The 57,671-nt window shown below is 71.0% G+C and carries 40 protein-coding genes and 1 riboswitch (1 of these 41 running past the window's edge); of the genes, 10 read left to right on the top strand and 30 right to left on the bottom strand.

What is annotated here, in order from left to right:
* Nucleotides 1-833 carry the 3' portion of a precorrin-6y C5,15-methyltransferase (decarboxylating) subunit CbiE gene (cbiE, locus tag ABT025_RS05865; RefSeq protein WP_502971892.1) on the top strand. Its footprint begins 535 nt before the window's first position, so only the last 833 of its 1,368 coding nucleotides appear in the window; the start codon falls outside the window, past its left edge; it ends in the stop codon at nucleotides 831-833.
* Nucleotides 830-1,579 (top strand): precorrin-4 C(11)-methyltransferase, encoded by a 750-nt coding sequence (gene cobM / locus ABT025_RS05860; protein WP_350990289.1) that lies wholly within the window; start codon nucleotides 830-832, stop codon nucleotides 1,577-1,579. Before cbiE ends, cobM begins: the two co-directional genes overlap by 4 nt.
* 8 nt (nucleotides 1,580-1,587) lie before the next feature.
* Here cobM and ABT025_RS05855 read toward each other — a convergent pair whose 3' ends face one another.
* On the bottom strand, nucleotides 1,588-2,724 hold the full coding sequence (locus tag ABT025_RS05855) for a cobalt-precorrin-5B (C(1))-methyltransferase (protein WP_350990287.1): 1,137 nt from the start codon (nucleotides 2,722-2,724) through the stop codon (nucleotides 1,588-1,590).
* Between the two features lie 11 nt (nucleotides 2,725-2,735).
* Between ABT025_RS05855 and ABT025_RS05850 the strand changes: the two genes are divergently transcribed.
* Entirely contained in the window at nucleotides 2,736-3,488 is a 753-nt protein-coding gene (locus tag ABT025_RS05850; RefSeq protein WP_350990285.1) for a cobalt-precorrin-6A reductase, read from the top strand.
* 64 nt (nucleotides 3,489-3,552) lie between these two features.
* Here ABT025_RS05850 and ABT025_RS05845 read toward each other — a convergent pair whose 3' ends face one another.
* The 3 genes from ABT025_RS05845 to cobG all read right to left on the bottom strand — a co-directional run bounded on the left by ABT025_RS05845 (nucleotide 3,553) and on the right by cobG (nucleotide 7,080).
* Entirely contained in the window at nucleotides 3,553-5,058 is a 1,506-nt protein-coding gene (locus tag ABT025_RS05845) for a precorrin-2 C(20)-methyltransferase (RefSeq protein ID WP_350990283.1), read from the bottom strand.
* Nucleotides 5,059-5,060: 2 nt separating this feature from the next.
* A complete protein-coding gene (locus ABT025_RS05840; RefSeq protein ID WP_350990542.1) occupies nucleotides 5,061-5,687 on the bottom strand; it encodes a precorrin-8X methylmutase in 627 nt (208 codons plus the stop codon).
* A gap of 73 nt (nucleotides 5,688-5,760) precedes the next feature.
* Nucleotides 5,761-7,080 carry a precorrin-3B synthase gene (gene cobG, locus ABT025_RS05835; protein WP_350990540.1) on the bottom strand — a complete coding sequence of 440 codons (1,320 nt, stop codon included), beginning with the start codon at nucleotides 7,078-7,080 and terminating at the stop codon, nucleotides 5,761-5,763.
* Between the two features lie 83 nt (nucleotides 7,081-7,163).
* Nucleotides 7,164-7,260, top strand: a riboswitch (cobalamin riboswitch).
* Between the two features lie 90 nt (nucleotides 7,261-7,350).
* Here cobG and cobN point away from each other — a divergent pair.
* Nucleotides 7,351-10,950, top strand: a complete 3,600-nt coding sequence (cobN, locus tag ABT025_RS05830; RefSeq protein ID WP_350990281.1) for a cobaltochelatase subunit CobN — start codon at nucleotides 7,351-7,353, stop codon at nucleotides 10,948-10,950.
* 70 nt (nucleotides 10,951-11,020) lie between these two features.
* Here the strand turns inward: cobN and ABT025_RS05825 are convergent, their stop codons facing one another.
* The 11 genes from ABT025_RS05825 to dacB all read right to left on the bottom strand — a co-directional run bounded on the left by ABT025_RS05825 (nucleotide 11,021) and on the right by dacB (nucleotide 32,033).
* On the bottom strand, nucleotides 11,021-13,048 hold the full coding sequence (locus ABT025_RS05825) for a hypothetical protein (protein WP_350990279.1): 2,028 nt from the start codon (nucleotides 13,046-13,048) through the stop codon (nucleotides 11,021-11,023).
* Nucleotides 13,045-15,150 (bottom strand): serine/threonine-protein kinase, encoded by a 2,106-nt coding sequence (locus ABT025_RS05820; RefSeq protein WP_350990277.1) that lies wholly within the window; start codon nucleotides 15,148-15,150, stop codon nucleotides 13,045-13,047. The genes ABT025_RS05825 and ABT025_RS05820 overlap by 4 nt, the downstream gene beginning before the upstream one ends.
* The gene (locus ABT025_RS05815) at nucleotides 15,147-17,717 is read right to left on the bottom strand and encodes a hypothetical protein (protein WP_350990275.1); all 2,571 of its coding nucleotides are present in this window, start codon (nucleotides 17,715-17,717) and stop codon (nucleotides 15,147-15,149) included. Before ABT025_RS05815 ends, ABT025_RS05820 begins: the two co-directional genes overlap by 4 nt.
* Nucleotides 17,714-21,565, bottom strand: a complete 3,852-nt coding sequence (locus ABT025_RS05810; RefSeq protein WP_350990273.1) for a tubulin-like doman-containing protein — start codon at nucleotides 21,563-21,565, stop codon at nucleotides 17,714-17,716. The genes ABT025_RS05815 and ABT025_RS05810 overlap by 4 nt, the downstream gene beginning before the upstream one ends.
* Before the next feature lie 109 nt (nucleotides 21,566-21,674).
* Nucleotides 21,675-23,831: a VWA domain-containing protein gene (locus ABT025_RS05805; protein WP_350990271.1), complete on the bottom strand. Its 2,157-nt coding sequence runs from the start codon at nucleotides 23,829-23,831 to the stop codon at nucleotides 21,675-21,677.
* Nucleotides 23,832-24,024: 193 nt separating this feature from the next.
* A complete protein-coding gene (locus tag ABT025_RS05800; RefSeq protein ID WP_350990269.1) occupies nucleotides 24,025-24,576 on the bottom strand; it encodes a Pycsar system effector family protein in 552 nt (183 codons plus the stop codon).
* Nucleotides 24,573-25,625: a hypothetical protein gene (locus ABT025_RS05795; RefSeq protein ID WP_350990267.1), complete on the bottom strand. Its 1,053-nt coding sequence runs from the start codon at nucleotides 25,623-25,625 to the stop codon at nucleotides 24,573-24,575. The genes ABT025_RS05800 and ABT025_RS05795 overlap by 4 nt, the downstream gene beginning before the upstream one ends.
* The gene (locus tag ABT025_RS05790) at nucleotides 25,618-28,137 is read right to left on the bottom strand and encodes an amino acid adenylation domain-containing protein (RefSeq protein WP_350990265.1); all 2,520 of its coding nucleotides are present in this window, start codon (nucleotides 28,135-28,137) and stop codon (nucleotides 25,618-25,620) included. Before ABT025_RS05790 ends, ABT025_RS05795 begins: the two co-directional genes overlap by 8 nt.
* A gap of 5 nt (nucleotides 28,138-28,142) precedes the next feature.
* Entirely contained in the window at nucleotides 28,143-29,006 is an 864-nt protein-coding gene (locus ABT025_RS05785; RefSeq protein ID WP_350990263.1) for a nucleotidyl cyclase domain-containing protein, read from the bottom strand.
* A 96-nt stretch (nucleotides 29,007-29,102) separates the two neighbouring features.
* Complete coding sequence (locus ABT025_RS05780) at nucleotides 29,103-29,813, bottom strand: Crp/Fnr family transcriptional regulator (protein WP_350990261.1); 711 nt, start codon at nucleotides 29,811-29,813, stop codon at nucleotides 29,103-29,105.
* A 606-nt stretch (nucleotides 29,814-30,419) separates the two neighbouring features.
* Nucleotides 30,420-32,033 (bottom strand): D-alanyl-D-alanine carboxypeptidase/D-alanyl-D-alanine endopeptidase, encoded by a 1,614-nt coding sequence (dacB, locus tag ABT025_RS05775; RefSeq protein WP_350990259.1) that lies wholly within the window; start codon nucleotides 32,031-32,033, stop codon nucleotides 30,420-30,422.
* A gap of 889 nt (nucleotides 32,034-32,922) precedes the next feature.
* Between dacB and ABT025_RS05770 the strand changes: the two genes are divergently transcribed.
* Complete coding sequence (locus ABT025_RS05770) at nucleotides 32,923-33,261, top strand: MerR family transcriptional regulator (protein ID WP_350990257.1); 339 nt, start codon at nucleotides 32,923-32,925, stop codon at nucleotides 33,259-33,261.
* Between the two features lie 353 nt (nucleotides 33,262-33,614).
* Nucleotides 33,615-35,897, top strand: coding sequence for an ATP-binding protein (locus ABT025_RS05765; protein WP_350990255.1), 2,283 nt, complete (start codon nucleotides 33,615-33,617; stop codon nucleotides 35,895-35,897).
* On the opposite strand, the gene ABT025_RS05760 is transcribed toward ABT025_RS05765, so the two are convergent.
* From ABT025_RS05760 to ABT025_RS05735, 6 genes are all read right to left on the bottom strand, one after another.
* Nucleotides 35,882-36,349 carry a response regulator gene (locus tag ABT025_RS05760; protein WP_350990253.1) on the bottom strand — a complete coding sequence of 156 codons (468 nt, stop codon included), beginning with the start codon at nucleotides 36,347-36,349 and terminating at the stop codon, nucleotides 35,882-35,884. The two genes, ABT025_RS05765 and ABT025_RS05760, sit on opposite strands and share 16 nt — an antisense overlap.
* Nucleotides 36,346-37,803, bottom strand: a complete 1,458-nt coding sequence (locus ABT025_RS05755; RefSeq protein ID WP_350990251.1) for a PP2C family protein-serine/threonine phosphatase — start codon at nucleotides 37,801-37,803, stop codon at nucleotides 36,346-36,348. Before ABT025_RS05755 ends, ABT025_RS05760 begins: the two co-directional genes overlap by 4 nt.
* Before the next feature lie 869 nt (nucleotides 37,804-38,672).
* Nucleotides 38,673-41,726: an FG-GAP-like repeat-containing protein gene (locus ABT025_RS05750; protein ID WP_350990249.1), complete on the bottom strand. Its 3,054-nt coding sequence runs from the start codon at nucleotides 41,724-41,726 to the stop codon at nucleotides 38,673-38,675.
* Nucleotides 41,727-42,624: 898 nt separating this feature from the next.
* On the bottom strand, nucleotides 42,625-43,143 hold the full coding sequence (locus ABT025_RS05745) for a hypothetical protein (protein WP_350990247.1): 519 nt from the start codon (nucleotides 43,141-43,143) through the stop codon (nucleotides 42,625-42,627).
* A 525-nt stretch (nucleotides 43,144-43,668) separates the two neighbouring features.
* Nucleotides 43,669-44,289, bottom strand: coding sequence for a pentapeptide repeat-containing protein (locus tag ABT025_RS05740; RefSeq protein ID WP_350990245.1), 621 nt, complete (start codon nucleotides 44,287-44,289; stop codon nucleotides 43,669-43,671).
* A 121-nt stretch (nucleotides 44,290-44,410) separates the two neighbouring features.
* Nucleotides 44,411-44,533 carry a hypothetical protein gene (locus ABT025_RS05735; RefSeq protein ID WP_502971890.1) on the bottom strand — a complete coding sequence of 41 codons (123 nt, stop codon included), beginning with the start codon at nucleotides 44,531-44,533 and terminating at the stop codon, nucleotides 44,411-44,413.
* A 114-nt stretch (nucleotides 44,534-44,647) separates the two neighbouring features.
* Between ABT025_RS05735 and ABT025_RS05730 the strand changes: the two genes are divergently transcribed.
* Entirely contained in the window at nucleotides 44,648-45,064 is a 417-nt protein-coding gene (locus ABT025_RS05730; RefSeq protein ID WP_350990240.1) for an SDR family oxidoreductase, read from the top strand.
* Nucleotides 45,065-45,094: 30 nt separating this feature from the next.
* A complete protein-coding gene (locus ABT025_RS05725) occupies nucleotides 45,095-45,532 on the top strand; it encodes an NUDIX hydrolase (RefSeq protein WP_350990238.1) in 438 nt (145 codons plus the stop codon).
* Nucleotides 45,533-45,816: 284 nt separating this feature from the next.
* Here ABT025_RS05725 and ABT025_RS05720 read toward each other — a convergent pair whose 3' ends face one another.
* From ABT025_RS05720 to ABT025_RS05695, 6 genes are all read right to left on the bottom strand, one after another.
* Nucleotides 45,817-46,167, bottom strand: coding sequence for a DNA-binding protein (locus ABT025_RS05720; RefSeq protein ID WP_350990236.1), 351 nt, complete (start codon nucleotides 46,165-46,167; stop codon nucleotides 45,817-45,819).
* A gap of 63 nt (nucleotides 46,168-46,230) precedes the next feature.
* Nucleotides 46,231-46,401 carry a hypothetical protein gene (locus ABT025_RS05715; RefSeq protein ID WP_350990234.1) on the bottom strand — a complete coding sequence of 57 codons (171 nt, stop codon included), beginning with the start codon at nucleotides 46,399-46,401 and terminating at the stop codon, nucleotides 46,231-46,233.
* A gap of 22 nt (nucleotides 46,402-46,423) precedes the next feature.
* Nucleotides 46,424-46,987, bottom strand: coding sequence for a hypothetical protein (locus tag ABT025_RS05710; RefSeq protein ID WP_350990232.1), 564 nt, complete (start codon nucleotides 46,985-46,987; stop codon nucleotides 46,424-46,426).
* Between the two features lie 10 nt (nucleotides 46,988-46,997).
* A complete protein-coding gene (locus ABT025_RS05705; RefSeq protein ID WP_350990230.1) occupies nucleotides 46,998-51,782 on the bottom strand; it encodes a putative T7SS-secreted protein in 4,785 nt (1,594 codons plus the stop codon).
* 3 nt (nucleotides 51,783-51,785) lie between these two features.
* Nucleotides 51,786-52,436, bottom strand: a complete 651-nt coding sequence (locus ABT025_RS05700) for a hypothetical protein (protein WP_350990228.1) — start codon at nucleotides 52,434-52,436, stop codon at nucleotides 51,786-51,788.
* Nucleotides 52,433-52,921 carry a hypothetical protein gene (locus ABT025_RS05695; protein WP_350990536.1) on the bottom strand — a complete coding sequence of 163 codons (489 nt, stop codon included), beginning with the start codon at nucleotides 52,919-52,921 and terminating at the stop codon, nucleotides 52,433-52,435. The genes ABT025_RS05700 and ABT025_RS05695 overlap by 4 nt, the downstream gene beginning before the upstream one ends.
* Before the next feature lie 448 nt (nucleotides 52,922-53,369).
* Between ABT025_RS05695 and ABT025_RS05690 the strand changes: the two genes are divergently transcribed.
* The gene (locus tag ABT025_RS05690; protein ID WP_350990226.1) at nucleotides 53,370-53,591 is read left to right on the top strand and encodes a hypothetical protein; all 222 of its coding nucleotides are present in this window, start codon (nucleotides 53,370-53,372) and stop codon (nucleotides 53,589-53,591) included.
* 178 nt (nucleotides 53,592-53,769) lie between these two features.
* Here ABT025_RS05690 and ABT025_RS05685 read toward each other — a convergent pair whose 3' ends face one another.
* The 3 genes from ABT025_RS05685 to ABT025_RS05675 all read right to left on the bottom strand — a co-directional run bounded on the left by ABT025_RS05685 (nucleotide 53,770) and on the right by ABT025_RS05675 (nucleotide 55,323).
* Nucleotides 53,770-54,171 carry a PIN domain-containing protein gene (locus tag ABT025_RS05685; protein WP_350990224.1) on the bottom strand — a complete coding sequence of 134 codons (402 nt, stop codon included), beginning with the start codon at nucleotides 54,169-54,171 and terminating at the stop codon, nucleotides 53,770-53,772.
* Nucleotides 54,168-54,416, bottom strand: a complete 249-nt coding sequence (locus ABT025_RS05680) for a type II toxin-antitoxin system CcdA family antitoxin (RefSeq protein ID WP_073787485.1) — start codon at nucleotides 54,414-54,416, stop codon at nucleotides 54,168-54,170. The genes ABT025_RS05685 and ABT025_RS05680 overlap by 4 nt, the downstream gene beginning before the upstream one ends.
* 283 nt (nucleotides 54,417-54,699) lie before the next feature.
* Nucleotides 54,700-55,323: a TetR/AcrR family transcriptional regulator gene (locus tag ABT025_RS05675; protein ID WP_124277770.1), complete on the bottom strand. Its 624-nt coding sequence runs from the start codon at nucleotides 55,321-55,323 to the stop codon at nucleotides 54,700-54,702.
* A gap of 115 nt (nucleotides 55,324-55,438) precedes the next feature.
* Between ABT025_RS05675 and ABT025_RS05670 the strand changes: the two genes are divergently transcribed.
* Entirely contained in the window at nucleotides 55,439-56,890 is a 1,452-nt protein-coding gene (locus ABT025_RS05670) for an amidase (protein WP_350990534.1), read from the top strand.
* Nucleotides 56,891-57,671: the final 781 nt, after the last annotated feature.

Here is a 57,671-nt window from a genome sequence, read left to right as displayed (position 1 = left end):
GGCCGAGCCGGTTGCGGGTGCTGGAACAGCTCGGCGGCGAGAACGAGGCGTGCGCCGAGGGTACGGCGGACGCCTGGGCGCGCCCGCCCGGCGACCCCCTGAACGTCATCGCGGTCGAGTGCCTGAGCTCCCCCGGCGCCCTGCGCCTCGGCGCCGTCCCCGGCCTGCCCGACGAGGCGTACGCGCACGACGGCCAGCTCACCAAGCGCCATGTCCGGGCCGCCACCCTCGGCGTGCTCGCACCCGCCCCCGGCGAGCTCCTGTGGGACATCGGCGGCGGTTCGGGGTCCGTGGCGATCGAGTGGATGCGGACCCACCCCTCCTGCCGGGCGATCACCGTGGAGCGCGACCCCGTACGGGCACGGCGGATCACGGAGAACGCCGAACGCCTCGGTGTGCCCGGCCTGCGCGTGGTCACCGGCCGGGCCCCCGGCTGCCTGACCGGACTGCCCACGCCCGACGCCGTGTTCATCGGTGGCGGGCTCACCGTGCCTGGACTGCTGGACGCCTGCTGGGACGCGCTGCCGGCCGGCGGGCGGCTGGTCGCCAACACGGTCACCCTGGAGTCCGAGGCGCTGCTCGCCGAGCGATACCGCCGGCACGGCGGTGACCTGGTCCGTCTCGCGGTCGCGCACGCCGTCCCGGTCGGTGGATTCACCGGCTGGCGACAGGCGATGCCGGTCACGCAGTGGTCCGTACGCAAACCCTCGACCGGCCCCGCCGGCCCTGCCGCGGAGGCGAACGCGGCCGAAGCCCTCGCGACGAGCGCGGCCGAAGCCCTCGCCGACCCCTCAGCCGTGGCCCCCGCAGAACCTTCAGGAGACAACAGATGACCGTGTACTTCATCGGCGCAGGTCCGGGTGCGGCCGACCTGATCACGGTGCGTGGTGCGCGTACGCTCGCCGCCTGCGGCGTGTGCCTGTACGCGGGGAGCCTGGTGCCCCGTGAGCTGCTCGCCGAGTGCCCCGCGGACGCGCGTCTGGTGGACACCGCGCACCTCGACATCGACCAGATCACCGCCGAGCTGACAGCCGCCCACCGGGCGGGCCACGACGTGGCGCGGCTGCACTCGGGCGATCCCTCGGTGTTCAGCGCGGTCAACGAGCAGATGCGGCGCCTCGACGAGGCCGGCGTGCCCTACGAAGTGGTGCCGGGAGTACCCGCGTTCGCGGCCGCAGCGGCGGCGCTCAAGCGGGAGCTGACCGTGCCCACGGTCGGCCAGACCGTCATCCTCACCCGTGTGGCGAACCGGGCCACCGCGATGCCGGAGGGCGAGGACCTGGCGACGCTGGGGCGCAGCGGGGCCCTGATCGTCCTGCATCTCGCCGCCAAGTACGTGGACCGCGTCGTCGAGGAACTGCTGCCCCACTACGGGGCCGACTGCCCGGCCGCCGTCGTGGCCCTGGCCTCCCGTCCCGACGAGGTCATCCTGCGCGGCCCTCTCGACGGCATCGCGGAGCAGGTGAAGGCGGCGGGCGTGATCCGTACCGCCGTGATCATGGTGGGCCGCACACTGGGCTCCGAGCAGTTCCGTGACAGCCACCTCTACTCGCCCGGACGCGAGCGGCACGCCTGCTGACCGCGACGTCACATCGGCCGGGTCGGCCCCCGTCCCACGCTGCTGCGCCCGACGACCGTGCCGGCCCGGTCGATGCAGATGACGTCGACGGCGACCGGCGCGCCCCGCAGGACCGACAGCGCCTCGTCCCGTGCCGCCATGGCCACCAGGTCACCGAGCGGAACGCCGCGGGCCTGGCACAACTGGAGTGCCGCGAGACCGGTGTTGGCGGCCGCGACTCCGGCAACGAGGGCTTCGTCCGCGCCGCCCCGCCGGGCCAGTCCGGCGAGGAAGGCCTTGTCGACCTGGGAGCGTCCGGAGTGCAGGTCGAGATGGCCGGCGGCGAGCTTCGACAGTTTGGCGAAACCCCCGCAGACGGTGAGCCGTTCCACGGGGTGGCGGCGTACGTACTTGAGCACCGCGCCCGCGAAGTCCCCCATGTCGAGCAGGGCGATCTCCGGCAGCCCGTACTCGGCCACCACGGTCTTCTCGGATGTGGAACCGGTGCAGCCCGCCACGTGGGTGTGTCCGGCCGCGCGGGCCACGTCCACGCCGCGGCGGATCGAGTCGATCCACGCCGAGCAGGAGTAGGGCACCACGATGCCGGTCGTGCCGAGGATCGAGAGCCCGCCCAGGATGCCGAGCCGAGGATTCCACGTGGAGCGGGCGATCTCCTCGCCGTGGTCGACGGAGACGGTGACTTCGACGTCCCCGGAGCCGCGGTGCGCCGCCGCGACCTGAGCGATGTGCTCGCGGATCATCTGCCGCGGCACGGGGTTGATCGCGGGCTCGCCGACGTCGAGCGGCAGGCCGGGCAGCGTGACCGTACCGACCCCCGGCCCGGCCCGGAACACCACACCCGAGCCCGGCGGCAGCGCCCGTACGGTGGCCCGGACCAGAGCGCCGTGCGTGACGTCGGGATCGTCGCCCGCGTCCTTCACCACCCCGGCCGTCGCCTGCCCCGCGGCCAGTTCCTCGACCGCCAGGGCGAAGGCCGGGTTCTGGCCCTTGGGAAGGGTGATGGTGACCGGGTCGGGGAAGCCGCCGCTCAGCAGCGCCGTGTACGCGGCCGTGGTGGCGGCGGTGGCGCAGGCACCGGTCGTCCAGCCGGGGCGCAGACCGGTGTGTTTGAGTTGGGCGTCGCGCCCGCCTTTCGCTTCACTCATGGATGGATCCGATGCACGTTCTGATACTGGGCGGGACGACGGAGGCCCGCCGTCTCGCCGAGCTGCTGGGGGCGGAACTTCCCGCCGGGACCAGGGTGACCAGCTCCCTCGCCGGCCGGGTGGCCAGTCCGAGGCTCCCGCCGGGAGAGGTCCGTGTCGGAGGCTTCGGCGGAGCCGACGGGCTCGCGGCATGGCTGCGTACGCACCGGGTGGATGCGCTCATCGACGCCACCCATCCTTTCGCCGGGACGATCAGTTTCCACGCGGCCACCGCAGCCGCTGCCACCCATGTTCCCCTGCTCATGCTGCGGCGGCCCGGATGGGTGGCGGGCGACGGTGACGACTGGCACCAGGCCGGTTCCCTGGCCGAGGCGGCCGGGGCGCTTCCCGCACTGGGGCGGCGCGTGTTCCTCACGACGGGACGCATGGGGCTCGCCGCCTTCGCCGGACTGGACGACCTGTGGTTCCTGATGCGGTCGGTCGACGCCCCCGAACCTCCGCACCCGGCACGGATGGAGACCCTCCTCGACCGGGGTCCGTTCACACTCGACGGTGAGCGCGAGCTGATCCGCCGCCACCGCGTCGACGTCCTCGTCACCAAGGACAGCGGAGGCGCCGCCACCGCCCCCAAGCTCACGGCCGCCCGCGAGGCCCGGATCCCGGTCGTCGTGGTGCGCCGGCCACCGGCCCCCGAGGGGGTCGCGGTGGCCGGCACCCCGGAGGGGGCCGTCGCCTGGCTGCGGGCGCTCGGCTGCCGGCCGTAAGGGCTGTCCCGCACAGGGAGGGCGGCGTCGCGGCGGCGAAGGGCCCGGGTGCGGTCCTCGGTGCTCAGGCCTCCGGATAGCGGCGCGGCGTCCACACGATCTGCCGGCCGTCGCCCCGCCGTACCCAGCGGGTCTGCGAGGACCCCACGATCAGGATCGTGCGCATGTCGACCTCGGCCGGGTCGAGATCGGCCAGACGTACGGTGCGTACGCTCTCGGCGGGTCCGCCGACGTCCCGGCCGAGCACCACGGGGGTGTCGGGCGAGCGGTGCTCCAGAAGCAGATCGCGAGCCTTGCCGACCTGCCAGGTCCGGCTGCGGGAACCGGGGTTGTACAGCGCGAGCACCAGGTCCGCCGAGGCGGCCGCCCGCAGCCGCTCCGCGATGACCTCCCACGGCTTGAGCCGGTCGGAGAGCGAGATCGTGGCGTAGTCGTGGCCCAGCGGTGCGCCCGCACGGGCGGCTGCCGCGTTGGCCGCCGTCACGCCCGGCAGCACCCGTACCGGCACGTCCGCGTACTCCTCCTGCGAGGCCGCCTCCAGGACGGCCGTCGCCATGGCGAACACCCCCGGGTCGCCGCCGGACACCACGGCCACCCGCCGCCCGCGCCGGGCCAGGTCCAGGGCGAACTCGGCCCTCTCCGACTCGACCTTGTTGTCGGAGCCGTGCCGCACCTGCCCCGGGCGGACCGGCACCCGCTCCAGGTAGGTGGTGTAACCGACCACGTCGTCGGCGGCGGCCAGTGCGCCGCGGGTCTCGGGCGTGAGCCACAGCGGGCCCGCCGGGCCCGTGCCGACCACGACGACCTCGCCGTCGCCGGGGGTGCGTCCGGGACGCGGCGCGTCGATCCTGCTGGGCAGGACGGCGACCGCGAAGTACGGCACGGACGCGGCATCGGTGCCGGCCAGGTCGCCCAGGCGCTCCCCGGCCATCGTGGCGCGCTCCACGTAGCGGGCCTCGGGCAGCCGCCCGGACGCCTCGAACGCCCGGCGCACAGCGGGGAAGGTACGGCCCAGCTTCATGACAACGGCCGCGTCGGTGGAGGCCAGACGGGCGGTCAGCTCCTCCTCCGGAAGGGTGCCGGGCAGGATGGTCAGCACCTCCTCGCCCTCGGCGAGCGGGGTGCCGAGCCGGGCGGCCGCAGCACTGACGGAGGTGACACCGGGGATCACCTCGGTGGGGTACCGGTCGGCGAGCCGCTTGTGCATGTGCATGTACGAGCCGTAGAAGAGCGGGTCGCCCTCGGCGAGTACGGCGACCGTGCGGCCGGCGTCGAGGTGCACCGCGAGCCGGGCCGCCGCCTCGGTGTAGAAGTCCTCCATCGCGCCCCGGTAGCCGCCCGGGTGGTCCGTCGTCTCCGTCGTGACGGGGTAGACCAGCGCCTCTTCCACGTGGTCGGCGCGGATGTGCTTCGCCGCGATGGACCGCGCGATGGACCGTCCGTGCCGGGCGCTGTGGTACGCGACGACATCGGCCTCGGCGATGATCTCCACCGCGCGCAGGGTCATCAGGGCGGGATCGCCGGGGCCGAGCCCGACTCCGTACAGCCGGCCCGTCTTCTGCTCGTTCACGGTTACTCTTCCTCGCTGGCGATCGCGTTGACGGCGGCGGCCGCGATGGCGCTGCCGCCGCGACGGCCGCGCACGATCAGGTGCTCCAGGCCCGACGGGTGTACGGCCAGGGCGTCCTTGGACTCGGCGGCGCCGACGAATCCGACCGGGACCCCGATGACGGCGGCGGGGCGCGGTGCGCCCTCCTCGATCATCTCGAGCAGCCGGAACAGGGCGGTGGGCGCGTTGCCGACGGCGACGACCGCACCCTCCAGCCGGTCGCGCCACAGCTCCAGGGCGGCCGCGCTGCGGGTGGTGCCGAGTTCCGCCGCGAGTCCGGGCACCGCCGGGTCGGACAGGGTGCACACGACCTCGTTGTCCGCGGGCAGCCGCTTGCGGGTGACACCGCTGGCGACCATGGCCACGTCGCACAGGATGGGGGCGCCCGCCCGGAGTGCCTCGCGGGCGCGGGCCACCACGTCCGGGGTGAAGGCGAGATCGCGTACCAGGTCGACCATGCCGCAGGCGTGGATCATCCGGACCGCGACCTGGCTCACGTCCGCGGGCAGGCCCGCCAGATCCGCCTCCGCGCGAATGGTGGCGAAGGACTGGCGATAGATGGCCGGTCCGTCCTTCTCGTACTGGTGCACAGTGCTGTCGCTCTCTTCATCGGGCATGGAACGGTGGGGTGTCGCGGGGGTGCGCGGGGTGGGGCCGAGGGGGTCAGCCGAGGGCGCCGCGGGCCGCCGATACCGCGGCGGCGAGAGCGGTGGGGCTGTCGTCGATGCTCACCGGGGCGTCTCGACGGCCGTCCCGTACGCGGGCGACCCGGTGGCCGTCCGGGGTGGCGACGACGTCGATCCACTCGCCCTGCGGATGACCGCACCGGCGTTCGCACCCCGACCAGTACACCGGCAGCGCGCCCACGGGCCCCATGGCGGCCGCCGCCTCGGCCCGCACATCGGCCAGGGACTTCGCGCAGCCCGGCCGTCCGATACATGCCCCCACGCCGGTCCAGGGGGAGCGGGGACCGACGATCAGGCCGGCGGCGCCCAGGGAGTCCAGCAGCTCCGCGGCCTGCTCCCGGCCGACCCCGGGAACGACGACGCCCCGCCACGGGGTCAGCCGGAGTTCGCCGTCACCCCGGTGCCTGGCGATGTCCGTCAGCGTCCGCCACTGCCCTGCGCCGATGCGCCCCAGCGGCAGGCCGACCGACAGCGCGACCATGTCGCGGAGGCCGGTCACCGCGCCGAGGGCCGGGGCCGCGGAGCCCCGCGGTTCCACCGGGGCGACGGTGCGCGTGGTGCGTATCCCGGCAGGCCGCAACCGCCGTACGACCTCGTCGAGAAGGGACCCGGCACCCGCCGGCAGATCCGTCACCCGCCAGGCACCGGAAGCGGGTGAGGCGTCCAGGAAGGCCTCGGCGGCGGCGAGCGCGGCCTGCGGCGCACCGGCGCCCGGTATCCGCACCACGGATTCCTCCGCGCCGATCCGCAGGATCGCGTCCCCGTCGCTCCGCGCCCGCAGGGTCACATCGCCGCCGAGCGCGTCCACGTCGCCACGTCCGTCGTCGAGCGCGAACAGGAACCGCCCGGACAGACCGGCCGCCGCGTCACTCGCGCACAACAGCGCGTCCAGCGCGGACAGCCACGGGCGGATGTCCCGCTCCCCGCGGCCGTCGAGCCCGGACAGCGGGGAGGCGACGACGTTACGGATCCGCTCGTGCCGTTCGGAGGGCAGCAGCCCCGACTCGCGCATCCTGGCGACCAGTTCGCCGCCGCTTCCCGGCCCCAGGCCGCGCAGCTGCACATTGCCGCGCGAGGTGAGATGCAGCTCACCGTCGCCCGGACCACTCGCCAACTCCCGCAGCACGTCCGCCTGGTCCGCGGTCAGTACGCCGCCGGGAACGCGGATGCGCGCCAGCGCCCCGTCGTCCGCCCGGTGCAGCCGCAGCGTCCCGGGGCAGGCATCGCCATGAGCCCGCACGGACGGGTCTCCGGGCGGTGCGGGCGTGGTGGCTGGCGGGGGCATGGCGGCGAGCATACCGACCATCTCATCAGATCCGTATGACCCACAGTTGGCAAGGGACCCTTACTATGCCTAGTGACGGGCCATCCGGCACGTCGTCGCCACACACGGCGACAGGGGAGGAAGCCCGGTGCGATTCCGGCGCGGTCCCGCCACTGTGAGCTTGGTCCCACCGGCCGGGCGAGTCAGGAACTCCCTTCCCCGCACACCCGGCGCAGGCCGGGCAGGGGAGACCCTTTCGACACCGCCCGGAGCGTGGACACCCCGAGGAAGGCCAGACGCCGCATGATTCTGCTCCTGTCGACGTCCGACACCGACCTGCTCAGCGCCCGCGCCTCCGACGGCCCGGTCGCCTACCGCTACGCGAACCCCTCCCGGCTCCCGCTCCAGGACCTTCCGCAGCTCCTGGACGGCGCCGACCTGGTCGTCGTACGTCTTCTCGGCGGTGTCCGTGCCTGGCAGGACGGCCTCGACCAAGTCCTCGCCACCGGGCGCCCCGTCGTGGTCCTCACCGGGGAACAGGCACCCGACGCCCAGCTGATGGCCGCCTCCACCGTCCCGATCGGGATCGCTGCCGAGGCACACGCCTACCTCGCCCACGGCGGACCCGCCAACCTGGAGCAGCTCGCCCGCTTCCTGTCCGACACCGTGCTGCTCACCGGCCACGGCTTCGAACCGCCCGCACCCGCCCCCTCCTGGGGGCCGCTGGAGCGCACGCCCCGCGAGGCGGCGGACGGCCCCACCGTCGCGGTGCTCTACTACCGCGCACACCACATGAGCGGCAACACCGCGTTCATCGAGACCCTGTGCCGGGCCGTGGAGGACAAGGGCGCCCGCGCCCTGCCGCTGTACGTCGCTTCCCTGCGCACCCCGGAGCCCGAGCTCATCGACGCCCTGCGCGCCGCCGACGCGATCGTGACCACCGTCCTCGCGGCGGGCGGTACCCGGCCCGCCGAGGCATCGGCGGGCGGTGACGACGAGTCCTGGGACGCCGGCGCTCTCAGCGGCCTCGACGTCCCGATCCTCCAGGCGCTCTGCCTCACCAGCTCCCACACCGACTGGGAGGGCAACGACGAGGGGGTCTCGCCGTTGGACGCCGCGAGCCAGATCGCCGTCCCCGAGTTCGACGGCCGGCTGATCACCGTCCCGTTCTCCTTCAAGGAGATCGACGAGGACGGACTCCCGGCGTACGTCGCCGACACCGAGAGGGCGGCCAGGGTCGCCGGGATCGCCGTACGGCACGCCCGGCTCCGCCACATCCCGAACGACGCGAAGCGCCTCGCGCTCGTCCTGTCCGCCTACCCGACCAAGCACTCCCGGATCGGCAACGCGGTGGGCCTCGACACCCCCGCGAGCGCGGTCGCCCTGCTGCGCCGGCTCCGCTCCGAGGGATACGACTTCGGTACGGAGGAAGTGCCCGGCCTGGCCTCCGGCGACGGTGACGAGCTGATCTACGCGCTGATCGAGGCGGGCGGCCACGACCAGGAGTGGCTCACCGAGGAGCAACTGGCCCGCAACCCGGTCCGCATCCCGGCGGCCGACTACCGGCGCTGGTACGCGACACTGCCGGCCGAACTCCGCGAAGCCGTCGAACAGCACTGGGGCCCGGCCCCCGGCGAGATGTTCCTGGACCGCTCGCGCAACCCGGAGGGCGACATCGTCCTCGCCGCCCTGCGCCGCGGCAATCTGCTCATCCTCATCCAGCCGCCGCGCGGCTTCGGCGAGAACCCGATCGCGATCTACCACGACCCCGATCTGCCGCCCTCGCACCACTACCTGGCCGCCTACCGCTGGATCGCCGCCGGTGCCGAGGACGGCGGCTTCGGCGCCGACGCGATGATCCACCTCGGCAAGCACGGCAACCTGGAGTGGCTGCCCGGCAAGAACGCCGGCCTGTCCGCCGCCTGCGGCCCCGACGCGGCGCTCGGCGATCTCCCCCTCGTCTACCCGTTCCTGGTCAACGACCCGGGGGAGGGGACCCAGGCCAAGCGCCGCGTGCACGCCACGCTCGTGGACCACCTCGTACCGCCGATGGCCCGCGCCGACAGCTACGGCGACATCGCCCGGCTGGAACAACTCCTGGACGAGCACGCCCAGATCGCCGCGATGGACCCGGCGAAGCTTCCGGCGGTCCGCGCCCAGATCTGGACCCTGATCCAGGCGGCCAGGCTCGACCACGACCTCGGGCTCGAAGGCCGCCCCGAGGACGAGGGCTTCGACGAGTTCATCATGCATCTCGACGGCTGGCTCTGTGAGATCAAGGACGTCCAGATCCGCGACGGCCTGCACGTCCTGGGCGGCGCGCCCGCCGGCCCCGCCCGGGTCAACCTCGTCCTCGCGATCCTGCGGGCCCGCCAGATCTGGGGCGGTACCACCTCCCTGCCCGGCCTGCGCGAGGCGCTGGGCCTGGACGAGTCGGCGGCCACCCGCACCGCGGCCGACGACATCGAGGAGCGGGCCCGCGTCCTGGTCCAGGCGATGGAGGACGCCGACTGGGCGGCGGACGCCGTCGCCGGGGTCGCCGCCGGACACCCGGAGGCCGTCGCCGACATCCTCGGCTTCGCCGCCCGCGAGGTCGTACCGCGGCTGGCCGGCACCACGGACGAACTCGACCACTGCGTCCACGCGCTGAACGGCGGCTTCGTCCCCGCCGGCCCCTCCGGCTCCCCGCTGCGCGGCCTGGTCAACGTCCTGCCGACCGGGCGGAACTTCTACTCCGTCGACCCCAAGGCGGTCCCCTCCCGGCTCGCCTGGGAAACCGGCCAGGCCCTGGCCGACTCGCTCCTGGAGCGCTACCGCACCGACAACGGCGACTGGCCCACCTCGGTCGGCCTGTCCCTGTGGGGCACGAGCGCGATGCGCACCGCCGGCGACGACGTCGCCGAAGCCTTCGCCCTCCTCGGCGTCCGCCCGGTCTGGGACGACGCCTCGCGCCGCGTCACCGGCCTGGAGGCGATCCCCGCGGCCGAACTCGGCCGCCCGCGCATCGACGTCACGCTCCGCATCAGCGGCTTCTTCCGCGACGCCTTCCCGCACACCATCGGCCTCCTCGACGACGCGGTCCGCCTGGCGGCCTCGCTGGACGAGCCCGCCGAGCAGAACCACGTACGCGCCCACACCCAGGCCGACCTCGCGGCCCACGGCGACGAACGCCGGGCCACCACCCGTATCTTCGGCTCCCGCCCCGGAACGTACGGAGCGGGACTCCTCCAGCTCATCGACTCCCGTGACTGGCGCACCGACGCCGATCTCGCCGAGGTCTACACGGTCTGGGGCGGCTACGCCTACGGCCGCGAACTCGACGGCCGCCCGGCCCGCGAGGAGATGGAGACCGCGTACAAGCGCATCGCGGTCGCGGCGAAGAACACCGACACCCGCGAACACGACATCGCCGACTCCGACGACTACTTCCAGTACCACGGCGGCATGGTGGCGACGGTCCGTGCGCTCAAGGGCAGTGCCCCCGAGGCGTACATCGGTGACTCCACCCGCCCCGAGACCGTCCGCACCCGCACCCTGGTCGAGGAGACCTCCCGCGTCTTCCGCGCCCGTGTCGTCAACCCCAAGTGGATCGAGGCGATGCGCCGCCACGGCTACAAGGGAGCCTTCGAACTCGCCGCCACCGTCGACTACCTCTTCGGCTACGACGCCACGACGGGTGTGGTCGCCGACTGGATGTACGACAAGCTCACCGAGACGTACGTCCTGGACCCGGTCAACCGCGCATTCCTCCAACAGGCCAACCCCTGGGCCCTCCACGGCATCGCCGAACGCCTCCTGGAGGCCGAGTCCCGCGGCATGTGGGCCAAGCCCGACCCCGCCGTGCTCGACGCCCTGCGCCAGGCGTACCTGGAGACGGAAGGAAATCTGGAGGGGGAGGACTGAGCCCGGAGCGCCTCCGGCTCACGCCGGAGGCCCACCGGCCGGCGGGCCTCCGCCGCCCCGCCGCACCCCGTCACAGGAAGAGGAACAGGGCCGCGATCAGCACGACGATCAGCCCGACAGCACAACTCACCACACAGCTCGCATCGTTCGTCCGCTCGGTCAGCCGGTCCCACCGGCGGGGGGAATCCGGGGCGGGCGACGAGAGGGCCGGGGCGGGGGAGGGGCCGGGGGCGTGGGCGGACAGGGGTACCCGCGCGGCCTGGGGAGGCGGGAACTGTGGGGAAGGCGCCGGGTTCTGTCTGACCATGTCCCGCAGGAGCTGTTGCCAGACGACGGGCGGCAGATCGGGGGCCCTGCCGCTCGGCGGGTCGGTGATGCTCCGCCGGATCCAGTTGCTCGCGGAGGGATGGCGGTCCCGGCACATCCGGTGCACCAGCTCCTGGAGTTCGCGCAGATAGCGTTCGTCCCGGGCCAGAGGCGCGACGGCCCAGGTGAACACGGCGGCCGCCTGTTCGGCCAGGGCGGTCCGTGAGATGTGCTCCGCGCCCTGTCTGTTCGGCGTGAAGTAGAGGTTGTTGCGCAGGACGTTCTCGCACAGCTCGTGCCGCATCGACTCCTGCCGCGTCCCATCACGACGGGGGTCCCCCAGCTCCCTCAGCAGCAGGCCCACGGACTCCTGCGGCAGCTCGCCGGACCGCAGTTCGTCCAGCAGCAGCTCGTCGGGGGCGTCGCGCAGGCGCTCCGCGAGCGGACCGCCCCCGATGGTGTTCCCGGGCCGGTGGGCACGGAGATCCTCGTGGAGTGCCGTCTCGCGGCTGTACGGCGGACTGCCTTCCGCGGGTCCTGCGGGCCGGGGCACGGCTGGGCGGCCCGGGTACGGAGCGGCCGCGGGGGCCGGTGGACCGACCGGGGGCGGGGGAGCCAGGGGCTGTGGGAGCGGGTCCGGGCGTCCTGTGGGCACGGACGGGCCGGGGAACGGTTCCCGGTCCGGGGCGCGGTCTGCCTCCGGAGGCCCGGGCGGGGCGATGGCGATGCGAGAGGCGTGCCGCCGGCCGCTGTCCAGGAGCTCCTCGAACAGGACGCGCCGCTGGGGCCAGTCCAGTGCCGCGCCGTCCCTGAGAGCGCCGGTCAGTTGCGGCACACCGGGTTCTTCCGCCGGATGGGCGAGGAGATGGTCCACCAGCTGCCTGGCCACCACGAGTTCGATGGTCTGCCTGCCCGGCGTCCGCCCCGTGATCCGGGCCAGCGGACCGGAGCCGCCCGCGTCCGGCTCCCAGCGCGACACGCACATCAGGCGCAGCCGGTGGGTGTCGGCCGTGTCGTACGTGGCGAACGTCCATTCCCGGCCCAGCCAGGAACCGAAGAGCCGATACGCCCCCAGATACAGCAGCGGCACGTCTTCCGGGGCGAGCCCGCCGTTCGGGTCCGCCCCGTCCGTGAGGAGCGAGATCCGCCGCTCCGGGTCACGCAGCCACGCGGCGGCGACCAGGATCAGGGCGCGCCGGACCGTCTGCAGCCGCTTCGTCATCCGGGGCAGCCGCGGGGACACCAGCGCGTCGAGCCGTGCGTACTCCACCGCGTTCAACTGCCCGGAGGCCTTTTCGGCGGACTCCCGGTTGCCGACCCATTCGCCGTCGGCGAGCCCGAGGCACTGCTCGGTCCCCAGGGTCCTCGGGTCACCGATCAGGACATGGCTGACCGTGCTGGGCCGGCCGGCCCGGTCCGTGGTGGGCCAGCGCCGGACGAGCATGACGCTTCCGTCGGCCGAACGGGTGCGCACGACGCTCCTCTGCTGGGCCGCCGTACCGGGCACCCACAGCAACGAGCCCAGTTCCCTGCCCAGTTCATCGGCCCGGTCGGCCGGGCAGGAGTGGGCGACGGCCCTCATGCCGGTGCCCTGGCGGCCCTGGTTGCCCTCCCAGCGGAAGACCGCCTGGTGCACCGGACCCGGCTCGTCGTCGCGCCGCCGGGCCTGTCGGCCGTCCTGTTCACGAAGGCCGTCCTGCTCGTGGAAGCCGTCCTGCTCGCGAAGGCCGTCCTGTTCGCGAAGGCCGGCCGGGTCCCGGTGAGCGGGCCTCCGGTCCTGGAAGTCGCTCACTTCGTCTCCTCTCCCTGGGAATCACTCGCTTCCGGCAGCGGTACGGCTTCCATCGTGGGTGTCTCCCCCACGGCGAACGCCTCTGCGCCGCCGGGCACTTCGATCAGGCCGTGCATCGCCAGCAGCGACAGCAGCGGCTCCAGCACCCGGCGGGGACCCGCCCCCACCGGGTAACGGCCGTGGGCCTCCTGGCCACCGGTGGCCGAGGAGACGTGCAGCGTGCACCGGCGGATCGTGTCGAAGGGGCGCAGCCACGCCTGCCCGGCATGCCTGCGCAGCAGTCCGTACACGTCCGCGCTCTCCTCCAGTGCCTGCGCGGGGTCGAGCGAGGTGGGCGGGTCCTCGCCCAGCCACCGGTCCACGGGAGGCTGGAACCGCAGGAGGTCGGCCTTGCCGAGCACCATCGCGGCCGCCACCTCCAGATAGGGGCCGCTCTTCGGCAGCCGGTCCAGGACGGTGGCGAAGGCGAGATCGCCGTCCCGGTTCACCTCCAGCCCCCAGCGCTGCCTGGCGTGGTCCAGTTCGGGCAGCGGAAGGGCCAGCGCCGGGTCGACGACGAAGACCATGGCGTCGACCCCGAGGAGGAAGCGGAGCGCTGCATCGGTCCTTACGAGGTCCTCGCCCCCCAGGTCGAAGAAGGCCACCGGGCGCACCTGCCCGTGCGCGTCGGTGATCAGCAGGGATTCCACGAAGCGGGCGAAGCCGTCCAGGCCGACGCCACCGGTGTGGTCGAGGACGTTGCCGTTGCGCAGCGGCTGCACCCGTTCCCGTACGAACCGCGCGTGCTGCTCCGGATTGACGGACTGCCACTTCAGGCCGAACGGCTCCAGACCGCCGTCGGTGATCGCCGCGATCATCTGGGTCAGGAGATGGCTCTTGCCGGTGGAGGACTGACCGACCATCGCGATGGTCAGCGGCCGTCCGTACGTCAGGTAGGGCACCGGAATGAAGTGCTCGGGGAACTCCGGATCGGCTGTGCACTTCTGCACGGCACCGCGCATGACGTCCTGGCGCCGCAAGGGGTTGGCGATACCGGAGGGGTTCAGCGGCTGGTACTGCATTCTGCTGTCGGTGACGAACAGTGAGGTGACATCGAGCTGGATGTTCTCCAGGCAGTAGGGGCAGACCACCTCGCCGGTACCCGGCCCGGCCGGCTCGTGCGGCGGCTCGGCCGCGGGCGCCTGCCGCTTGAGACGCAGCGCCTGCTCGAAAGCCTCCCGGTGAGGGCTCGTCCCGTCGGCGGGCACGTCGAGCGCGAGGCGCCGGGAGGCGCCCGGGGCCAGGAGGTCGAGCAGCCGGGCCGGCGTCGGCCGGTCCTTCGCGAGCGGGGCGAACGCGCCCCGCAGCGTCTCGGCGAGCACCCGGTGCGCGGCGAGATCGGCGGGTGCCCGGTCCGTGGGGCCCGGTCGCCCGGTCACCAGCTGGTAGAGCACCTGGGCGACGCTCCACACCCCGTCCCGGGGGTCGGTGAGCCCCTCCCCCCGGCGTTGTTCGGGCGAGCAGTAGGGCGCCCGGCCCCACCGGGTCCTCGGCCGGCCGGTACGGACCGCCCCCTCCAGTCCCCAGAGCTGGAGGGAGGTGCCGTCCCACAGCACGGTGCCGGGCGAGATGCCGCGCAGCACCAGGTCCTGGCTGCTCAGCAGGCACAGGGCCTGCATCAGATCACGGGCGAGCACCCGCTGATCGCTTGCGGACATCACATGGGTGCGCGCGGCAGGGACGCCGCGCGGTGCCTCGTACAGCAGATACGGCTCGGCCGCGTCGAGTTCGTGGCCGATGATCCGCGGGAAGAGCGGTGCGTAGGGCGAGCCGTCGAGCACCCGGTGCAGATGCAGGGCAGTGCCCGCCTCCGTGTCGAGCAGCGCGCGCGCCGCCGGATTCGCGGCGTCCGCGGCGGTCAGACGCACCTGGACGCACTGCTGGCCCTGGTCGTCGAGCAGGGCGTTGCGGATCACCTGGGGAAGTTGCGGATCGCGGCGGGACCCGCGGCCGCCGAAACGGACCGGGGCGGTGCGATGCCGCCCCGAAGGGGTGCTGAACGTGAGCGTGGCCTGCTGCGGGCTCGACGGATCCGCCAGGTGCGAGTGAGAGGTGCTGGTCACCAGCGGTCGCCGTCCCTTTCCTCGTACTCCAGCCAGTCGGTCGTCTGTTCCTGGGGGCTGTGGTGGGGCCGGACGTTCTCCACCACACCCATGCGCAAAGGGGTGAGCCGGATGAGACCGGCGTACCGGCCCGACGACGTCCACAGCACGTCCTGAGGCTGGAGCGCACCGCTCGTCCGCCAGGCCATTTCGACCTCGCCCCGTACCGCCTGCGGTGCGAAGCGCAGCCAGACCGTCGCCTCGGGGTCGCGGCTGAGCAGCATCCCCTGCTCGGGTGAGGACAGTTGAACCACGGCCTGCCGGTCGGCCTCGGCGCCGACCAGTTCGGCCACCCCGTGCGGGTCCGTGCCCAGCAGGTTCGCCGACGTGCTGCGGGTGCGGTGGCCGGCGGCGAACGGCGGCGGTGCCAGCACCCCGTTGCGCTGCAGGTGGCGGCGGGCCGCGGACAGCAGATCGCGGACCCGTTCCTCGGTGCGCCGGACGGCGAGGGTGCCGGCCTGGCCGCGTTCGACGGCGCCCCAGTACGGGTTCATCGCGACCAGCGCGGCGTCCGTCAGGTCGGCGGCCAGGGTGGCGACCAGCTCCGATCCGCCCTCACCGCTCTCACGGTCCAGCCAGCGCGGAGTTCCGGCCGTGCGGTCCTCCCACGGGTCGGCCGGCAGGGCTGCGGCATCCTTCTCGGACTCGTCCCAGGAGGCCTCCTCCTGCCAGGCGTACGCGCTCGCCCAGTCGGCGTCCTCGTCCTCGGGCGCCGCGAAGGTGTCGGCCTCCAGGGGGGAGGAGCTGTCCAGCCAGTCGTCGGCGGTGGGCGGCTCCGCCCGGGACCCTCCGCGGGCCGGGGTCCGCTCCGGCTCGGGTACGGCCTCGGCGTCCGCGGCAGCGGCCGTGGCCCGCAGCATGCCGGCGACGGACCGTGCCGCGTCGGCGCAGTACAGGCGTTCCTCCGCTGCCCAGTGCTCACGGACCACATCGGCCAGCAGACCGTCGAGTCCGTCCAGGGCCCCGCGCAGCGCTGTGGCACCCTGGCCCGCGGCCCAGTATCCGGCTGCGGCGTCCCAGAGTCTGCGTGCGGTCTCCACCGCGACGCCGAGCCCCACCAGCAGCCCGGCCGTGCTCAGCCAGAGCGGGGGATCCGTCGTGTACGCGATGACCAGCCCCGCCGCGGCGCCGGCGGTTGCCGCGACCCGGGTGCCGATCGAGCGGTGTCCCGCGAGACCGTCGCGCAGCCGGGTCGCGCTGAGCCCCGCCACGCCGAAGAACACCAACGGGACGATGACCGCGAGCGCCGCGAGGGGACCCTGCCACAGGCCGCCGAGCAGTCCCGCCGCGGCGGTCGCGGCCGTCACCGGCGCGCCGGTGACGAAGTCCGGCAGCGGGCCGCCACGCGCCCCGGACCGCCGTGCCACGGCCTCGGGGGAGTGGTCGGCCAGCTTCGGCAGCAGCACGGAGCCCGGGACCGGTTCCACCTGTCCGGCCAGCCCCGTGAAGCGCTGGGCCACCGCGCGCAGGGCGAGCCTCTGGCCCAGCAGTTTCTGGGCGAACTCCCGCAGCCCCTCGCCGATCCGCTCGCCCACACCCTCGGCGGAGGGCACCCGCAGTCCGAGGGCCGCGAGCCGGGCCGCCGCTTCGGCGGCGGAGGGTGCCGTGCCGGAGCCGCCATCGCTGTGCAGGGCGGTGGTGACGAGCTCCCGGTAGTCGCCGAGCGCCTCGCGGGCCTGATCGAGATCGGCCTCGAACGCCTCGCGGTGCGAGGCGCGCAGCAGCCCTGTCAGGGACCGCAGCCCCGCCAGCGTGTTCCGGGCGTGGTCCAGGGCTCGTGCGCACGACCCGTACGCGCTGTCCGCCATCCCGCCCGGTTCCCGGTGCCGCTGGTCGCGGCCGGACCGGCCCGTGGCCAGCCCCCGCAGCGGCTCCGGCAGATCGGCCCCGGACCAGGCGGTCATCGGCAGATCCGGAGCGAACTCGGTGTCCTCGCCCGCGAACCGGCTGAGCGCATCGCGCCAGGCCCGGTCACGTACCTCCGGTGGCAGGTCCTGCTCCAGCAGCCGGACCCCGGGCGCCCCGATGGCGTCCGGCAGCGACCCGAGGTCGTCCATCACCCGCAGGAAGACGTCCGGGACCGACAGCAGGTCCACCAGGACCGCCAGCGCGTCCGGGTCGTCGGGCCCGGGCTGTTCCAGTGCGGTGCGGGCGGAGCGCAGATCGCCCGCCCACAGCAGGGCGATGCCGGAGGCCCGCAGTATCGAGGGCCGCACCAGGCGCCGGTCCGGCTGGAACGCCTCGTCCTCACCGGCGTACGAGCCGGGCGTGCTGCCCACCAGCAGAACCAGCATCCTCACCTCGCCCACGGCGCGGTAGGTGGTGAGCAGTTCGTACTGCCGCTGGTGGTCGGTCAGCCCGGTCGGGGTGTCGACGACCAGGAACAGCGGGTGATCGGGCTCCGGCAGCCCGGCAAGGCCCAGTTGGCGCGCGACCTTGGCGCGCAGGGGCGGAGCGGTGTCGAGTTCCGCCGCTCCGGTACGCAGGTCCAGGTGGATGACGGTGGCCACGTCCTCGCGAGTGATCACTCCTCATCACCGCCCACGGGGCCGCGGCGGTGGCGGTCGTCGTCCCCCCGGTGACTGCCCCGGTCGTCGGGGTCGTCGTCCCAGGGCACCGAGGACCTGCCGGTACGGGGCGCGCCGTCGGCCGAACGGTCCCCGGGTGCACGGCGGGGGCCGGTGCCGAACGGGTCGCCGTCCGTGTCCGTCTTCAGGGAGTCATACGCCTCGTGCTCGCCGTAGCCGTCGCGGTCACGCCGTGCCCCGTCGGTGTGTGTCTCACGGGTGCCGTACGCCTCGCCGTCACCGGAGGTGCCGTAACCGCCCGAGGTGTCGAAACCGCCTGAGGTACGCGGCGCCTGGCGGCCCCTGTTGCTGTCGTCGTCCCAGTCGTTCGTCCGGGTGCGGTTGTCGCGGTCGCCCCGGTCGTCACGACCGCTACGGTCACCGCGGTCGTCGTGGTTGTCGCGGCCGCCCGGTCCGGAGCGGTACCCGCCGTCTGGATCGTCCCGGTATGCGTCGTCGCGTGATCGCCCGCCGGTGGTGGTGCCACCCCGGTACGTCTCGCCGGAGCCGGAGCCGGAGCCGGAGCCGGAGCCGGAGCCCGAGCCGGAGCCGGAGCCCGAGCCGGAAGCGGTGGCGGAGGCACGTGGTGCGGTGCCCCAGTCGTCGTCATCGGCCACGGCACGCCGGGGCTCCGGGAACTCCTTGCGGGCCCGGGGCTTCGGCGTACCGCCGCGCACGTGCTCCAGCAGGGTGCGCAGGGTCGGCTGGATCGCGCGCTGGTCGCCGAACTCGGCATCCAGCGCCGCCGGAAGCGTCTCCGCCCAGAACTCCCACAGCGGCTGGACCCATCCCTCGACCCGCTCGCCGCCCCGCTCCCTGCGGTCCGCCAGCAGTTCGATCTGGCGCGGGGCGATCTTCTCGATCAGTTCGACGAAGAGCGGATGCGGCTCGCTGCCGCTCCTGGCCAGGCCCAGCGGCTGGGCGCCCATCAGCTCCCGGCAGTAGTCCTCGACGGTGCGCTCGTCGTCGAGGACGGTCCAGCGCTCGTACGCCCGCAGCAGCTCCGCCCAGCTCGACACACCACCGGGGAAGTCGCCCAGCCGCAGCCGGACGCCGGGCACACTGCCGCCCGTCTCGGGGAACAGCCGCAGCCGCACCCGGTCCGGCGACCCGGAGTCACCGTCCACGACATCCACCTGGCCGTTCCACATGCAGCACAGCAGCCGGTGCAGGATCGTGCGGCGGTCCTCCTCGCTGCTCACCATCCAGCTGTCGCGGTAACCGAGCCGCTGACGCCAGCGCAACACGTCCTGGGACTGCTCCGATTCCTTCGCCCTGGCCCATTGGCGCAGCACCTTGCGCGCCTCGGGCACCTGCGTGAGGCTCATCTCGCTGCGGAAGAGGACGACGGTGATCGAGTCGCTCTCCACCCCCCGGAAGTCCACGGAGTTCTTCGCGTCGGAAGGCAGCCGCAGGGTCTTGCCGAGGTACTCCTTCACCTCGTCCACGGCCTGCACGCGCGGGTGGGTGACCAGGACCCTCAGCGGCCCGGTCCCCTCGGGAGTGAAGCCCACCGGCAGCAGCCCGGTGAGCTTCCGGCCGAACAGGTCCAGGGCCTCCTTGCTGACCTGGTCCGTGGCGTCCGCGTCGCCCGCCGCGGCGGCCAGCAGGGTTCCCATGGGCGGCAACAGCGGGCGTTCCTCCAGCTGTTCACCGCTCTCGGCGAACAGTCGCGTGATGCGGCCCTCCAGCTGTGCCTTGACGACCGCCACGGCGGTGTCCGGGTTGCGCCGGCTCAGCGAGTGGACCTTGCGCCAGGTGTCCCCGTCGATCATCTTGAGCAGGAGCGCGGCCTCGTCGTCGTGCTCCCGCATCCCTTCCCGGCGGATCAGCCGGGTGACCAGGTCCTCGTAGAAGTGGTTGAGGGTGCGCTGGGGCGGCAGCAGATACGAGATGCCGGTGCGGTCCTCGTACAGTTCGAGGCCCTTCTGCGCGGAGACCTTGCGCTCCTGGTCGGAGTGTTTGCGGAAGGCGTTCACCAGGCGGCCGAGGTCGGTCCCGGCGGCGTCCGCATGGGACTGCCAACGCTGTTGCTGCTCACGCCAGGCCTCGTGCCACACGGTGCGGCTGCGCCACTGGTACCAGATGTCCTGCGCCCGGAGAGCGGTCTGCACGTCGTCGTCGCCCCAGCGGGCCGGTGACATGCCGGCCATCCGGCCCTTGATCCGCGGGTTCTTGGGCGGCTGCTCCGTCACACCCGGCGGGCGCTGCGGGGCGCCGGCCCGGTGGTTGAGCATGCCCAGGAAGCCGAGCCGGGCGATGGGGTCGTCGCTCTTGGGGACGCCTCTGACGACGCGCTCCGCGAGGAACGGATCGACGGTCTGGAGGAGTTTGTCGATGGCGGGGCGCGGGGCGAACCGGTCCGCCATCGAGGCGGCCTGACGGTCGGCGACGGACTGGAGGTCGGACAGCAGCCGCTGCATGTCGGCGCTGCGCTCGGCCAGCGCCTGCTCGATGGCCCTGCTGCCGCGGGGCAGTGGATCGGGCTCGGGCACGGCCAACTGTTTGCGCTCCCACAGCTCTTCGAGCTGGGCGTCGGCGAACAGCTGCCGGATCATCGGTACGGCGGTCTCCCGCAGGGTGGCGCGCGGCCGTTCCACCAGGTCCGTGACCGCCTTGCGCAGCAGCCGGCCGGCCACCAGGTCGGCCAGCTGGTCCATCGGCGCGGTCATGGAGGCCACCAGGCTGGTGGAGACTCCCTGTCTGCCGATACCGGTCGGGGACACGGCGCTGCGCTGCACCCCGCGGTTGATGAAGCTCGCGGCGAACGTCTGGAAGTCGTCGTCGGCCGCCGTCGCCCGCCCCCGGGAGCGCCCGTCGCCCAACTCGGTGCCGATCAGCGACATCACCAGGGAGACGATGGAGCGGCGCAGGTCGTCCTGGCGGATGCCCGCGGTCGGACTGAACAGGAACGCGGTGGGCAGGATGCCGGTCCGCAGCCGGATCGGCGTCATGCCGGGATAGCGGATGCCGAGCCCGGGACTGTGGTCCAGGTCGCCGATCTCCTCCCCTTCCGTCGGCGCGTTCTGCCCGTCCACCAGACGGAACAGGTCGACCAGGGCGCGGGCCGCGTTGAGCTCCGCCTCCCGCCCGCCGCCGCCCGACGTCGAGAACGAGGACGGCATCACGACCAGCGGGTAGATCTTCACCCCGTCGAAACGGCGCAGCTGGAAGGCGTAGTTGATCAGGTGCAGGTAGTCCAGGAAGATCCCCGCGCCGGTACCGCCGGCCACCGAGAAGGCGACGAACACATCGCAGCCGGTGGCCTTGCCGCCCCCGAGTTCGCTCAGCTCACCGGCGGACCTGGCGATCGCGTCGATCGCCTGGAGCAGCGGTTCGAGGACCGGGGCGAGGCTGTGCCTGAGGGTCGCGAAGAGGGCGGCCCGGCCGACGGTGGGCAGCTGGCCCGCACCGTTGTGGAGCGGGGTGACCTTCGGCTCGTCGATGCGCGGCGGAAGCCAGTCGGCCACCTCGTCGCGCAGGCTCGCCCGCAGCATCTTGGTCACTTCGGGCGAACTGTCGAAGTTGGGGAGCAGGTTGTGGGTGGCCCGGGAGGTGCGGGCGTACGCCGCCCGCAGCGACGGGTCGACGTTGAACTGAGGCAGTCGCTGCAGGTCGGTCTCGCTGTAGTCCGCGTACACGAACTGCAGGCAGTCAGGCAGTTGATAGGGGGCGTGGTCGCCCAGGTGGCTGAGCGCGACACCGTCCGGACCACACAGTTCGGTGCGCAGTTTGCGCTCCAGTTCCGCGCCGACCAGACCACCGGTGCCGCCCAGTCCGACGAAGAGCATCGGCTGGAAGATCTTCATGGGTTCCTCCCGCTTGCGGCCGTGTCGGCCGCCGGTTCGTCCTCGGTACGTCGATGGGATGCCGGTGCGCGGGGGGCGGGCACTCGGCGCACCGGCCCGCCCCCGCGCGTCACAGGTAGGTTTCGTCGTAGGAGCTCGCGGCCCCGTCAGCGGCTTCCGGTGCGGACGGGGTGGCCGAGGGGGCGCCCGGCGGGGCACCGAGGGACAGGCTCAGCGTGTCCGTCAGCTGGACCCGTCCCTGGACGGGCAGTTTGGTCCGCCCGCCACCACGCCTGCGCAGGACGGCCCCGCCCTCGGGGCTGCGCTGGACGGCGTACGGGCCGTGGGCGCGCCGCTCGATGCGCGGGCTGCGGTGGGGCTCCACGACGGCGAACTCGTACCACTGCTTGTGTCCGTGTCCCGCGGGGTGCTCGCCGAGGATGTCGCCGTCCTCGGAGACCAGTTGCAGCACCAGACCGAAGGGGTCCTTGCGGGTGCGGTGCTGGCGGCGCCAGGCGAGGGCCGCCACCACGGCCAGTACGACCAGGACGGCGCCGGCCATGAACGCCCACCAGTACGCGTCCCAGATTCCCGGCTCGGGTGTCACCCGCACCGACAGCGGGGACTGCACCAGGGTGCGGTCGGAGTCGGTGGCGTCGACGACGGTCACGGTGCCGCCGAGCCGCAGCCCGTCGTCGCCGAGACGGTCACCGAAGACGTCCGCGGGGGCGACCTCGATGCTCACCTTGCGGGTTCCGGACTCGCCGGGCTCCACCACGATCTGCGCCGGGGTGACCGTGAGCATCCCCTGGCCGATGTCGGTGACGGACAGCCGCAGGGTGTGCGGGGAGGTACTGGTGTTGTGGACGGCCAGCGTGCCGGTGACCGTGGCGCCGGGGTGGACGTCGGAGTCGGGCAGCGTGAGCGCGGTGGTCACGGGCAGCGCGCCGGGGGCCACCTGACCGCCCTCGCTGCGCGTATCGGCGCTCAGCCCCGAAGCCGTCAGGGTGCCGATCACCTTCAGGGCCCCGTCGGCGTCCTTCGGGACCGTCACCGTCCCCGTGAAGGAGCCGTCACCCTTCTCGGGGTCGGCCCCCGCGCCGTCGTCGGTGAGCCGCAGTTCCAGTGGTTCGAAACCGTCCCCGGTCAGCTCACTCCGTACCCGCAGACCCTCGTAGTCGCGCGGATCCTTGATCTCGTAACCCTCGCGGGTCTGGAGCCGCATGGTCACCGTGGTCTTCTGCCCGGCCTGCGGCGACGGCGGGTCCATCCTGATGGCCCCGCGCAGTTCCCCCTGCCAGAGCACACTGATACCGACGGGCAGGGAACGGTGCCCCTCGGGCGCCTCGACCTTCACCTTCCAGATGCCGGGCACCGGGTCGGTGATCTTCAACGCCTCGACGGTTCCCCCGGAACCCGCCAGCTCGAACCGGGACTTGCGGTACGTCCCCGACGTGGGGACCTCGTGGCCGCTCGGGTCGAGATAGGTCGCCGTCACCTCGGGGTCACCCTTGTCGACCACGATGCTGCCCACGGTCGCCAGCGGCGAGATGCCGATCTCCAGGGTGGCGGGCGGCCGTTCGCTGGAGCCCTGGCTGTAGCGCAGGCAGTGGGCGGCGGCGAAGATCTTCTCCAGCATCGGGCCGACGTCCTTCGGCCCGGACACCTTGCCGGCCTTCGGGCGTGCGGAGGGCAGTTCGACGCAGCCCTTCTGGTACCCGCCGGCCGCCATCCTGTCGAGCTGCGCCTTGTCCGGGGCGGATCCGAAGCCCAGCGGCCAGATCTGGACCTGCCGGGCGGCGGCGTCCTTGAGCGCCGCGGTCAGCTGCCGCTCACCCTCGGCCTCGCGGTGCGCCTCGCCGCCGTACTTCTGGCTGTCGGTGACGTCCATCCGGCCGTCGGTGAGGAGGAACAGCACGCGGGGCACCGACGGGTCGGTCCCGGTGCTCAGATCGTGGACTCCCTGCCGTATCGCGCTCGGGAAGTCCGTACCGGTGCCCTCGCTCTTCTTGCGGCTGCGCAGCTTGCCGACGCACGTGCCGACCGACTCGCGACCGGACGCGTCCAGCGCGGTGCGCGGGCACACCGGGTCCACCGCCCGCTGGTCACCGGTTTCGGCGGCGGCGAAGCCGAAGACCGTGACGGTCGACGACGCGGAGACGTCACCCATCGCGATCCGCGCCGCGGCGGCCTTCTCCGCCTTCATGTCCGCGGGCGCGAGGCTGGCGGACTCGTCCACAGCCACTGCGTAGTTGACCGCGTCGGTGGCCGGTTCGGACGCCGACACCGGCACCGGATCATGACTGGCGGGCGACAACAGGGATACGAGCACAGCGGCGCCGCCCAGCACGGAAACCGCGCCCCGGCGCCACCGGCCCCTTCCTGTCCGCCGTCCTGCCCTGACTCTTCCCACGGCCGTCCCCTATCCGGTCTCTGCGGTTCTGTGTGATGTGAGCGGTGGCCCGCACGCGCGATGTCGTTCAGCGCGCGATCAGGCTCCAGCCCAGGGCCAGTGCCGCCGCGGGGGCCAGTGCGCCGACTCCCCAGCGGATGGCCCGGTACTTGGCGGCCAGGATCGAGCTGACGTCCACGGCCTGGATGAGCAGCCACCGGGCCGGATCGCGCCCCGCCTCGGAGACCTCGGCGGACAGCCGCGCCAGGTCGTACGGGGCGAGCAGGTCGCCGAAGTACGTGACCCCGCGCTGGCTGCGGACCGTGCCGGTACGGGGCATGAGCGCCCGGACCAGCGCCGTCACCGCGATGATCCAGAGCCCGCCCGAGACGACCAGCGCGGTGTCGGCGGGCCCCCGCCAGTCGGGCGCCCCGTGCCGCCCGATCAGGAAGGCCGGCAGCGCCAGCGCCCCGGAGAGGAGCACCGCCGCCTTCGAGTCGGCCCGGCCGAGGTCCTCCCGGACCGTGTCGAGCAGCCGTTCCGCGATGCGTTCCCCCGACCGGCCGTAACCGTGCGGCCCCCCGCCCTGCACGGTTACGACCGGATCGGGGGAGGTCTGTCCCCCGCCGCCGGCAGTCATCGGTCCTCCTCCGCCCAGGACCATCCGTCGTCCGCGTCGCGGGTCCGGCGACGCGGACGCTCCGGTACGGCGTCCTCGGGCTCCCGCGGACCGGGCCGCTGCCCCGCGGCCCCGGCGGGCGGCTCGTCCGCCAGCCAGTCCGGGGCGTACGGCTCCACCACGGGCGGCTCCAGTTCCGGCGTCCTGCGGTGGGCGGGCATCGAGCCGATGGGGCCCTGCACGCGCTGGCGGCCCCGGTTGAGGAGACCGAGCGCCTGCGTCTCCAGGTCGTTGTTCTGGATCTGGCCGCTGTCGACCATGTCGAAGAGCCGGTCGACGCGTTCCTTCTCGTCCTGCCTGCCCTCCTGACGGATCTTCTCCAGGAAGTCCTTGGCCGCCTCGGGCTCGGCCGCCAGCATGTAACTGAGCTGGTCCAGCTCCCCGCCCTGCAACATGACCCGGAACCGCTCCTGGTGCACCCGGGTCACCTCGGCCGAGGCACGCGCCTCCCGGATGCCGTCCATGTGCGTGATCGTCCGGTCGTCCACCCGCAGCCTGACGTACAGCCTTACGCGCAGCCCGAGTTCGGAACCGAGGTCGTCCCAGCGCCCGCCGGCGCAGTGCCGGAGGATGGCGCGGTCGGCCTGCTCGGCCTGGGCCACGGGGAAGTCCGACGAAACCTCGCGCAGCCGCTCCAGGATCGGCGCGGTGAGCCGTTTGGCGACATCGGTCACCACCTCGGTGGCGGCCAGATGCGGATCGGTCACGGACCAGTGGATGTCGACCTCGGCCTTGAAGAACGAGGCACCGCCCTTGGCGGGCAGCTCCATCTGGAGCGTCGTCTCGTACGTGCCGAGCGCGATCTCGCACACCGTGTGCGGCCGGGCCAGCGGCCGCTTGTCGTGGTGGTCGACACCGGAGACGGTGGCCACGCTGTAGCCACCGTTCCGGTAGAACAGCACCGATGCCGTCCGGGCACCCGTCTGCCGGAACGGGCCGGTGGGCGCGTACTCCCGCAGGAACGGACCCGCCGGAACCGTCCCGGCGGCCAGACCCTCGTCCTCAGCCATTTCTCTCCTCCTCGCCCGTCCGGCCCCGCGCCGGCACGGCGAGATGCCACAAGGCGCGTGCCTGGGCATCGGGGAGCCGGTTCTCGGGGTCGTTCATCATTCGGCGCAGCAGCCAGTCCAGCCGCCGCCTGTCCTGCTCCTCCGCGATGAGCACGGGCAGCAGTGCCGCCAGGCCCGGCCGCGCCCGCTCGGCGTCCTTCCCCCGCACAGCCGCGCGCAGCAGGGACTCCAGCGCGTCCATGGCCACCTCCCTCGACCGGGCGGTGTTCAGCGCGGTCCACATCAAGTCGGCCATCGGCCGGACGAGTTCGGGCCGGGTGGCGGCAAGGGCGAGCGCCAGCGGCCGGTCACCGCGGTCCCCGAGCGGGGACCCGGACTCGTCGAACAGCACCTCGTCCACCGAGGTGAGCATCAGCCGGACGGTGGTCACCAGACCGAGATCCTGGTACTCCACGTACTTGTGGAGCGTCCAGTCGTTCATCCGCCGCAGCACCTGCGCACTGTCCGGCAGCGCCAGCAGCCGCACGACGTTGAGTGAGGCGATCGCCACCTGCCCGCCCTCGTCCCGGACCCCGATCCGGGCCAGGGCATCCAGGGTGGCGCCCATCGTGGCCATGGCGTTCCCGTAACCCAGGGCCATCGCCGCGGACCAGCGCAGCGACGCCGTCCCGTACCTGGCCCAGTCGTCGACCAGCTTGTGCACCGCCTTGCGGTGCGAGGCATGGCCGGCCGCCTGGTCCATCGTGGTGGCCGCGAAGAACCTGCGGCGTGGGGTGGACGCCTCGGCGAGCGGCCGGATCAGCTCCGCGTAACCGTGGTCGAAGTCCTGTACGCACAGTTCCCCGGCGGCCACCGCCGCGCGCATCCACACCTGGGGCCGGGGATCGTCCGCCAGCAGCCGCAGCCAGCGCACGACCGGCGCCCTGGCGGGGAAGTGCCGGTCCCAGACCTCGGTCAGCACCGCGCCGGGCAGGGCGGAACCCCGGTACCGGATCAGCCGGGCAGCGACTTCGGTGCCGGCCACCTCGACGCTGCCGCTCGTCAACGAGGCGCGGGAGAGCGCCAGATCGGAGGCCGGGTCGTCGCAGAACAACGGGCGGGCGGGGGTGTTGTCCGGATCGCCCTGAACGGACAGTTCCCACGTCAGCAGATGGGCGGCGGATGCCACGGTGCTGTGCGAGGCCCCGCCCAGTACGGCGAGCGCGATGCGGAACGCCACCGGGTGGAACAGTGCTGCCGTCCGCCCCGCACTGCCCTCCTGATCGGCAGGGACCGTGGCAAGTGCCCGGTCCACCCCGGCGAACCACTCCTGGGCCTGGTCCGCGGCGAGGCTCCGGCAGCCGGCCAGTAACTCCTCGTAGGAGACGTCCTCCAGCAGACGTCCGGCCAGCAGCGAGGCGAACAGCTCGGCCTCGGCCGGGCGCAGGTCCTCCAGTCCGACGGCGTCGCGGACTTCCTTGCGGTCCGCCAGTTCCTCGGCCCGCGTCAGCAGTTCCTCCAGCGGCGGGCTGTCGTCCGGGGCGGCGGCGACATGCTCCTCCAGCCGCTCCCGCAGCCGCGTGGTGAGGAGCTCCTGGGTGGGCGCGGGCGGGCAGAGCATGCCGTACCGCCCGGTCAGCAACTGGTTCGCCGCCGAACCGGCCGTCACGACGACCACCGCGAAGGCGTTGCGGCCGGCCAGGGCCGCAGCCAGTCCGTCCAGGCCGATCTCGTCCGGCGGCAGCACTCCGGGCCGGGTGAGGGAGAGCTCCAGCAGATAGCCGGTGCCGCGCCGCGCCTCCTCGCCGCCCAGGGAGTCGGCCAACCGGCCCACCCCGTCGTCCGGGTCGACCCGCCACACCCGGGAGTCCGCCGGGGGTTCCGCGTCCGGGGCCTCCACGGCGAAGCGGGTGACGTCGTCGAGCAGGGAGAGGGCCGTGCTCGTACGCCCCGTGCCGGGTGCGGCACCGAGGACGAGCAGCCGTCGTGCGCGGAGCGCGTTGCGCAGACCTTCGTACCCGGGCGGCGCGACATGGGCCCGGCGGAGCCCCCGCAGCTCCTCGTCGGGCACGGGTCCGCGGCGCATGCCCGCGCCGGACTGGCGGGCGTCCATCCGCAGATAGATGTCGCCGATATGGGCACGGTCGAAGTGCGTGCGGTCGAAGTTGTTCTGGTCCCGGACGTTGACGAACCGCTGCTTGGCGTCGCCGTGGGCCCGGGAGGCGGCGGCGAGACCGGTGGGGCCGTCCTCGCCCGATTCCTCGGCGAGCGGGTTGCGGGTGTGTTCCCTGAAGCGCCCGGCGGCACGCTCCCGCTCCGATTCCTTCTCGTCCGCCTCGCTGTCGGCGGACTCCCCGCCGCTGTCGGCCCTGCCCTCGTCGGACGCCGCCTTGGCATCCCTGCCCTTGTCCCGGTCCCTGTCCCGGTCCTTGTCCCTGCCCTTGTCCTTGTCGCCGGCCTCCGGGGGACGGGCGTCGGCGGCCCGGCGGGGCGCGTCCTCGGCGGGACCGCCCGCCTGCTCCTCGTCACTCATGCGGCTCAGCCCTTCCGACGGCCGGTGTCGCCGACGTTCCGGCCTATGTGCACGGGCTGCTGGTAGGTGTTGTTCGTGTGCTGGGACATGTCGCCCTGCACGCGGTAGCGGGTGCCACCGGAGTCCCCGAGGCCGTCGGTGCCGGTGTCCTCGGGGTCATCGGCGTCGTCGACGTCAGCGGCGGGGGCGTCGCCGCCGGCGCCGGAGCCCCCCGTCCGGCCTTCCGTGCCGGGTGCCCGGGTGCCGGCGGACGGCTGCGGACCGTCGGCCGGAACGGCGGGTGCGGGCCGTCCGGGAAGGTGGAGCCAGGCGGTGACCTCGCCCTCCTTGAGCTTCAGCCGGGCGGAGGAGTAGTGAGCGGGCTCGATGAACTTGCCGCCGCTGCTGACGACGTCCTCGTACAGCGACCGGGAGACCGCCAGCACGAGGTCGGCCTGCTCGGCGTCCAGCAGCTGCCTGGCCACGGAGGAGTCGGCAAGCCGGCAGGCGAGGTCGACGGCACGCCCGGCGATGCCCCGGCCGTCGTGCCGGACCGGGCCGACGTGCATTCCCACCCGCAGTCCCAGAGGTACGCGCAGGGCGCGGTTCTCGTCCCGCAGCTTCTCGTGCACCTCCACCATCCAGAGGCCGATCAGCCTGGTGACCGGGACCTGTCCGGACACCGAGACCAGCACACCGTCGCCGCGGTCCTCCATGTGGAGGGAGTCGCGGGTGATCCTGGCGTGGGCGAACGCGGTTTCCAGGACGCGGTAGATCCGTTCGCGCATATGCGTCTTGTCGATGTCGTCGTACTCCCCGGAGCGCCTGGCGTCGACGCTGATCACCAACTCGTAGCGCGCTTCGGCGACATCCGTCACGTCGTGGTCCACCTCGTGCCCCTGTCCTGTTCGCTGTGCCGTCCCCCCATCAGCCTCGGGCCCGGGACGAAGGCCGTCTGTAGTCGTTTACACACGACAGGAGGGCAATTACTCCTGATGGCCGTCCGCGAGGAGTGCGAGCAGTCCGGGATCGAGAATCTCCACCTGACGGGTCCCGGTCCGTACGACGTGCTGGTCCCGCAGCAGCCGCAGCGCCTTGGCGACGGCCTCCCGGGTGGCTCCGACGGTGGCGGCCAGCTCGTCCTGTGCCAGATGGACGACGGTTCCCGCGACCAGTGGTCGCGGTGCGGACGGTGTGTACGGGCCGGAGGGCTCGGCCCGGGAGAGCTCGGTCAGCCGCACGGCCAGGCGCTGCAGAACGGTGAGGGAGGCGAGCGCGGAACGTTCCTCGTCGGCGCTGCGGAGCCGGAAGGTGAGCTGACGTATGACGAGGCCGCTGACCCGGGGGTTCTGGGCGAGGAAGCGACGGAACGCGTCGCCCGGGATGACCTGGGCCTCTATGGGGCCGAGCGCTCGCACGGTGGCGCTACGGGGATGACTGTCCAACGCGGCCATCTCGCCCAGGAGTTCACCGGGTCCGCGCAGCCCGACTATGAGCCGGGTGGCGCCACGGTCCGTTGCCACGGAAACGGTCACCCACCCCTGGAATATGATCATGACGTGACTGGACTGGTCTCCCTCTGACAGGAGTTGGGCATCGGCCGGGTAGAGCTTCCGGTTGCCGAGAGCCATGACGCTTTCGTACTCGTGGGCTGTCAGAGCGCGCGCGAACGCCAGATCATTGCCGAGCAGCCCCATGGCCACTCCCCCCGCGGCAGTCCGGACGGCTGATTTTCGTTGGCGTTGATGGTCGCAGAGCGCCATCTGCAAGGGAGTGCTTCCCGCCACATCTCATATACCGGTCGGTAACAGCGGAAAGGCCAGCTAGAGCGCATGGCCGCCACCGGCTCTCCATGACGGCCTCGCCGCACACCCGCCGAGCACGGGCGCGGGTCGCTCTCGTACGCCCTCGTCGCCCACCACTGATCGCGAGGTCAGGCCTTGGATCCGGGCGGCACGGGTTCCGTCGGTGCGCGGAGGGGCGCATGAGGCGGACTTGGCGGAAACTCGGGTTTCCGTCATGAACGGGGCGCACCGGCGGGTATGGGTGGCATCCGCATTCCGGTCCGTTGCGACCGGATGGCCCCCGGCCACCGGCCGGGGGCCATCCGGTGGAACTCGCGACGAGGGTCGAACTCGCCCTCCGAGCACGGGAATCACCGCTGCTCGCAGTGGTCGATCCCGCCCTGACCTGGTGTGACACCTCTTCGACTCGTGGCGGGTCAGGTCTCGCGGTCTGGTTGATCACCGCTGTTGACCACTTGGCCTCAGCTCTCTCAGCCCTCAGCCCTCAGCCCTCAGCCCTCAGCTCTCTCGACGTGCTGCTGCCTCCTGCAAGTACGCCGAGATCATGGCGAGGTCATCGGCGATGTCCAGCACGCCGTTGACGTCAGTGTTCGGCGTGGAGGCGCCGTTCACACCGGCGAAGAAGACGTCGAAGCGGCCGTTGCCCTTGTCCAGGTACCCGGCGATCGTGATGGCGCCGACGGCCAGACGGTTGTTGAGCGCGTCCAGCCCCACGGCGGCACCGGTCTTGGCGAACACCTTCCCGCGGGCGGGGCAGTCGGTGCAGTTGTCGGCCAGCAGGCCGTCGACGCCGAGGATGGGCAGCGCGTTCCGGAAGCGCGTCGCCTCGGGGGTGTGCTGCCAGTACGTCAGCAACTGGACGACGGCCTCGGGAGTGGTCCGGTCGACGGGGTTGCCGCCGCGGCCGTCAAGGAGCTGGACCTGCTTGCGGTCGACGCCCGCGCGGTCCAGGAAGCCGGCCAGCACCGGGAACCCGTCCATGCAGTCCTTGCTGCCGTTCGCGACCGCCATCAGACAGATGGCGAGGTTGCCGCCCAGGTTGTGGCTGACCTTGAAGATGAGCTTGGCGTACTGGGCGAACGGCGGCGAGGTGTACAGGGCCACGCGCGGCCGGCCCTCGTACGAACCGGGGAGCCGCCCGACGGGGTTGGCCCCGGTCGGCTTCGCGGTCACCCTCACCCCGGCCCGCCCCAGCGCCTCGATGAGCGCGGTGCGTCCGAAGGCCGCCGGGTCGGCGATGGGCGACACCTTCAGAGCCGGTTCGGAGCCGGCCGCGATCGTGCCGGAAAGCCGGATCCGGGTGCCGTTGTCGGAGGTCGTCACCTCGATGTCCGTGGGCTTCCCCGCCGCCACGGTCTTCACCGTCGACGTGACGCGGTACGGGGCGACCTTCGGCCGCCAGTCCAGTTGTGCGGGAGCGCCGGGTCGGGCACCCGGGGTGGTCAGCAGGTCGATGAGGTTGTCGTTGACGATCAGCGGCGTCGGATCGGGGACGAAGACCGGCTCGGGCCGGAAGAGCCGGTCGTCGACGATCACGTTCCCCTCGACGCGGGTGATGCCGGAACGCCGGACCTGCTGCGCGAGCTTGTTGATCCCGGCGAGGGGGTTCTCCGGAGTGAGCGTGGCGCCGGGGAAGTCATTGGCGTACGTGTGGTCGAGGTCGGTGTAGTCGACCGTGCCGTCGGGACGGGTCCTGCCGCCCATGGTCAGGTCGCCCTGGGCGACGAGGCCCAGATCGCCCTCCAGCGTGCTCCCGCGGCGCTCGCCGACCGCGTAGACCGGCGTCCTGAAGCGGTGGTCGCCGCCGAGGGTGTTCCACGCCCCGGAGGTGCCGAACAGCTTGGCCACCGACCCGGGGATGAAGAACTGCTCGGCGAACCGGCTGTGGACGACCCGGCCGCTGTCCGGGTCCTGCTGGAGAAGGCCCCACTGGGCGTTGGGGTAGTCCGGCTTGTGCATGATCGCAGTGATCCGCGGGTCGAGCCGGTCGGAACCGCCGCCGGGCGACGAGGCCGCCTGGACGGCCGCACTCGACGCCACGGCCAGGAGCAGCAGGGCACAGCATCCGGCGACGACGCGACGCCGAAGTGTTCCGAAGTCTTTTCCTCGCATTGCAATACGCACCGTTCGTCTCGGCGGTTTCCTGTCCATGGGGTCAGGTATGGACCCCGGTGGACGCCGGACGGGGGCGGCGCGAACGGTTGTCACCTGAACGGTGCGGTGCATTCGTCGAAATGCGCAGCGACCGCCCGGCCGGAAGTGCCGGTCAGCGATCTCGGCCGAGTCAAGCCCTCAGGTGCGGGCAGGCCTGCGGTCAGGACACCCGCTGACCAGCTGGGGCCCAGGGACGACGCGACCTCCAGCTCCGCCTCGGCACGGTCCAGGTACTCGACCGAGGTCGACTATCTCCGTGTTCTGCGCACGGAAATCTATGACAGTCAGGGTAGACATTGGGTGGTGTGCTGATTATGGTTTCTCTCGTAGCCGAGATCGGGCAAGGCCCGGCAGGGATGAACTGCCGGGCGGTCGTGCCCGTAGCTGCAGTGTGCGGAACGGTGCGGTGGTGGAGTTTCGAAGCCAGGGTTGTTGCGGACGGCGACGGAACTGACGACCGGACCGGGTGGCCCGCAGTTGTCAGGGGCCGCCGTGAGCCGGAGCGCAGTTCACGCCGTGGAAGTCCAGGGCGCGGGTGCGTGCAGTTCGCAGTACCAGGCGATGCAGTGCCTGTTCGACAGATATTGACCAAGAGGGAAGAACGGAGGAGCGCGCCATCAGGATCGCCCGGGCGGAATGACTGGGCCCGGGTACCGCAGGACATCGATAGTGAGGTGGTCTCCGGTCAAGCAACCGCGATCCCCGCGACCCCGACTGTGTTCAGGCCGGGTCTGCGGAAACATGGGGCCGACGCAGTATCAGGGTCGGCAGATGGTGTAGCAGTTCCTTCGGGGCCCTGGTGCCATTGGCACCAGGGCCCCTCCACGCGTTCCTTGGAGAGGTGCAAGTGACAGCAGATGATTCGTTCGGCCGTCTCGATGACGACGACTACCCCGCCTACACCATGGGCCGGGCCGCCGAGATGCTCGGCACCACCCAGGGCTTCCTCCGCGCCATCGGCGAAGCCCGCCTGATCACCCCGCTCCGCTCCGCGGGCGGCCACCGCCGCTACTCCCGCTACCAGCTGCGCATCGCCGCCCGCGCCCGGGAACTCGTCGACCAGGGCATCTCCATCGAGGCCGCCTGCCGCATCGTCATCCTCGAAGACCAGCTCGAAGAAGCCCAGCGCATCAACGCCGAATACCGTCGCTCCGCCGAAAAGGCGGGCCCGCCGCCCGAGAACTGAGCCTGCGAGCCGGTTGCGGCGCCGGCCCACCGTTGTATCGGGATGCCGACGTCATCAGCACCCCGGCATGGGCGGGGGCCGTGGGCGGCAGGAGAACAGGAAGGCGATGGCGGCTGGTTCTGAAGCCGGGACCCGTACGTGAACCGCAACTGTCCGTCTCGAAACGCAGGAATGGTGCACGGTGCAGGAAGACACCTGGTTGCGGAAGGGCTGATCGCTCCCGGCGGGTGGCCGCCACCGGGAGCGACGACACACGCCCGCAGGAGCCCCTCCGCGCAGGGTGCCGTGGAAGGATCGCGGCAATCCGGACACCCGGTCGGACCGGTTCGGGAATTCGGCGCGTGGGAGAAGAGATGTCCTTACCGGAACCTGAGCGGGAGGCCGAAGCGGCGGCGGCCATCGGCTTCGATCTCAGCGAGTGCGTCCAGGAGCCCATTCACCGGCTGGGCATGATCCAGTCCCACGGCACCCTGCTCGCGGTGGAAGCCGATACCGGCACCGTGGACACCGCGGCACTGAACACACTTTGCCTGCTGGGTATTGCCGCCGAGGATTTGGTCGGAGGGCCCATCACGCGCGTGCTGTCCCCCGAGCACTGGGCCGAGGCGCTCGAGGTCTGCGCTCAGCACGATGCGGCAAGCCTGGTTCTCCCTGTCGCGATCGATGTGGCGGGCGCCCCCCGGATGTTCGACGTGACCGCGCACCGGCACGGGCAACTGGTCGTTCTGGAGTGCGAGCCGCGCACCGTCGAGGCGCCGCACTTCGCACTCTTCTACCAGGGGGTCAGGCGAGCTCTGACGCGTCTGCGGTCTTCGATGACAGCTGTCGAGTGCTGCCGGGCGGCCGCCCGTGAGATTCGGGCGCTCACCGGATTCGACCGGGTGGTCGCCTACCGCTTCGACGGAGAGAACGGGCCGGGAGAGGTGGTCGCCGAGGACACCTCCGAGGGCCGCGAGCCCTGGCTGGGACTCTGGTTCCCCGCCAGCGACATCCCGCCCCAGGCGAGGCGGCTCTACCGCGACAACTGGATCCGGGCGATTGCCGACGTGGACGACATCAGTGTGGGTCTGCACCCTCCGCTCCGAGCCGATTCGGGCCTGCCGCTGGACCTGTCGGACTCCGTGCTGCGCACGGTGTCCGGCTTCCACCTGGAGTACCTGCGGAACATCGGTGTGAAGTCATCGATGTCGGTGAGCGTCCTCCGGGAAGGCGAACTCTGGGGGCTGATCGCCTGCCATGGCTACACCGCTGTCACCCTCCCCCCGGAACTGCGGGCAGCGTGTGAGTTCTTCGGTGTGGCCTTCTCCCTCCAGCTCGCGGTCATCGACGAACGGGAGCAGGCCGAGGCGCTCACCGCATCCCGCGAGCGCCTCGACCGGATCCTCTCCCGGGTGACGTCGGACTTGGAGGACTCACTCCTGGCAGGTGACGACGCCCTCAGAGAACTGCTGGACGCCGACGGCGCGGTGCTCTGCCGCGGCGGCCGCAGCACCATCAGCGGGATGAGCGTTCCCTCCGTGCTGCTGGAGGCCCTTCAGGCACGCGCGGCAGGGCCGGCACCCGGCACGGTCTGGAGTACGGACCGCCTCTCGGAGGAGCCGGACCATCCCGACGAAATGACGGAAGGCGGCCCGGCAGGGGTCCTGATGGTGACGCTGAGCCGCTCGGGCGACTTCCTCGCCTGGTTCCGCAAGGCCCGTCCGACCTCCCGCCAATGGGCCACCGACCCCTCCAGACCCGTCCGGGTCGGACCGAGGGGCGAACGGCTCACCCCTCGCGGCTCAGGTGCCGTATTCCGCGCGGTGGTACACGGACAGTGCCTGCCCTGGACGCCCACCGACCGTGCCGCCGCACAGGAACTCTGGCGCACCCTGACAGGACTCGTGCTCCGGCACGAGGCGGAGCTGGCAGCGTTGAACGAACAGCTGCGCATCACCAACTCCGACCTCGACTCATTCGCTCACGTGGCGGCTCACGACCTCAAGGAACCGCTACGAGGCATCTCCAACGCCGCGACCTTCGTCATCGAGGACGCCGCAGCGGAGCTCGACGCGACCACAGTCCGCCGGATGCACACCATGCAGCGACTGGCCGGCCGGATGGACGACCTGCTCGACTCGCTGCTGCACTTCGCCCGACTGGGCCGGGGCGGGCTGCACCGCACTTGTGTCCCACTGGACCGGGTACTGGATTCCGCGCTCGCCGTGGCCGGTGAACGACTGGCCGAAGCCCACGTGCGGGTCATCAGACATGACCTGCCCGAGGTGTACGCCGATGAGGACCGGCTCTACGAAGTGCTGGTCAACCTCCTGGTGAATGCGGCCAAGTACGCCGCTGACCAGGACGATCGCACGGTCGAGATCCTGGTCGACACGCTCCGCCCGCCGGCCGGCGGGCCTCCGAGGCAGACCGTCGTGGTCCGGGACAACGGCATCGGCATCCCGCCCGACCGGCAGCACGAGGTCTTCGAGCTCTTCCGCAGACTGCACGGACAGGGCGAGCGCGGCGGCGGCACCGGCGTGGGACTGGCGATCGTCAGGCGGATCGTCGAGCGCCACGGCGGCGAGCTGTGGCTCCAGAGCGAACCAGGCCGCGGGACCACCTTCTTCTTCACCCTGGGTCAGGAGGGGGACTGATCGGCAGGGCTGCTGTCGTCCCCACCCTTCGCCTTCCCCTGCCAGTAGTCGACAGCTCCCTTCAGCACCGCGCTGAAGAGCTCGAAGTTGACCGGCTTGTAGATGTAGCTGTCGGCGCCCGCCGCATAGGTCGTGTCCACCTCGTCCGGCCCGGTGGACGAGGTGAAGGCGACCACGGCCACGTCGTCCAGTTCGGGCCGGGAGCGGATCGACCGCAGCACCTCGGCTCCACTGGGGCCGGGCAGGTTCAGGTCCAGAAGAACGAGCCCCGGCCGCCGGGCGGCATGCAGCAACCGTTCGACGAATCCCGTCCCCCGGTCGGTGAAGTCCAGTGTCAGACCCGGATGGGTGCGACGGAGCGCCCGCGCAATGGCCTCGGCGTCCTCCGCCGAATCCTCGACCACCCAGACGAGGTCGTGATCGGTCCTCTGCTCCCCGGCAGCCCCGCTCATCCGGCTGACTCCGCCCGTGCGACGAGCACAGCGATGTCGTCGGCACCCGTCGCCCGGAATTCCACGACGGCCTCTGCCAGCCGCTCGGCGAACCCCCGGGCCTCACCGGCACCCTGGCGCGCCACCTCGTCCCGCAGACGCGATTCGAAGAACGTCCCGTCTGCCGACCTCGCCTCGGTCACTCCGTCGGTGAACATCACGAGCGCGTCCCCCGGCGCCAGGCGCACCGACTCCGATCCGTACTCGATGTCCTCCAGCACACCCAGCAGATCCCCGTGAGCGAGGAGCTCTGCCACAGTGCCGTCCTGACGCCGTACCAGGGGCGCCGGGTGTCCGGCACTCCAGTAGCGCACACGAAACCCCTTTCCGTCCGGCACCAGTACCGCTACGAGCGCTGTCACGAAGCGGGACGTGCCCTCCCTGACCAGGGCCTGATTCAGCCGTTCCAGCGCGTGCTCGGGTGTGCTCCCGTCCTCGATGAGGGTGCGCAGAGTGTGGCGCGCCAGGCCCGTCAGCGCCGCCGCCTCCGCCCCGCGACCGCAGACGTCGCCGATGAGGAGGGTCACCTCGCCCCCCGCCCCCGGGACGGCGTCGTAGAAGTCACCGCCCACATCGAGCGAGACGTCACCCACTTCGTAGGCGGAGCTCAGCTCCAGTCCCGGAACCCTCGGCAGCTCGCTCGGCAGCAGATGCCGCTGGAGGGAGACCACGTGGCGGCGCCGCTCTTCGTACAGGGTGCTGGTGTCGATGGCCAACGCGGCCCGGGCGGCCAGACCTGCAAGGAACCCCGAGGCCCCATCGGCCACGACCGTCCGGTGGTAGAGAAACGTCAGAGTGCCCAGGGTCCGGCCCCGGGCCTTGAGCGGATTCACACTGATCGCACGCACGGCGCGGCCCGCCCCGGACGAGGCGGGCCCGAAGGGTCCCCCTCGCAGCCCTTCACCCTTCAGCGCCAGTGCCTGCCCGCTGTCGAGTACCCGCTGCAGCGCCGCCGTCAGCCAGGCGTCCTCGGCCGCAACCTTGCCGAGCCACTGCTGCTCGCCCGCGTCCACGTGCGCGAGGGACACGGCTCTCAGTCCCTCGGGAAGACAGAGATGCACCACGCACCCCTCGGCGATGGCGGGAACGGCCGTGCGAGCCACCCGCCGCACGGTGCTCTTCACATCGAGGCTCGCATCCATCTGCAACGACGCCTCCGCCAGGAAGGCGTCACTCACCTGACGCACCTCGTCGGCGCGTCGCGCCATGATGCGCCTGTCCGAGACCGCGGCGACCTCGGCCACCTGTTTCAACCGGGTGCGCAGCGTCGCATCGAGCGTGTCCCTGTCCGCGGTGCCGACCATGAACGAGACCCAGCCGCTCTGTCCCAGCGGCACTGCGCACTCGGCCAGGCTCCGCGCGCCGGCTGCGGCCAGCACCTGGACATGCGGCATGGCACCGTTGAGCGCCGACACTTCGTGAACCGTGACAGCCGGATCATCGTCCGGAGCCCCGGCGGCGCCGGGTTCGCCGTAATACTGTTCAATTTCCACGAGCGATGGCGTCGGCTCCGCCAAGGTGACACTGCGCAGATAGTGCAGAGTCCCGCCGCTCCAGCGGGTACCCACGACTGCCAGTACGCCCGGCACACGGAGCAGCATGTCGTAGAGGGGATCGGCCAGCCCCGTCACGTCCGTCGCCGTTTCGGCGACATGCCAGAGCTCATGCAGACGGCCTGACCACCATCCGTCATCCGCCTGACGTGATGCTCCGCCTTCGTGCTGCTCCACCGCTGATCCGCCGTCCCGTATCACCACTGTCGGCCCCGGCCCGTCACGGGAAACGCTATGCCACCCCACGACTGACCGCCTCCAGGCGCGGTCCCGGTGGCGCTTCGCGGGAAAACGCCGGAGACTGAGCGCCGCAGCCGTCGCTCGTGCCGCCCTCGCCGGTCACTCTGCCCGCACCACCCGCCCGGCCTGCGCACCTGCGGCGAAGATCGCCCCGGCCAGGCGCCCGGAGCAGTGCTACGGCCTCCGGGCACCCCCGAGCCGCTTCGCACCGTCCCCACATTTCCCAGGCGTCTCTGCGGCCCGGAAGGCGTGCCTCGGCCACCGGCTTCGCCCGGGGCAGCCCGGAGAACCTCCTGACGCGCCATCTCGGACGCGGTTCCGGTCGCAGGCACGGCCTGTGCGCTGAACGAGCAGTTCGACTTCCGGACGGAGCCGGAATCCACCCGTGGTTCGTTCGCCGGGCAGCGGTGGCCGTGACCCGGGCCCGCGGCATGGAACGGGCCCGGACGAATCGCGTCGTCCGGGCCCGCGGGGCACTGGTAAAGGCGGGCTCAGAACAGGCCCTTGTACCCCTGCCAGCCCGTGGCGATCTTCGTGCGGCCGCCGAAGGAGCCCTTGCCGTTGCCGTTGTTGCGCCAGGCGGTGCCGGTGGTGTCGCGGGAGACGATGTCGGCTCTGCCGTCGCCGGTGATGTCACCGACGCCCACGATCACGTTGTACGACGAGCCCCAGTTGTCGAAGACCTTCACGCGGCTCTTGAACTTGCCGGTCGCGGTGCCGTCGTAGCGCCACAGCTCGTTCGACCTGTCCTGCACCAGCAGGTCGCCGTGACCGTCGCCGTTGAGGTCGCCCGCGCCCAGGATCTTCTTGTAACCCGTCCACTTGGACGCGATCTTCACCCCGGCGGAGAGCTTGCCCGTGCTCGTCGCCTTGTAGAGGTAGACATCGCCGGTCGAGGCCCGGCGGGCGATCAGGTCGGCCCGGCCGTCACCGCTGATGTCCCCGGGCGAGGTCAGCACGTCGTACTGGTTCCAGCCCGTGCCCAGCGAGGTGTACGCGGTGGAAGGCGTCGCCACCGTCCCGCACGCGGGCCGGTAGGCGCGCAACGCGCCGCTGCTGAAACGGACGAGCACGTCGTTGCACCGGTCACCGCTCAGGTCGCCGAAGGGGACCGCCTTCACCGAGGTCGGCCACCCGGAGCCCGTTCGCTTCCCGGTGAACGTTCCCTTCCCCGTCCCGTACTGGTACGTCAGCCCGCCCGAGCCGTTCAGCGTCATCAGCTCGCCGAAGCCGTCCGCACCGACGAAGTCGCGGCGGGCCGCTGCGGCTCCGGTGACCTCGACCGTGCCCGTCCTCGTCAGCGCCGCGCCCTGCCCGTCCGCGGGGGTGACGGTCAGCTTCCAGGTATGGGTGCCGTTGGGGACCAGCCGGCCGGCGCCGTCCTTGCCGTTCCAGGCCGGGAGCACCACTCCGCGTGCCTGGCCGCCGGAGAGCGTGCGCACGGCCGCACCGGCCCTGTTGTTGATCACGAGCTTCCAGGAGGCCGCGGGCTTGTTCAGCCACCACTTCGGGCTCCACTGCGCGGCGCCGCCCTTGACGTCCACCGAGGCGGCGACGCCGGCGTCGCGCTGGACGAGGGCGGAGACGGGGACACCGCTGGAGGTCAGACGGATGGTGTTGTCGGAGCGGAGCTGGGCGATCACGCCCGTGTACGGGTCGACGTCCCAGGCGTTCCCCTCGAACTGCCCGGCGGTGTGCGACACGGGCGTCCCGCTGCGGACGTCGATCACCTTCAGCCGGTCGGCCTCGACCGTCGCGACAAAGCCGTCGCCGAGCTGCGCCTGCTGCCAGCCGGAGCCGGAGACGAGGGTCAGGTTCCGCTTGGTGACGGTGTCGTAGACACCCTGGCCCTCCGAGTTGAGCACGCAGTTCCACAGCAGCCACCGACCGACAGCCTGGAAGTCGTTCAGCAGACAGCCGCGCCCGAACCACACCGGCTCGCCCTGCCGCCCGGTCAGCAGGTCGACGGGGACCACGGAGTCGTTGCCGGACATCACCCACACGGTGGTGCCCCACATCGCGCGCACGGTCTCCTTCGTCGTGTACACCGTGCGCCCGGTGTCGAGGTCGACGATCCGGGTCTCCGCCGCGCCGGTGCTGTCGTACGGCCTGGCCAGGGCGGCGAAGCGGCCGTCCGCCGCGGTCGCGGTCAGATAGCTGCGGGAGCTGTCGATCCGGGTGCCGGGCAGCGACCGGGAGGCCCCGAGGAGCTGGGGCTGCTGGGCGGCGCTCGTGCCGTAGCCGGAGATGACCGTCCGGCCGTCGCCGGTGTCGATGAGACGCGGACGCCCCTCCGAGTAGTCCTCCTGCACGATGCGGCCGCGGGTGGTGCGTGCCCCCACCGTGGGGGCGCCGGCCACTCCGGTCTCACGGGTGTGGAGATACGACCAGTCACCCACGGGATCCTGCTCCACGGTGGTCAACCGCCCCTGGGAAAGGGTCAGCTGGGAGACAGTGCTGGCGGTCGCCCGGGGGTACGCGTCCGCGATCCGGCGCACGGTGACCCCGCCGCCCCCGGCGGCCTCGATGAGAGAGACGCCCCAGTGGTCCGGGTCGGCGCCGCCCGCGACCAGCAGCCCGCCGCCCGGAGTCGGCATGGCCTGCCGCGAGGTCCTGGCCAGCAGCGTCCGAGGCGCGGAGCCGTCGAGAGGGACGGCCTCGACCCGCGAGACCGCGCGACCGGTGTCGTAGCGGCCCAGGGAGGAGTCGTACCGGGACACGATCACGGTGTCCCCGACCAGGCCCAGTACCTGCGCGACGTCGCCGACCGCAACGGTCCGCACGACGGCCGCCGGGTCCTGGCGGGAGGCGACGTGCAGGGTGCCGTCGTAGAACCACACCAGGTGGGTGGCGCTGAGCGCGACCAGGTAGTGCCACGACTGCACGGTGTACGGCAGGGCGGTGAAGCGCCCCTGCTCGACGTCGAGCCAGCCGGTGACTTCGTCGTCGCCCTTTCGGTACCGCACCACCTGGCCGTGCGCGTCGCCCAGCCCTGCGGCGGACCACAGGTAGACGCCGGCGGGGACGCCTTCCACCGTGCGGTCGGTGACGGAGCCGTCGGCCCGGACGTCCAGCAGGTGCCACACGGAGCTGGTACCCGGGGCTCCCGCCGTCGTGACGACCGTCGAGCCGAGGGTGCTGAAGTACGAGTGACCGTCGGGGAGCGCGACCGTGTCGACCTGGCCGGACGTCATGTTCCGCAGCGTCACGGTCCGGGCGGAGCTGTCGTGGCGGGCGACGACGTCCGAGCCCGCGCCGGCACTCGTGACGCCGTACACGTCCGTGCCCGAGGCGTCGACGACCGTGTCGACACCGTCGTACGTCGTCCAGAGCCGGCCCCGCCCCTCCTCGTACCGGAGGAACCCCGAGGGACCCGCACTCAGCAGGCCCGTCCGGGGAACCATGGCCGTCGTGGCCGGCACGACAACTTCTCCGGCGACTGTCTCCCCGTACGCGCTGCCGGCCGAGAGCGGGCCGAGCCCGAGGGCGAGCGTGAAGGAAACAGTGGCGGCGGTGGCGCCTCGTACGAGCGCACGTCTGCCCATGCAGGACCTCTCCAGGGACGGTAGTCGAAGGCTTGGAGAGACTTGTGCGTACGCCGTTGAGCCGCAGATCATGGACGCGCGGCACCTATGACGTTCAGCCATCCCCCCAGGCGAGTGGCCGGACTTTAGCACTTTACCTGTGCATGACCTACGGCCCGGGGGGTGCGCGGTGACGACTGATCACGCGCACTTCGACAAGACCCATGTCCCTGAGCCATGTCCCTGACCCGGGTCCCGGTCATGGAGCGGGTGGCGAGAACCGAACTCGCCCTCTGAGCGCGGGCATGCACCGGAAGTCGCGATGCGCCTGCTTCGCCATCCGTCGCTGCGGCTGCCCGAGTACGTCCGGCGACAGAACGCGATTCTGGACGGCGCCGATCCGCCCGGTTGCCCGGCTTGCGGGGATGAAGGACCGCGCGTGCTGAGCTCGACCGGGCACGGCTGGATCGAGCTGTGCCGTGGGTGCTGGCGCCATGTCCGTGCGGGCAGCGGCACCGGTTCGTCCCGGAGGCCCCGTTCAGCTGGAAAGGGATCTGGCAGCGGGAGCACATGAGCGATGACGGCACGCCCGACCCGCATCGGCCTGCGGGCTGTTCCGTAACCCCTGGCGGGCGCGCGACGACGGCTACGGCACCTCGCCGCGTTGCCGGAACGCCCGAATACATCCGGGATGCGGACGACCCTCCGCCTTGCGATGCACCGCATCCGACGCCGCGCGCTGATCCACCACGGATCACGGACAGCCCTTGACCGGTTGGATGCGCACGGGCCTTGAGCGGGGCTGATCAGCCGGGTGGCGCGCGCTCTTCGGATCGTTGCCCGCCGCGCAGGTGATCGCCGCCCGGCGCTCCTCGTGGCGAAGAGAAATCGCTGACGCTGCCGAGAGGCCGCCGGCCGGTCACCACACGTCGACGGACCAGACGTCGCCCCTGTGACGTCCGTCCGGATCCGGGTCGCCCGACCCGTACGGGGCAGGGGCAGCGACGACATGGATACGGGCGGCGGAAGCGGATACGCGGTAGCAGTCCATGTCACTCGACGTGTTGTGCTTGTCGAGTTCGACCGTGCGGCCCAGGGCCAGGACGACAGCCTGAAGTTCCCTGAAGGGGACTCTGGGCGCGAATTCCCCGTACTCCCGCGAGAGCGGGGACGGCACGGTGTCCGGGGACTGGTCGTACAGCAGTCGTTGGATCTTCACGCCGAAGCCGAAGCACGACATCCGGCCTGGCCGCCCCGGCCGGTCCGGCGAGAAGTTGATTTCCACGAGCCCGTAGTCCCGCCGCAGTAGACCACCACCGGGAACATCGAGGCATGCCGCCCCCAGGGCGGCCTCCCAGGCTTCCGGGTCGGCACCGAGGCCAACTCCCAGGACCTCACCGCAAACGGCGACGTGAGCGTAGAAGTCCAAAGCGGGCACTCGCCAACTCCCTGAGCTATCCGGCAGGACACCACTCGCTGATTTCCGCACGGGACAAGCGGATCAGCGCCCAGTACTCGGTGATCGTACAGAGCAGCCAGTCATGGCAGTCGCCGGGTGAGTTCTTCGCCTCGTCGAAGTCGAACTCCCAGGCGGGACGTGTCTTTCGGATCGGCCGTGGTCTTCCCGAACATCCTGGCAGAAACGGGCTGCGTTCCCGATGGCCGTCAACTGAGCGGGAGCCCGGGCGCTTTTGACCTCGACGACTTCAAGAACCTCAGCGCGCTTCCGACCGCTCTGGCTGGGCAGGGATGGGGCATGAGTGGCGGGGTGCTGGGCACATCCGTCGAGGTCCGCACCGATGGGGATGCCGGCGGATATGCCGGTGTGCACGCACGCTCACGATCAGTGGGAGCAATCCTGCGCGGAGAACTCCGAGACGGTGCGCCCGTGCTGTTCTCAAGACCGGCCCCCTCCACGTAGCCGCCGGTGAGCGCGAGGGGGGACAACTGCCGCTTTCGGGCGTCAGGGACGCAGGGATCCGCGGCGGACGCCCCGCATGCGGGCGCCGGTCAGCACGGTCCCGTCGGTCTTCGCCGAGATGAGGACAGCGTCCGTCAGGTCGGCGTCGGTGAGGTCGGTGCCGGTGAGGTCGGCGCCGACGAGCCTCGCGCCGCGCAGGGAAGCTCCGCAGGCGACGGCACCGGCCAGGCGGGCGCGGGAGAGGATGGAGTCGTCGGCACGAGCCCTCGTCAGGTCGGCGTCGCCGAGGTCGCAGAGGCCGGCGTTCACCCGGGTGAGTGCGGCTCCCGCCAGGCTCGCATCGCGCAGGTCGGCACCGGTCAGGAAGGCGTCGGTGAGGTCGCAGCCGGTGAGGGTGGCGCCACGCAGGTCCGCATAGCCGAGGTGGACGCCTGCCAGGTCCAGACCCGAGAGATTCGCACCGGCCAGTGGGATGCCGCTCAGGTCGTTCTCGGTGCCCCACGGCTGCGTCCATGAGCGCACCATCGCGCGCCAGTCGCCGGTGTTCCTGGTCAGGGCGGACCGGAGCCCGACCAGGAAGGGCGCGTTCTCAGGCTGAGCCCATCGCCTCCGCAACTCGGTTGCGTGGCTCTCTTCGTCCGGGATGCCGGGTGGAGTGGTCATGCGGCTGGCCTTCCGTCCCTGTTGTCACTGTTGTTTGATCCGGTGCAGGAAGTCCTTTACACGGCCCAGGTGGTAGACCGTTTTGTCGTGCTTCTTGAGGAGACTTCGAGTCCTCGATCGGTCAGCCCCTCTGGCAGTCGTTCCACCTCCTTCCAGAGGACCTTACGGACGTTCTCCGTCCTTGCTGTGCCCGAGTGAGGTCCTTGATGTGATCGAGTGGTGTTCCATCCGCCTTCCGTGCCACCAGCTCATCCGTAGCCTCCCGTCGTGCCGTCGAGCAGCGATTGTGGTTGCGCTCGGAGTTGATGCGGCCAATGGGTCACGGGGAGCGGATGCACCGGCTGGAGTACCCCTCGACGTGAACCTCACCGCTCACTACCGCGCCTGGCACGTGCTCACCCCCGGCATGATCGAACGCCGCTGGGGCCGGATCGTGGACATCGGCAGTGTCAACGCCCGCGCCGGCCGAACGAACCTCGCGTACAGCACTGCGAAGGCAGGGATGCTGGGACTGACCCGCTCCCTCGCCCGTGAACCGGGCCCGTGCGGAATCTGCGTGAACACCGTCATGCCCGGTGCCATCCAGATCGAGGCCGAGAACACCCTCCCCGCCCGGCACCGTGCGCGGCCGGAAGATCAGATCAGGCGCCAGTGTGTCCCGCGCCGTGGTCGGCCCGACGATGTCGCAGCCTTGGTGGCGTTTCTCGCGGGCCCCTCCGCCTCGTTCATCACGGGGCAGTCCGTCCACGTCGACGGTGGCTGGCTGCTGCACTGAGATCACCAACAAGCAAGGAGACAAACCGAAATGATGGAACGAGTCCGCGCCGTCCTCGTCACCGCAGACGACACGATGCTGGTCATCCGCCGCACCCGGCCCGGCATCCCCGAGTACTGGGTCCTGCCCGGTGGCGGCGTCGAACCCAGCGACGAGTCCCGGGAGGCGGCCCTCCATCGGGAGATCCACGAGGAGATTGCGGGGAAGGCCGACATCATCCGCCTCCTCCACACGATGGAGTCCGACGACGAGCGGCAGATCTTCTACTTCGCCCGCATCGCGACCTGGTCCTTCGACGACCGCACCGGTCCCGAGTTCAGCGCCGCAGGCCGTGGTGAATACGCGCTGGAGGAGGTTCCGCTGACCATGGAGGGGCTCGACGGCATCGACCTGAAGCCCGAGGAGATCGCCCACGTCCTGCGGGGAGCCATCAGGGCCGGAAGCCTCGGAGTCGAGTCGTCGCTCTGATCGGAGCGGCCCGGGCAGCAAAGAACCCCCGGGCCGATGGCCTGGGGCCTTTATATGGAGCGGGTGACGAGAATCGAACTCGCAGTCCGATCTTGGGAATCAACGGTTCTCGAACGACCGTATTGTCTATGACCTGCATGTTTGGTCGAGACGTGCGCGGTTGGAGTGGTCTCCGGGCGCCGTACATGAACGCTGTTGTCCTCCCCGCTGGGCACGGATGGGGCACGGGTGGCGACAGTGCACCAGAACCTGTTGAGGTTCATGCCCCGGGGTGGCCTGGAGGGTCAGAGAGGGATGATGCGGACCTGGCTGCCGCAGAGCTTGGTCATGTAGTCGCTGTCGGAGTTCAGCAGGGCGACGGGTTTCGGCTGGCGGAGCGCGACCTCGGCGACCGTGGCGTCGATGGCGTACTTGTGTCCGTGCAGTCCGGCGCCCTTGATGCGGGACAGGGCCCAGTTCAGGCGAGCCGTGTTGGTACGGGAGTGGCTGACTTCCACGATGGTGTTCGCCCCGATCACGAGATCGGCTCCCATGTCGTGGAAGACCTGCAGCATCGCGAGAAGCTTGCGGTCCTGCGCGATCCAGGCGGAGAGGCCCTCCGAGTCCAGGACGAGGGTATCGATGCGCTCGCTCACGCGGCGTCCGCGCCCCTGGAGGAGCCGCCGCCAAAGATCATCGAGCGAGCCTCGGCGCGCTCCTCATGCCGGCAGGATCTCGGGGAGGAGGTCGGTCAGCACCCGCCCGTCGCCGGGCGTCAAGGACCGTCCGCGCTCCACGACTTCACGGAACATGGGAGGGATGTCCTGGGCGCTCAGTCCTGCAGTGCCCGTCTCCTGCAGGAGCGCCCTCATTCGAGCGTTGTTGCGCACGTCCGGTCCTTGCCGAGCGGTGTCAGCGAGCAGGGCCCCGCTCCGCCGACCACACCGTGGACTTCTGGAGCGTAGGGCCGTCGACCCGGACCGCGCCCGCTGTGTATGCGGCCCAGAGGAGTTCCTGGCAGCCAAAGAAGGATTCTCCCCAGCTGTCCACCCAGATGTGGACGCGGGACGGTCCGGCCGGTGTGGCATCCCACCACTCCCAGCCTCGGGAGTCCTCGTCGGGGTCGAAGCGGTACAGCCAGTCCTGCATCTCCCACGGCCGGCCTCCCCCCGTGTGCTCCACGTATCCCTCGTGGCCGGCCCTGGCGAACTGCGGGGCGCGTTCCTCGTCCCCGGAACTGACAGCCGCGAACCAGACCGGAACATCGTCGACCGGCAGGCTCTCCTGCTCGAAATCCGCAGTGGCTCCCAATCGAACAGCAGGAGAAAGGATCGAACGCAGACGCTGCTCGTACGCTGCGGCGTCGCCGGAGACATCGACGACGAAGAGAGAGAGGACGGGCGGAGCGGATTCGACACCCGGGCGGCCCCGGAGTCGCTGGAATTCTGCCGCCAGGCTGTCGCTGCTGTGCATCATTTGAGGATGTTCACCCTTCTTGGACCACGCGTCCAGATCCGGGGACAATAGCATCCCTCAGTCCGTCGAGCATTTTATCTGGAATTCCGTAGAGATGTGGACCCTTTGTTGGGTCCGAAATCTCGGGATACTCCTTGAGGAGTGCCTTCCATTCCTGTCGGGTGAACGCGGAACCGTCCGGGTGGTCGGCCTTGTTTTGTGGAAGCGCGTTCTCGTGAATGGAATCTCGATAGGACTTCGGGATGTCGTACGAAACGATCTGTCCGCTGTCGGAACGAAATTCCACGGTATGTTTCATGTCCCCGCTCATATTGAGGTAGAGCTTGCCGTGACCGGTAATCGTCACCTCACCGTTCTCGCCGATATGAACGCGCTGGCTCAGCGGATGGTCCGTCTGTTTGCGGTAGACCGTCACCGTTTCGTCCGGGCACTCGACGGGCGCGAGCCCGAGAGGGTCGGCCGCCGTGTGCGGGTTGTTGACGTAGGTCGCGGGATTCGGGGCGGGCGCGAGCCCGAGGGGGTCTGGCGTCAGATAACGGGCGGTCTCCGGGTCGTAATGGCGGAAATAATTGTAGTGCAGACCGGTTTCCGGATCGAAGTACTGACCGGGGAAGCGCAACGGTGTATACGCGGTGGATGTGCGTGACCAGGTGGTGGTGCCCCACAGCGTGGTGCGAGTGTGCCAGGCGATACCGCCGGACTCGTCGATGAGTTCGGTGGGCGTGCCGACGAGGTCGGTGACGATGGCGAAGAAGCGCTGGTCGACTTCCTCCTGAGAGGGGTCGGATGTAGTGATGCGCTCGGTCTGGGCGAGCGGGCGCATCCCGGAGTGGTCCCAGGTGAGGATGACCGGGTGCGGGAGGTCGGCGGAGGTGGTGGTCTCTTCGCAGAGAGTGCTGCCGTCCCACGTGAAGCTCACCTGCTCGGCCACGGTGACACCGTCTGGAGCGATCCGCTGCTTCGCGGTCCGGCGGCCGAGCGGATCGTAGAGGTAGCGCCACCGGGCGCCGTCCGGTGTGGTGACGGCCGTGAGGCGGTCCTCGGCGTCCCAGGTGAAGCGCCAGGTTTCGGGCTTGCGGGAGAGCCTGGTCTTTTGGCGCAGGGTGATGCGGCCGGCGGTGTCGTGCTCGTAACGGACGTTGCCTGCGCGGGTTATGCGGGTCCCAGCGTACGTGCGCGGACCGATTGCCTCCTGACCGGGCATGGACGCGGGCCACGAGGCCGCGGTCTGGTTGCCCGCCTCGTCGTAGGCGTACGTCTCGCTCCAACTGTTCGCGTGGACCGCGGTGACGCGACCGGCCAGGTCGAGGTCGAAACGGCGGGGCCCGGAGAGTTCGTCATCGATGCCGGTCAGCATTCCGTCGGCGCGATAACTGTACGTGCGGCGATTGAGGCTGCGCCCGCCGGACGAGGTCTCCTGTCCGGCGACGCGTCCGGCAGTGTCCCACTCGGTCGTGAACGTGAGCATCTCGTCGAACCGACGCGTCAGTTCGCGGCCGTTGGCGTCGCGGTCGAAGTCCATATCGTGCCCACCACTGGTTTGCCGCACGAGGTTCCCGGCCGTGTCGTACGTGTAGGTGGTGACCTGCCCGGTGGGGGTCACCCGGCGGGTGCGACGGCCCAAGGCGTCGTAGGCGTACGTGGTGACCCGTCCGTCGGCCAGCTCTGTCTTGACCCGCCCACCACGGTCGTACTGATAGCTGAGTTTCCCGTCCGGACCGGACGCGTCGAGCAGTTGGCCGCCAGAGGTGTAGGCGTAACTGGTGGTCCGGCCGGCTGCGACCTTGCGGGTCACCCGGCCACCGATGTCGCGTTCGTAGTGGATGGTCTCGCCCGTCGGCGTGGTGCGGCGGATCACCTGGCCAAGGGGGTCGAGTCCGTAGCGGAGCGTGCGCCCGTCGAAGTCGGTCTCGGCGATCACCAGGCCTGCGGAATCGTACTCGTAACTCCAGGTCAGGCCCTGAGGGTTGGTCACCCGCGTCAGGCGCAGCTCGGCGTCGTGGTCGAACGTGTAGCGACACCCGTCCGGGCCGGTTCGCGCCGTGAGAAGGTCGAAGTGGGTGTACTCGTAGTGGGTCGTGCGGCCCGAGAGGTCGCTGTGGGTGAGGCAGTTGCCCTCGCCGTCCCAGGCCCACGATTCGGCGGCGCCGTCGGGCGCGATCCGGCGGGAGAGCAGACCGTCGGCGTTCCACTCGTAGCAGGTGACCGCTCCCAGGGCGTCCGTGACGCTCAGGAGGCGCCCGCAGACGTCGCGCCGGTAGCGGGTGGTGCCGCCGAGCGGGTTGGTCACTTCCAGCGGCAGACCGGCCCGGTCGCAGCGCACGGTCGTCACCTCGCCGACGGCGTCGATGACGGTGTGGGGGCGGCCGTGTGCGTCGTAGGTGTAGCGCGTGGTCTGCCCCGCGGGGTCGGTGAGAGAGGTTCGGTTGCCGCGGTCGTCGAATGCCTGCTGCCATCGGGCACCGCCGGAAGCGGTGATTTCCGTCGCTTGGCCCGAGGAGTCGCGTTCGGCGCGGATCGTGCTCCCATCGGGGCGGGTGAGGGTGGAGAGCCGGCCATCCTCGTCATAGGAGAGGAGGGTTGTCCGCCCCAGCGCGTCCGTGCGGCTGAGCCGGTTGCCTCGGGCGTCGTAGGTGAAGCGGGTGGTGTGGCCGAGCGGGTCGGTGGTCGCGAGGATGCGGCTGCCCGTGCCGATGAAGTGGCGGGTGGTGCGGCCCTCAGCGGTGGTCAAGGTGGTGGTGCGGTGGCCCGTCGACGGGTCGGGTTCGCTGTAGCCGAGGGTGACGTGGAAATGCCCGGCCTCGCCGCCCTCGGAGGTCACCCGGTGCCGGTCGTCGTACGTGTAGGCATAGCCGCAACCGTTGGAGTCGACCCAGCCGGTCACCCTGCGGTGGTCGTCGTACGTGAAGGTGAGAGTGGCGCCGGAGGGCTTGGTGATCCCAGTGAGATTGCCATCCGTGTAGCCGTAGGCCATGACGGGCCAGGCTGGTCGGCCGTCCGTCCCATCGTCCGGCCCGGTGAGCGCCAGAGCGGTGACGCGGCCGTCGGTCGTCGTCAGCTTCAGGTGGTAGCCGGCCGAGTGAACCAGGGCCTGGGGTGTGCCGTCGTCGGTGCGGTCGAAGGTGATGGTGTTGTCGTTGCGGTCGGTGATCTCGCCGAGCCAGGCGTCGCCGTCTTCTCCCGGTTCTGCCCCGTGCGGGGCGTCGAAGTGGCGTATGAGACCGGTGTCGGGGTCGGTGAGCGTGTAGTCACCGTTCTCCTCGCGGCTGAGGGCGCTGCGTGAGGTGCCGGTCTCGGGGCGGGTGGGGAGGCCGGGGACGGGGTGGGGGTAGGTGATGAGGAGGCCGTCGTCGGTGACGTGGATGACGCCGTTGGCGTCGATTTCGAGGTGTTCGTCGACGGTGGAGGACCAGGAGGGGCCGAAGAAGCGGCCTGCGGTGTAGCCGGACTCGACGCGACGGGTGAAGACGAGCGGCAGGACGCCGGGCAGGACCACATCGGTCTGGGGCAGGAACATGCGGCCGGAGGCGAGGTCGACCGGGTCGGTGCCCTTCGTGGTGCGTTCCTCGGGGGCCCGGTTGTGGGTGCCTTCGGGGGCGTCGTCGATGAGGCGGCGTGCTTTGTTCGCGTCCTGGGCGAGGTCGGCGAGTTCCTTCGCGGTCCGGGCTCCCTTGACCGCGGCGCCTCCGCCGCCGGTCGCGGCGGTGAGGACCAGGTCGGGGACGAGGCGGCCGAGTCCTTCGGCGGGGTCCTTCATGAACTCGGTGACCATCTGCCTGCCGGTGCCCCAGGGGTCGTTGGCGACCTGGACGAGTCCGGCGGCGGTGTTGTTCAGCGCGAGGGCGTACTCGGCGGGGTGGGTGAGGTTGTACGGGTCCATCGGGTTGACGGTGCGCACGAAGTTGAGGAGCCCGGCCGTGCCCTTGGCGACCCCGCCGACGAAGTGCGTGTTCATGATCTGGGTCTCGGCGAGCCCGTCCATGGCCTGCTCGGCGTAGCTCGGCTTCGTCGGCGCGGCGTCCCGCGCTGCGGCCACCGCGGTGCGGGCCGTCTCGGCTGCGGTGTTGCGCTGTGTGCGGGCTTCCGCCAGCAACTGCTGGGCTTCCTCCATACGCGCCTTGCCGGGGTCGGTGAACTCACCGGGCCTGGGCGGCAGCGTGGACGGGTCGCGTTTGTCGGAGGGCAGGGCGTTGTACGTGTCGACGGCCTTGTTGAACGTGTCGCACTTTGCCTTGTGTGCGTCCATTGCCTCCTCGGAGGCTTTGGTGCCGGCCTTCCACTTGTCGATAGCCAACTGGGCCTGTCCCTGCGCCCATTCGACCGTTCCGGCGAACGACTCCAGCGCGCCTGCGGCCTTCTCGAAGGCGTCGGATGCCTTGAACCACTTCGGTGGCTCGATGGAGACCGAGTCCCGGAACGCGTCAGCCGTCTTCCCCTTGAGCGTGGAGGCGTCCAGCCCCTTGAGCCCGCCCCCGACGTTGTCGAGAGCACCTTGCAGGTTCTTCAGGTGCGTGGCGGTCGAGCGGATTTCGGAGGGGCTTCCGTAGACCAGCTTCTTCTTGTCCTCGGTCTGCCCGAGGTCCATCTCCTCGACCTCGGCGCCCATCCGGTTGGCCACCGAACGCGATTGTTCACGCACCCAGTCAGCGCCGGAGTCCCAGCCCACGTCCTCCAGCCGGTCGGCCGTCCAGTCCCCGGCGTCCTCGACCCGGTCACCGACCCACTTCGTGCCGTCCTCCACGGCATCTTCGATGAAATCCGGTGTCAGGTCGCTGACAAGATCCCCGAGTCCCATGGATCAGTTCCCCCCGTTGTCCTGCTGCTGTTGGCGGGCCCGCTCCTCCGGGGAGGGCCCGAACGTCTCGTCGACCTGCCGGTCGAAGGCTTCCTGGTCGATGCCGAGCAGGTCGTTCAGCTGGTCTGCCTGCCGGCCGCCGTTCCCCTCGGTCACCAGGGCCCGCCCGGTGTCCTTCCACGTCTGCCCGGCCTCGTCCGCCGTTCGCTGGAACGACTCCGGGCTGTAGTCCGGGCTCAGGTAGTCCGGGGTGAGGACGTCCCCCCAACCCTGCTTGACGATGTCGGCCTCGGACGCGTTCGGATTACCCACACCCGCGTTGACCACGATCTTCAACGTGCCCTCGATGTACTGGTCCTCCTCCCACAGGACCCCGGCCGACAGGCCCAGCTTCGCCGCGATGGCGTTGGCGTCCTGGACCAGAGCCCGGACCCCCCACTCCCACCGCTCGCAGAAGTCCTCGAACGTCACCGACAACCCGTAATGCCCGGCCTCCATACCGGTCATCGACAGATCCGACACCCCCTTGCCCAGGACCGCCCCGGTTCCGGTGCCGATCTCCTTCAGCTCGGCCACCGCCGCCCTCAGACCACTGGTGATCTTCTTGACGCTCGCCGGATCTATGTTCAGATCACCCGCACCGCCGCCGCTCATCGACCCTGCCCTTCGCCGTGGCCCGGTGCGTCAGCCGAAGCCTGCGCGGCCGCGTCCTCCCGGTCGACGGAGCCGGCATCCTCCCGGTCGACGGAGGCGCCATCCGGAACGATGCCCGTCACCGGCGGGAAGAACATGGAGCCGTCGGGGTCGGCGATGTTCACCGCGACTCCGGCCGGCACCCCCATCGCCGGTACGACTTCGTCCAGCAGGCGCGCGCCACGTAGCTCCGCGAACTCCCACGACCGCCCGGCACCCCCGGCACCGTCGAGTGCGTTCCGCGCCTGCGCGAACCGGGCCAGGGCGGCTTCGTCGGTGAACCCGCACACCCAGCGCACCCCGCCGAACGCCGCGGTCCACAGCCCGCCACCGTCCAACGGCACGAGCACCAACGCCCGCCGGAACTCCCCCAGCAGCGCCCGCGGGTCACCCACCCCGGCCCGCTGATCCGCTATCCGCTCCGCCAGCGCCGTCCCCGCAGCCATGCCGTCCCCCTTCACGTCCCACCACGTACTGCCCCGGGGCCCGGCCCCGGTCTCCACACCGTAGGACACCACGCTCGGCATGAACCTGCGGTTCCGCCGACCCGTGGGCCTGCGACGTCAGGCGGGGGCGGTGCCGGGTCACCGACCTGATCAGGCCGAACAGACCTGTCACGGCAGACGCAGCGAGGCCCGAACAACAAAGAAGCCCCCGGCCGTTGGCCTGGGGCTTTTTCGTGGAGCCGGTGACGAGAGTCGAACTCGCGCTCTGAGCTTGGTAATCGCTGATCGCGTGAGAGCGGCTGAGGCGCTGACCTGGTGAAACGACCCCATCTTGGGTGAGCTGAGTAGTGTCAGAGTGGCTCGTGGTGACCGCTGTTGACCGGTCATTCCGGTGCCAATCTGGTGCGCTACGGCTCGTCCTGGACGGGCCTGGGAGGGAGGGGCGGTCGTGGACGTCGTGGAACTGATGGAGTGGTTGGCCGAGCGAGGATGCTCGGTGGTCTTCAAGGCTGATGGTGAGCGCGGACAGGGACGGCGTTGGATGGTGATCGTCTCCGGCGGCGCTCTCGGGCCGGAGGGGTTCTTCAGGACTGACCTGTCGTCCGCCGAGGCGTGCCTTGAAGCCACACTCGAGCACTTGGCGAGCCGGCAGGTTTCACCCTTCACCTGAGCTTGGGAATCACCGGTGCTAGGACTGGTGCAGTCGCCCTGACCTGCATGTTTGACCGGTCCAGACGAGGTCGGCGAGGCCTCTGGGAGACGTACTCGACCGCTGCTGTCCGCTCCGAAGGGCACGGATGGGGCACGAGAGCCGGCAGTGCGACGCGTGCTCCGAGCGGGCCGACTGGTCAGAGGGAGACGACGCGGACTTGGTTGCCGCAGAGCTTGGTCATGTCATCGCTGTCGGAGGTCAGCAGGGCGACGCGTTTCGGCTGGCGGAGCGCGACCTCGGCGACCGTGGCGTCGATGGCGTACTTGTGCCCGTGCAGTCCGGTGCCCTTGAGGAGCTCAGCCGCCGCTTTCGCCGCCTGCTCGGTGACGGGCTCCACCTTGACACGGGACAGGGCCCAGTTGAGGCGTGGCATGTTGGTGCGGGAGTGGGCGACTTCCACGATGGTGTTGGCCCCGATCACCAGGTCGGCTCCCATGTCGTGGAAGACCTGCAGCATGGCGAGGAGCTTGCGGTCCTGCGCGACCCAGGCGGACAGTCCTTCCGAGTCCAGGACGACGGTCTCGATGCGCTCGCTCACGCGGCGTCCGCGTCTTTGGAAGAGCCGGCGGAGCCGAAGATCCTCGCGCGGGCCTCGGCGAGCTCCTCGTCGCTGAAGCCTCCATGCTCTTCCTCGTGGCGGCGGAGGTCGTCGCCCAGAAGCTGGTGCCTGATCTGGCGGGCCACGGCTTCCGCCACATAGCCGGAGACGTTGTCCGTGAGCTTGCGGAGCTCCGCCACCTGGTCGCTGGGGAGCGTGACGGTGATGCGAGTCGTGGAGGACATGAACCCAGCATACTGGAGTATGCGCGCACCGTCTGGGCTTCTGCTCCCGATGCTGCACGCCGAGAGGGCAGGGTCCGGACGGTGAACAGGGTTACTGCAAGAGCGCGGTCTCGGCACGAGGGGCTGCGTGGGTCTCGGGTCCGCCCGGCTGACGTCTCCGGGTCCGCCACTCTCGGTCAACCAACTCAGTGCGTCGATCACGCGGACGATCACGACGATCCCAAGGTACGGCCACGCACTCGCATGCCTGCATTGAGTGGGATTCGGGCCGGGGCGCGGACGGTCAGTCGGCCGCGCTGTGTGCGCCGAGGGGGGAGCGGTGCCGGTCCACGATTCCCTCGACAACTTTCATCAGGCGGTCTCCCGTCTGATCGATGCTTCCGTTCTGTGTGCTGACCTGGGCTCCTTCGAGTGCGAAGGTGATCTCGGCCGCGGCCTGTCCGGGGTCGCGCATCTGCGCTTCGGTGCACATGCCGATCAGTCTGCGGGTCTGGCGGGCCTTGTGGTCCTCGATCACTTGCCGTGCCGGATGAAGGCGGTCGGGAAGCTCGGCGAGGGAGTTGATGAACGGGCAACCCCTGTATGAGATCGCCGACAGCCCCTCGGCGATGAATCGGGCCAGGCCCAGAATCTGCTCCTCGGGGCGGTCGGGATATTCGGCTTCCACCCGGTCGAACGCCGCCTGATAGTCCGCGGCGACGATCCGCAGCCACTCCGCGACCAGCGCGTCCTTGGTCTCGAAGTGCCGGTAGATCGCCATTTTGGTGGTCTCGGCCTTGTCGGCGATCGCCTGGACTCCCACCAGCCGGATCCCTTCTCTCTCGAAGAGCTCTTCGGCGGCGTCGAGAATGCGCTCACGAGGCGGCAGCTTCGCCACTCTGCTCGGCCTGCTGAGGGTCGATGCCATGACTACTCCGGTCGATCGCGCGGTTCAGACCCTCGCCACGGTACCAGTCGGACCCACCCGATACCGTTGGGTATCGTTCGGTACTCGTCAGTATCTTTCTTGGTGGGGAGTGACAGTGAAAGCTTCTGAGTACGTGAGTTTCGACGCGGTCGGGCTGGCGGAGCTGGTGGCCGAGGGTGAGGTACTCCCCGCCGAGTTGGAGGCAGTCGCACGCCAAGCTGTGCAGGCAGTTGATCCGCAGATCAACGCCGTCGTGGAGACCTGGCTGACCGACGACGAACCTGCCCCTGGCAGCACACCACTGGCCGGCGTCCCCTTTCTGATCAAAGACATCGCGGTGGCCATGGCCGGGAGGCGGATGGAGCTGGGAAGCCGCCTGGCGGCCGGTAACGTCGTCGGCGCCGACTCCTCGCTGATGCGGCGCTTCCGGCGCGCGGGCCTCGTGACGTTCGGGCGCACCGCGACACCGGAGATGGCTTATGGCATCTCGACGGAATCCGCGTTGTACGGCGTGACCCGTAACCCGTGGGATTTGGAGCGCAGTGCAGGCGGGTCCAGTGGGGGCGCTGCCGCCGCTGTCGCCGCCGGGGTGGTTCCGGTCGCCCATGGCACCGATGCCGCCGGATCGCTCCGTATCCCCGCCGCCTACAACGGCCTCTTCGGGATCAAGCCGACCCGTGGCCGGGTGTCCATGGGGCCCGACGCCGACGAGGTGTTCAGCGGCCTGGCCGTCCACGGCAGCGTCAGCCGCACCGTACGCGACAGTGCGGTACTGCTCGACCAGATACGCGGCCCGGAATCGGGCGACCCCTACTTCGCCCCGCAGCCGTCGCGGCCGTACGCGGAGGAAGTCACCCGTCATCCGGGCTCGTTGCGCATCGGTGTTCTCGCTCAGGCATGGGGCGGACGCCGCACCACCGCACCGGTGACCGACGCCCTCTCCCGCACCGTGCGGTTGCTTGAATTCCTTGGTCATCAGGTAACGGAGGTTGAGGTCGGCCTCGGCGTCGGCTGGGAGGAATTCGTCCTGGCCAACGCCCGACTCATGACGGTGAACCTCACCACCCTGGTCGACGGGCTGGCCGCCGCCTTCGGCCGCCCCATCGACTCCTCGACCCTTGAACCGGCGACCCTCGCCGGCTACCACTACGGGCATCGGGTCGGCGGCGCGCAGTTCCACACCGCTCTCGCGATGCGGAACCGGGTGGCCCGAAGCCTGGCGCGGTACTTCGACGAGTACGACATCCTCCTCACGCCAACCCTGCCGGAGCCTCCCGTGTCTCTCGGCACTCACACGGAGGGTGCGGAGGCACTGGACGGCCTCGGCTGGATCGAGCGCATCAATGACCTGTCGCCGTTCACCATGCCGTTCAACGTGGCAGGCACACCCGCCATATCCGTACCCGTGACGGCCGACGCCGGGACGGGGCTCCCGGTCGGCATGCAGTTCGCCGCCGGATATGGCCTCGAAGGCCGGCTCTTCCGCCTCGCCGGACAACTCGAACAGGCAAGTCCGTGGTCAGGCCGAATTCCCACGGTATGGGCAGGGAGTTATTCAGCCCGCTGAAGAATGCTCCCATCACGCTGCAGAGGGACATCGACGGATTGCTGCCGGTCGTAGGACCGAAAACTCTCGTGACCCGAGGGAGGGGTGCCCTCAGATGCGGCTCCTGCCGCGATCAGGAAACCCGATCTGGGCTTCCCCGCGGTGGCTGGCGGGCGCCGAGGGCACGCGTGCAGGGCGAAGGAAGGGCCATTCGCCACCCGGCGTGCCCAGACGGCGAGTTGTCCAGCGCCGTACATGAGAGCCCCGAGGAGGGCACGCGGCCCACACGGCGTCTAGGAAACGACGAACCCCCAGGCCGTTGACCTGAGGGTTCGTGGGAAGAGCGGGTGACGAGAATCGAACTCGCGCTCTGAGCTTGGGAATCACCGGCGCCTACGGTTGCCCCGTGCGCCCTGACCTGCTGATACGTCACTCCGCAGGTGCTCCTGGTGTGGTCTCGCGGGCCCCGTGTTCACCGCTGTTGGCCGTCGGGCTGGGCATGGATGGGGCATGAGTGGCGGGGTGCTGCGGATATCCGTCGGGGTGCGCACCGATGGGCATGCCAGCGGGGATGCCAGTGCGCGCGCACGCTCACGATCAGGGGGAGCACTTCTGCGTGGAGAACTCCGAGAAGGTGCGCCCGTGCTGCTCTCAAGGACCGGGCCTCCTCCATGTAGCCGCAGATGAGCGCGAGGGGGACAACCGCAGCTTTCGGGCGTCAGGGACGCAGGGATCCGCGGCGGACGCCCCGCATGCGGGCGCCGGTCAGCACGGTCCCGTCGGTCTTCGCCGAGATGAGGAC

Source organism: Streptomyces sp. NPDC002809, assembly GCF_040295435.1.
In the GTDB taxonomy this organism is placed as follows: domain Bacteria; phylum Actinomycetota; class Actinomycetes; order Streptomycetales; family Streptomycetaceae; genus Streptomyces.
This window is presented reverse-complemented; position numbering and strand designations above follow the sequence as displayed.

What these genes read in the sequence shown, in the direction of transcription:
- cobM (WP_350990289.1), top strand. Translation starts at nt 830, where the DNA reads ATGACCGTGTACTTCATCGGCGCAGGTCCGGGTGCGGCCGACCTGATC.
- ABT025_RS05855 (WP_350990287.1), bottom strand. Translation starts at nt 2,724, where the DNA reads ATGAGTGAAGCGAAAGGCGGGCGCGACGCCCAACTCAAACACACCGGT.
- ABT025_RS05850 (WP_350990285.1), top strand. Translation starts at nt 2,736, where the DNA reads ATGCACGTTCTGATACTGGGCGGGACGACGGAGGCCCGCCGTCTCGCC.
- cobG (WP_350990540.1), bottom strand. Translation starts at nt 7,080, where the DNA reads ATGCTCGCCGCCATGCCCCCGCCAGCCACCACGCCCGCACCGCCCGGA.
- cobN (WP_350990281.1), top strand. Translation starts at nt 7,351, where the DNA reads ATGATTCTGCTCCTGTCGACGTCCGACACCGACCTGCTCAGCGCCCGC.
- ABT025_RS05810 (WP_350990273.1), bottom strand. Translation starts at nt 21,565, where the DNA reads ATGAAGATCTTCCAGCCGATGCTCTTCGTCGGACTGGGCGGCACCGGT.
- ABT025_RS05800 (WP_350990269.1), bottom strand. Translation starts at nt 24,576, where the DNA reads ATGACTGCCGGCGGCGGGGGACAGACCTCCCCCGATCCGGTCGTAACC.
- ABT025_RS05795 (WP_350990267.1), bottom strand. Translation starts at nt 25,625, where the DNA reads ATGGCTGAGGACGAGGGTCTGGCCGCCGGGACGGTTCCGGCGGGTCCG.
- ABT025_RS05790 (WP_350990265.1), bottom strand. Translation starts at nt 28,137, where the DNA reads ATGAGTGACGAGGAGCAGGCGGGCGGTCCCGCCGAGGACGCGCCCCGC.
- ABT025_RS05780 (WP_350990261.1), bottom strand. Translation starts at nt 29,813, where the DNA reads ATGGGGCTGCTCGGCAATGATCTGGCGTTCGCGCGCGCTCTGACAGCC.
- dacB (WP_350990259.1), bottom strand. Translation starts at nt 32,033, where the DNA reads ATGCGAGGAAAAGACTTCGGAACACTTCGGCGTCGCGTCGTCGCCGGA.
- ABT025_RS05765 (WP_350990255.1), top strand. Translation starts at nt 33,615, where the DNA reads ATGTCCTTACCGGAACCTGAGCGGGAGGCCGAAGCGGCGGCGGCCATC.
- ABT025_RS05760 (WP_350990253.1), bottom strand. Translation starts at nt 36,349, where the DNA reads ATGAGCGGGGCTGCCGGGGAGCAGAGGACCGATCACGACCTCGTCTGG.
- ABT025_RS05750 (WP_350990249.1), bottom strand. Translation starts at nt 41,726, where the DNA reads ATGGGCAGACGTGCGCTCGTACGAGGCGCCACCGCCGCCACTGTTTCC.
- ABT025_RS05740 (WP_350990245.1), bottom strand. Translation starts at nt 44,289, where the DNA reads ATGACCACTCCACCCGGCATCCCGGACGAAGAGAGCCACGCAACCGAG.
- ABT025_RS05725 (WP_350990238.1), top strand. Translation starts at nt 45,095, where the DNA reads ATGATGGAACGAGTCCGCGCCGTCCTCGTCACCGCAGACGACACGATG.
- ABT025_RS05710 (WP_350990232.1), bottom strand. Translation starts at nt 46,987, where the DNA reads ATGATGCACAGCAGCGACAGCCTGGCGGCAGAATTCCAGCGACTCCGG.
- ABT025_RS05705 (WP_350990230.1), bottom strand. Translation starts at nt 51,782, where the DNA reads ATGGGACTCGGGGATCTTGTCAGCGACCTGACACCGGATTTCATCGAA.
- ABT025_RS05700 (WP_350990228.1), bottom strand. Translation starts at nt 52,436, where the DNA reads ATGAGCGGCGGCGGTGCGGGTGATCTGAACATAGATCCGGCGAGCGTC.
- ABT025_RS05695 (WP_350990536.1), bottom strand. Translation starts at nt 52,921, where the DNA reads ATGGCTGCGGGGACGGCGCTGGCGGAGCGGATAGCGGATCAGCGGGCC.
- ABT025_RS05680 (WP_073787485.1), bottom strand. Translation starts at nt 54,416, where the DNA reads ATGTCCTCCACGACTCGCATCACCGTCACGCTCCCCAGCGACCAGGTG.
- ABT025_RS05675 (WP_124277770.1), bottom strand. Translation starts at nt 55,323, where the DNA reads ATGGCATCGACCCTCAGCAGGCCGAGCAGAGTGGCGAAGCTGCCGCCT.